General features: G+C 66.3%; 55 protein-coding genes (2 of these 55 running past the window's edge). 28 read left to right on the top strand and 27 right to left on the bottom strand.

Translation table 11 applies throughout. The annotated features are described in order from the left end of the window. Positions 1-71: the start of a hypothetical protein gene (locus tag ACQP2D_RS32615; protein WP_433685834.1), read on the bottom strand. It extends 205 nt beyond the left edge of the window; only the first 71 of its 276 coding nucleotides appear in the window; the start codon lies at positions 69-71; its stop codon lies off the left edge, out of view. Positions 72-226: 155 nt separating this feature from the next. On the opposite strand from ACQP2D_RS32615, the gene ACQP2D_RS32610 reads away from it, so the two are divergent. The 4 genes from ACQP2D_RS32610 to ACQP2D_RS32595 all read left to right on the top strand — a co-directional run bounded on the left by ACQP2D_RS32610 (position 227) and on the right by ACQP2D_RS32595 (position 4,211). Further along, positions 227-523 carry a hypothetical protein gene (locus ACQP2D_RS32610; protein ID WP_433679746.1) on the top strand — a complete coding sequence of 99 codons (297 nt, stop codon included), beginning with the start codon at positions 227-229 and terminating at the stop codon, positions 521-523. A 111-nt stretch (positions 524-634) separates the two neighbouring features. Next, positions 635-2,035: a DUF1254 domain-containing protein gene (locus tag ACQP2D_RS32605; protein WP_433679745.1), complete on the top strand. Its 1,401-nt coding sequence runs from the start codon at positions 635-637 to the stop codon at positions 2,033-2,035. Between the two features lie 12 nt (positions 2,036-2,047). After that, positions 2,048-3,472, top strand: coding sequence for a DUF1254 domain-containing protein (locus ACQP2D_RS32600; RefSeq protein ID WP_433679744.1), 1,425 nt, complete (start codon positions 2,048-2,050; stop codon positions 3,470-3,472). 13 nt (positions 3,473-3,485) lie between these two features. Then, a complete protein-coding gene (locus ACQP2D_RS32595; RefSeq protein ID WP_433679743.1) occupies positions 3,486-4,211 on the top strand; it encodes a hypothetical protein in 726 nt (241 codons plus the stop codon). Here the strand turns inward: ACQP2D_RS32595 and ACQP2D_RS32590 are convergent, their stop codons facing one another. After that, a complete protein-coding gene (locus ACQP2D_RS32590) occupies positions 4,212-4,655 on the bottom strand; it encodes a group II truncated hemoglobin (RefSeq protein WP_433679742.1) in 444 nt (147 codons plus the stop codon). A gap of 278 nt (positions 4,656-4,933) precedes the next feature. Between ACQP2D_RS32590 and ACQP2D_RS32585 the strand changes: the two genes are divergently transcribed. After that, on the top strand, positions 4,934-6,163 hold the full coding sequence (locus ACQP2D_RS32585) for a cytochrome P450 (protein ID WP_433685833.1): 1,230 nt from the start codon (positions 4,934-4,936) through the stop codon (positions 6,161-6,163). Between the two features lie 8 nt (positions 6,164-6,171). After that, complete coding sequence (locus tag ACQP2D_RS32580) at positions 6,172-6,897, top strand: TetR/AcrR family transcriptional regulator (RefSeq protein ID WP_433679741.1); 726 nt, start codon at positions 6,172-6,174, stop codon at positions 6,895-6,897. Here ACQP2D_RS32580 and ACQP2D_RS32575 read toward each other — a convergent pair. Together ACQP2D_RS32575 and ACQP2D_RS32570 are read right to left on the bottom strand one after the other, a co-directional pair. After that, positions 6,887-7,648, bottom strand: a complete 762-nt coding sequence (locus tag ACQP2D_RS32575; RefSeq protein ID WP_433679740.1) for an SDR family oxidoreductase — start codon at positions 7,646-7,648, stop codon at positions 6,887-6,889. The genes ACQP2D_RS32580 and ACQP2D_RS32575 overlap by 11 nt on opposite strands. Before the next feature lie 194 nt (positions 7,649-7,842). Further along, positions 7,843-9,642, bottom strand: a complete 1,800-nt coding sequence (locus tag ACQP2D_RS32570; RefSeq protein ID WP_433679739.1) for a TerD family protein — start codon at positions 9,640-9,642, stop codon at positions 7,843-7,845. Between the two features lie 661 nt (positions 9,643-10,303). Between ACQP2D_RS32570 and ACQP2D_RS32565 the strand changes: the two genes are divergently transcribed. Next, positions 10,304-10,792, top strand: coding sequence for a hypothetical protein (locus tag ACQP2D_RS32565; protein WP_433679738.1), 489 nt, complete (start codon positions 10,304-10,306; stop codon positions 10,790-10,792). A 231-nt stretch (positions 10,793-11,023) separates the two neighbouring features. Here ACQP2D_RS32565 and pabB read toward each other — a convergent pair whose 3' ends face one another. Beyond that, entirely contained in the window at positions 11,024-13,111 is a 2,088-nt protein-coding gene (gene pabB / locus ACQP2D_RS32560; RefSeq protein WP_433679737.1) for an aminodeoxychorismate synthase component I, read from the bottom strand. An 89-nt stretch (positions 13,112-13,200) separates the two neighbouring features. Between pabB and ACQP2D_RS32555 the strand changes: the two genes are divergently transcribed. The 3 genes from ACQP2D_RS32555 (at position 13,201) to ACQP2D_RS32545 (ending at position 16,239) form a co-directional block, all read left to right on the top strand. Then, on the top strand, positions 13,201-14,256 hold the full coding sequence (locus tag ACQP2D_RS32555) for a phosphotransferase family protein (protein ID WP_433679736.1): 1,056 nt from the start codon (positions 13,201-13,203) through the stop codon (positions 14,254-14,256). A 94-nt stretch (positions 14,257-14,350) separates the two neighbouring features. Then, positions 14,351-14,935: a DinB family protein gene (locus ACQP2D_RS32550; protein ID WP_433679735.1), complete on the top strand. Its 585-nt coding sequence runs from the start codon at positions 14,351-14,353 to the stop codon at positions 14,933-14,935. 173 nt (positions 14,936-15,108) lie between these two features. Next, a complete protein-coding gene (locus ACQP2D_RS32545; protein WP_433679734.1) occupies positions 15,109-16,239 on the top strand; it encodes an NDMA-dependent alcohol dehydrogenase in 1,131 nt (376 codons plus the stop codon). A 302-nt stretch (positions 16,240-16,541) separates the two neighbouring features. Here ACQP2D_RS32545 and ACQP2D_RS32540 read toward each other — a convergent pair whose 3' ends face one another. Continuing rightward, the gene (locus tag ACQP2D_RS32540) at positions 16,542-17,228 is read right to left on the bottom strand and encodes a winged helix-turn-helix transcriptional regulator (RefSeq protein ID WP_433679733.1); all 687 of its coding nucleotides are present in this window, start codon (positions 17,226-17,228) and stop codon (positions 16,542-16,544) included. Positions 17,229-17,387: 159 nt separating this feature from the next. Between ACQP2D_RS32540 and ACQP2D_RS32535 the strand changes: the two genes are divergently transcribed. Further along, on the top strand, positions 17,388-17,813 hold the full coding sequence (locus tag ACQP2D_RS32535) for an organic hydroperoxide resistance protein (protein ID WP_433685832.1): 426 nt from the start codon (positions 17,388-17,390) through the stop codon (positions 17,811-17,813). Between the two features lie 184 nt (positions 17,814-17,997). Here the strand turns inward: ACQP2D_RS32535 and ACQP2D_RS32530 are convergent, their stop codons facing one another. Next, on the bottom strand, positions 17,998-19,188 hold the full coding sequence (locus tag ACQP2D_RS32530; protein ID WP_433679732.1) for a serine hydrolase domain-containing protein: 1,191 nt from the start codon (positions 19,186-19,188) through the stop codon (positions 17,998-18,000). 85 nt (positions 19,189-19,273) lie between these two features. Here ACQP2D_RS32530 and ACQP2D_RS32525 point away from each other — a divergent pair, with 85 nt between their 5' ends. Beyond that, positions 19,274-20,104 carry a serine hydrolase domain-containing protein gene (locus tag ACQP2D_RS32525; RefSeq protein WP_433679731.1) on the top strand — a complete coding sequence of 277 codons (831 nt, stop codon included), beginning with the start codon at positions 19,274-19,276 and terminating at the stop codon, positions 20,102-20,104. A gap of 121 nt (positions 20,105-20,225) precedes the next feature. Continuing rightward, positions 20,226-20,759, top strand: a complete 534-nt coding sequence (locus ACQP2D_RS32520) for a DUF3145 domain-containing protein (protein ID WP_433679730.1) — start codon at positions 20,226-20,228, stop codon at positions 20,757-20,759. Positions 20,760-20,846: 87 nt separating this feature from the next. Here ACQP2D_RS32520 and ACQP2D_RS32515 read toward each other — a convergent pair whose 3' ends face one another. Beyond that, the gene (locus ACQP2D_RS32515) at positions 20,847-21,074 is read right to left on the bottom strand and encodes an HPr family phosphocarrier protein (RefSeq protein WP_433679729.1); all 228 of its coding nucleotides are present in this window, start codon (positions 21,072-21,074) and stop codon (positions 20,847-20,849) included. On the opposite strand from ACQP2D_RS32515, the gene ACQP2D_RS32510 reads away from it, so the two are divergent. Then, positions 21,025-21,336: a putative PEP-binding protein gene (locus ACQP2D_RS32510; RefSeq protein ID WP_433679728.1), complete on the top strand. Its 312-nt coding sequence runs from the start codon at positions 21,025-21,027 to the stop codon at positions 21,334-21,336. The two genes, ACQP2D_RS32515 and ACQP2D_RS32510, sit on opposite strands and share 50 nt — an antisense overlap. A gap of 25 nt (positions 21,337-21,361) precedes the next feature. Here the strand turns inward: ACQP2D_RS32510 and ACQP2D_RS32505 are convergent, their stop codons facing one another. From ACQP2D_RS32505 to ACQP2D_RS32470, 8 genes are all read right to left on the bottom strand, one after another. After that, entirely contained in the window at positions 21,362-21,835 is a 474-nt protein-coding gene (locus ACQP2D_RS32505) for an SRPBCC family protein (protein ID WP_433679727.1), read from the bottom strand. 536 nt (positions 21,836-22,371) lie between these two features. After that, positions 22,372-23,313: a sigma-70 family RNA polymerase sigma factor gene (locus ACQP2D_RS32500; RefSeq protein ID WP_433679726.1), complete on the bottom strand. Its 942-nt coding sequence runs from the start codon at positions 23,311-23,313 to the stop codon at positions 22,372-22,374. A gap of 10 nt (positions 23,314-23,323) precedes the next feature. After that, positions 23,324-24,514, bottom strand: coding sequence for an NAD(P)/FAD-dependent oxidoreductase (locus tag ACQP2D_RS32495; protein ID WP_433679725.1), 1,191 nt, complete (start codon positions 24,512-24,514; stop codon positions 23,324-23,326). A gap of 324 nt (positions 24,515-24,838) precedes the next feature. Beyond that, on the bottom strand, positions 24,839-25,648 hold the full coding sequence (locus ACQP2D_RS32490) for an IclR family transcriptional regulator (protein ID WP_433679724.1): 810 nt from the start codon (positions 25,646-25,648) through the stop codon (positions 24,839-24,841). A gap of 22 nt (positions 25,649-25,670) precedes the next feature. Next, on the bottom strand, positions 25,671-26,057 hold the full coding sequence (gene pcaC, locus ACQP2D_RS32485) for a 4-carboxymuconolactone decarboxylase (RefSeq protein WP_433679723.1): 387 nt from the start codon (positions 26,055-26,057) through the stop codon (positions 25,671-25,673). A gap of 68 nt (positions 26,058-26,125) precedes the next feature. Next, on the bottom strand, positions 26,126-27,307 hold the full coding sequence (locus tag ACQP2D_RS32480) for a thiolase family protein (protein WP_433679722.1): 1,182 nt from the start codon (positions 27,305-27,307) through the stop codon (positions 26,126-26,128). Positions 27,308-27,407: 100 nt separating this feature from the next. After that, positions 27,408-27,782 (bottom strand): DoxX family protein, encoded by a 375-nt coding sequence (locus ACQP2D_RS32475; RefSeq protein ID WP_433679721.1) that lies wholly within the window; start codon positions 27,780-27,782, stop codon positions 27,408-27,410. 9 nt (positions 27,783-27,791) lie between these two features. Next, positions 27,792-29,540 carry an FAD-dependent monooxygenase gene (locus tag ACQP2D_RS32470; RefSeq protein WP_433679720.1) on the bottom strand — a complete coding sequence of 583 codons (1,749 nt, stop codon included), beginning with the start codon at positions 29,538-29,540 and terminating at the stop codon, positions 27,792-27,794. A 137-nt stretch (positions 29,541-29,677) separates the two neighbouring features. Here ACQP2D_RS32470 and ACQP2D_RS32465 point away from each other — a divergent pair, with 137 nt between their 5' ends. Continuing rightward, positions 29,678-30,295, top strand: coding sequence for a TetR/AcrR family transcriptional regulator (locus ACQP2D_RS32465; protein ID WP_433679719.1), 618 nt, complete (start codon positions 29,678-29,680; stop codon positions 30,293-30,295). Positions 30,296-30,365: 70 nt separating this feature from the next. On the opposite strand, the gene ACQP2D_RS32460 is transcribed toward ACQP2D_RS32465, so the two are convergent. Both ACQP2D_RS32460 and ACQP2D_RS32455 read right to left on the bottom strand, forming a co-directional pair. After that, positions 30,366-31,001, bottom strand: coding sequence for a TetR/AcrR family transcriptional regulator (locus ACQP2D_RS32460; RefSeq protein WP_433679718.1), 636 nt, complete (start codon positions 30,999-31,001; stop codon positions 30,366-30,368). 77 nt (positions 31,002-31,078) lie between these two features. Then, positions 31,079-31,741, bottom strand: coding sequence for a TetR/AcrR family transcriptional regulator (locus tag ACQP2D_RS32455; protein ID WP_433679717.1), 663 nt, complete (start codon positions 31,739-31,741; stop codon positions 31,079-31,081). 123 nt (positions 31,742-31,864) lie between these two features. Between ACQP2D_RS32455 and ACQP2D_RS32450 the strand changes: the two genes are divergently transcribed. The 5 genes from ACQP2D_RS32450 to ACQP2D_RS32430 all read left to right on the top strand — a co-directional run bounded on the left by ACQP2D_RS32450 (position 31,865) and on the right by ACQP2D_RS32430 (position 38,495). Continuing rightward, complete coding sequence (locus ACQP2D_RS32450) at positions 31,865-32,998, top strand: VOC family protein (RefSeq protein ID WP_433679715.1); 1,134 nt, start codon at positions 31,865-31,867, stop codon at positions 32,996-32,998. Further along, positions 32,995-33,933: a fumarylacetoacetate hydrolase family protein gene (locus ACQP2D_RS32445; RefSeq protein ID WP_433679714.1), complete on the top strand. Its 939-nt coding sequence runs from the start codon at positions 32,995-32,997 to the stop codon at positions 33,931-33,933. Before ACQP2D_RS32450 ends, ACQP2D_RS32445 begins: the two co-directional genes overlap by 4 nt. After that, complete coding sequence (locus tag ACQP2D_RS32440) at positions 33,930-35,831, top strand: acyl-CoA synthetase (RefSeq protein ID WP_433679713.1); 1,902 nt, start codon at positions 33,930-33,932, stop codon at positions 35,829-35,831. Before ACQP2D_RS32445 ends, ACQP2D_RS32440 begins: the two co-directional genes overlap by 4 nt. Positions 35,832-35,883: 52 nt before the next feature. Continuing rightward, on the top strand, positions 35,884-37,398 hold the full coding sequence (locus ACQP2D_RS32435; protein ID WP_433679712.1) for a bifunctional 3-(3-hydroxy-phenyl)propionate/3-hydroxycinnamic acid hydroxylase: 1,515 nt from the start codon (positions 35,884-35,886) through the stop codon (positions 37,396-37,398). A gap of 164 nt (positions 37,399-37,562) precedes the next feature. After that, positions 37,563-38,495 carry an alpha/beta fold hydrolase gene (locus ACQP2D_RS32430; RefSeq protein WP_433679711.1) on the top strand — a complete coding sequence of 311 codons (933 nt, stop codon included), beginning with the start codon at positions 37,563-37,565 and terminating at the stop codon, positions 38,493-38,495. Positions 38,496-38,629: 134 nt separating this feature from the next. Here the strand turns inward: ACQP2D_RS32430 and ACQP2D_RS32425 are convergent, their stop codons facing one another. After that, positions 38,630-40,132, bottom strand: a complete 1,503-nt coding sequence (locus ACQP2D_RS32425; protein ID WP_433679710.1) for a class I adenylate-forming enzyme family protein — start codon at positions 40,130-40,132, stop codon at positions 38,630-38,632. A gap of 277 nt (positions 40,133-40,409) precedes the next feature. Here ACQP2D_RS32425 and ACQP2D_RS32420 point away from each other — a divergent pair, with 277 nt between their 5' ends. The 3 genes from ACQP2D_RS32420 to ACQP2D_RS32410 all read left to right on the top strand — a co-directional run bounded on the left by ACQP2D_RS32420 (position 40,410) and on the right by ACQP2D_RS32410 (position 42,455). Beyond that, on the top strand, positions 40,410-41,051 hold the full coding sequence (locus ACQP2D_RS32420) for a TetR/AcrR family transcriptional regulator (RefSeq protein WP_433679709.1): 642 nt from the start codon (positions 40,410-40,412) through the stop codon (positions 41,049-41,051). A gap of 175 nt (positions 41,052-41,226) precedes the next feature. Next, on the top strand, positions 41,227-41,988 hold the full coding sequence (gene fabG, locus ACQP2D_RS32415; protein ID WP_433679708.1) for a 3-oxoacyl-ACP reductase FabG: 762 nt from the start codon (positions 41,227-41,229) through the stop codon (positions 41,986-41,988). A 14-nt stretch (positions 41,989-42,002) separates the two neighbouring features. Further along, entirely contained in the window at positions 42,003-42,455 is a 453-nt protein-coding gene (locus ACQP2D_RS32410; protein ID WP_433679707.1) for a MaoC family dehydratase, read from the top strand. A 67-nt stretch (positions 42,456-42,522) separates the two neighbouring features. On the opposite strand, the gene ACQP2D_RS32405 is transcribed toward ACQP2D_RS32410, so the two are convergent. The 6 genes from ACQP2D_RS32405 to ACQP2D_RS32380 all read right to left on the bottom strand — a co-directional run bounded on the left by ACQP2D_RS32405 (position 42,523) and on the right by ACQP2D_RS32380 (position 47,121). Continuing rightward, positions 42,523-43,578, bottom strand: a complete 1,056-nt coding sequence (locus ACQP2D_RS32405) for a phosphotransferase family protein (protein WP_433679706.1) — start codon at positions 43,576-43,578, stop codon at positions 42,523-42,525. 15 nt (positions 43,579-43,593) lie between these two features. Next, positions 43,594-44,814, bottom strand: coding sequence for an acyl-CoA dehydrogenase family protein (locus ACQP2D_RS32400; RefSeq protein ID WP_433679705.1), 1,221 nt, complete (start codon positions 44,812-44,814; stop codon positions 43,594-43,596). A gap of 58 nt (positions 44,815-44,872) precedes the next feature. After that, positions 44,873-45,505: an HAD family hydrolase gene (locus ACQP2D_RS32395; protein WP_433679704.1), complete on the bottom strand. Its 633-nt coding sequence runs from the start codon at positions 45,503-45,505 to the stop codon at positions 44,873-44,875. Next, positions 45,502-46,311 carry an SDR family oxidoreductase gene (locus ACQP2D_RS32390; protein WP_433679703.1) on the bottom strand — a complete coding sequence of 270 codons (810 nt, stop codon included), beginning with the start codon at positions 46,309-46,311 and terminating at the stop codon, positions 45,502-45,504. Before ACQP2D_RS32390 ends, ACQP2D_RS32395 begins: the two co-directional genes overlap by 4 nt. Further along, positions 46,311-46,448 carry a hypothetical protein gene (locus tag ACQP2D_RS32385; protein WP_433679702.1) on the bottom strand — a complete coding sequence of 46 codons (138 nt, stop codon included), beginning with the start codon at positions 46,446-46,448 and terminating at the stop codon, positions 46,311-46,313. The genes ACQP2D_RS32390 and ACQP2D_RS32385 overlap by 1 nt, the downstream gene beginning before the upstream one ends. A 181-nt stretch (positions 46,449-46,629) precedes the next feature. Further along, positions 46,630-47,121 carry a MarR family winged helix-turn-helix transcriptional regulator gene (locus tag ACQP2D_RS32380; RefSeq protein ID WP_433679701.1) on the bottom strand — a complete coding sequence of 164 codons (492 nt, stop codon included), beginning with the start codon at positions 47,119-47,121 and terminating at the stop codon, positions 46,630-46,632. A 198-nt stretch (positions 47,122-47,319) separates the two neighbouring features. Here ACQP2D_RS32380 and ACQP2D_RS32375 point away from each other — a divergent pair, with 198 nt between their 5' ends. The 4 genes from ACQP2D_RS32375 (at position 47,320) to ACQP2D_RS32360 (ending at position 51,141) form a co-directional block, all read left to right on the top strand. Then, complete coding sequence (locus ACQP2D_RS32375; RefSeq protein ID WP_433685831.1) at positions 47,320-47,541, top strand: twin-arginine translocation signal domain-containing protein; 222 nt, start codon at positions 47,320-47,322, stop codon at positions 47,539-47,541. Between the two features lie 95 nt (positions 47,542-47,636). After that, positions 47,637-47,798, top strand: coding sequence for a hypothetical protein (locus tag ACQP2D_RS32370; RefSeq protein ID WP_433679700.1), 162 nt, complete (start codon positions 47,637-47,639; stop codon positions 47,796-47,798). A 104-nt stretch (positions 47,799-47,902) separates the two neighbouring features. Continuing rightward, positions 47,903-49,156: a TetR/AcrR family transcriptional regulator gene (locus tag ACQP2D_RS32365; RefSeq protein WP_433679699.1), complete on the top strand. Its 1,254-nt coding sequence runs from the start codon at positions 47,903-47,905 to the stop codon at positions 49,154-49,156. A gap of 155 nt (positions 49,157-49,311) precedes the next feature. Continuing rightward, the gene (locus ACQP2D_RS32360; protein ID WP_433679698.1) at positions 49,312-51,141 is read left to right on the top strand and encodes an acyl-CoA dehydrogenase; all 1,830 of its coding nucleotides are present in this window, start codon (positions 49,312-49,314) and stop codon (positions 51,139-51,141) included. 34 nt (positions 51,142-51,175) lie between these two features. On the opposite strand, the gene ACQP2D_RS32355 is transcribed toward ACQP2D_RS32360, so the two are convergent. Next, positions 51,176-52,579: a wax ester/triacylglycerol synthase family O-acyltransferase gene (locus tag ACQP2D_RS32355; RefSeq protein ID WP_433679697.1), complete on the bottom strand. Its 1,404-nt coding sequence runs from the start codon at positions 52,577-52,579 to the stop codon at positions 51,176-51,178. A 268-nt stretch (positions 52,580-52,847) separates the two neighbouring features. Between ACQP2D_RS32355 and ACQP2D_RS32350 the strand changes: the two genes are divergently transcribed. Then, complete coding sequence (locus tag ACQP2D_RS32350) at positions 52,848-55,067, top strand: MMPL family transporter (protein ID WP_433679696.1); 2,220 nt, start codon at positions 52,848-52,850, stop codon at positions 55,065-55,067. Positions 55,068-55,643: 576 nt separating this feature from the next. On the opposite strand, the gene ACQP2D_RS32345 is transcribed toward ACQP2D_RS32350, so the two are convergent. Next, positions 55,644-56,038: the 3' portion of a hypothetical protein gene (locus ACQP2D_RS32345; protein WP_433679695.1), read on the bottom strand. The gene runs 349 nt beyond the window's last position; 395 of the gene's 744 nt are visible here — the last part of the coding sequence; its start codon lies off the right edge, out of view; the stop codon is at positions 55,644-55,646.

The raw sequence follows: 56,038 nt of genomic DNA, 5'->3' as shown, positions 1-56,038 counted from the left end.
GACACCGGTGGGGCCTCGGGGGTGGGATTGCCGATCTGCGCCCAAGTGTCGTAAACGGTGGCCAGGATCATTTCGGATCGCTCATTCTGGATGCGGGACAAGGGTGTAATTCGCTCACCGAGGATGGTATCGGTTTCTCGGCGACCGCGCAGTCACGTCTTTGCGACCTTGCCAGACCACATCACGGTGGGATGATGGAAAGTGCGTGATGGTCGAGGAGTACACGATGAGCATCATCCTGATGTCGATCGGCGATGCCTGTGCCTCGCTCGCGCAGATCCAGAATCCCTCGCCGCAAGCTCCGCCCCTGTCGGACAAGCTGCTGCAGCTGGTGCGCTATCTGACCTGGCTCGCCGTGCTGTCCGGAATAGTGAGCATCATCTACGCCGGTGGCCGCTTCGCCTGGGAGAAATGGACCGGCGGCGCGCTGCAATCGCCGAAGATGGTGGCCGGAGCCATGATCGGCGGTGTCGTCGCCACCAGCGCGGGCACCATCATGAATTCGATTCTCGGCACCGGCTGATCGCGGCACGGCGCTGGACCGCCGCCTGCCCGATATATGGCAAATCTGTGGCTATACTCCGGCTGATCTCTCGAAGTTGTCCGACCTGATCGGGAAAGTAGGGAGAAGGCCATGACCCAGGTGTCGCGGCGATCTGTGCTGCTGGCCGGTGCCGTCGCGGGCACGGGCCTGGCCGCGTGCGGCAAATCGACGGATTCCGGGGGTGGGGGCGGTGCCGATGCGTCACCGGGCGATTCGCGTTCGATCGCGACCGCCGCCTATATCTTCGGCTATCCACTGGTGCTCGTCGATGTCACGCTGCAGACGAATACCGCGGCCGTGCCCGCGAATCGAATCGCCGCCTTCGGCCCGATCGATCCGACGATGAACTCGGTGGTCATGCCGAATGTCGACACCCTTTATGCGTCAGCCTGGCTCGATCTGCGTACCGAACCGGTGGTGCTCCAGGTTCCGGAGATGGACGGCGACCGGTACTGGCTGATGCAGATCATGGATGCCTGGACCAATACGACACACAATCCGAGCAGTGTGGCACCCCGGGTGAAGGATGGGCATACCGCGCCGTACACCTATGTGATCACCGGCCCCGATTGGTCGGGCCCGCTCCCGGACAACCTGACTCCGCTGGCAATGCCCACCGCGACCGCATGGTTGATCGGTCGCATCGAACTGCGCGATCAGGCCGATCTCGCCGCCGCCGAGAGATTGCAGCATCAGGTGTTCATGGCGCCGCTGAGCGACTGGCAGCGCGGTGAACGACCGAGCCCGGAGATCGATCCGAATATGGTAGCCCCGATCTCGGCGCCGCAGCAGGTCGCGCGGATGGACGGACGCGCCTTCTTCGATCGGCTCTGCGACCTGATGCGCACCAATCCGCCAGCTGCGGCCGATATCCCTGCCCTGCAGCGCTTTTCGACAATCGGCATCCGGCCCGGCGGCTCGATGGACGGTACTCCGGCCGCGGATCTCGATGCCGCCGTCGCGGCGGGCCAATTGCAGATTCCGGACTACGCCAATCCCGAGGCCAGACATGAGAACGGTTGGGATATCGCGACCAACCTCGGTACCTATGGCACCGACTACGCGTTGCGCGCCTCCACCGCCTGGACCGCGCTCGGTGCGAATCTGCCCGAGGATGTCGTCTATCCGGAGATCAGCGCGAATGCGGGGGAGCAGGGCGCGCCGCGTCGGTACCGGCTGCACTTCGCCGCCGGGCAGACCCCGCCCGCGCGCGCCTTCTGGTCGCTGACCGCCTATACCGCGCAGCGCTTTCTGGTGCCGAATGCGGCGGGCATCTTCTCGGTCGGCCACCAGCGTCCGGTGGTCACGCTGCCGGACGGTGCGCTGGAACTGGCCATCCAGGCCGAGGATCCGGGAGATGAAGTGCCACACGGCAATTGGCTGCCGATTCCGGACTCAGGGACGTTTCGGCTCGCGCTGCGCCTCTATGTTCCCGAGGGCCGGGCGCTCGACGGCGGCTGGAAACCACCGAGTTTGACCCGAGTCGGATGAGCGAGGAGAGCCATGGATAACTGCGGTGCCATCCTTGACCCGGCGCAGATCTCGCGTCGGACGGTGCTCGGGGTCGCCGCGGCCGGTATCGGACTGGCCGCGTGCGGGAAATCCTCGGACAAGTCCGAGTCGACCTCGCCCGCCTCCGGCGATGCCGAGGCCATCGCCAAGGACGCCTATGTCTTCGGCTATCCGCTGGTGGTGATGGACGTCACTCGGGCTGCGGCCGAAGCGATTTCCCCGGTCAACACCTTCCAGCACGCCACCGCGCTGCCGACACCGGAGCGCCGCGATGTGGTGCGACTCAACCTGGACACCCTGTATTCGGCAGCATGGCTGGATGTTTCGGCGGAGCCGATGGTATTGCAGGTGCCGGCGATCGATCCGGGGCGCTACTGGCTGATGCAGGTGCTCGATGCCTGGACGAATACCGTGCACGATCCGAGTAGTGTTCGGCCGCAGGTGACCTCGGGTGGCCCACCCTTCACCTACCTCCTCACCGGTCCGAAGTGGTTGGGCACGGTGCCCGATGCCATGATCGAGCTGTCGGTGCCGACACCGACTGCGTGGTTGCTCGGGCGGATCCAGGTCAACGGTTCCGATGACATCGCTGCCGTTACGGCACTACAGCAACAGCTGAGACTGGTGCCGCTCAGCGCATGGGCCACCAGCAAGGACACGCCGTCGCGCTCGACTCCGACCCCGACGGGCTCCACAGCGGTCCCGCCGCCGAAGCAGGTGCTCGATATGGACGCGGCGACGTTCTTCACCCGGATGTGCGCCGTTATGGCGGTGAATCCGCCACGTTCGGAGGACGCACCGGCGCTGCAACGCTTCGCCGCCATCGGCATTCGGCCGGGCGGCAGCGTCCACGGCATCTCGAACGATCAGCTGACCGCGGCGGCCGATGCGGCGAAGAAGGAGATTCCCGCCTACACCGACCCGACCATGGTGAACGAGAACGGATGGCGCTTCAATCCGGGAGTCGGCACCTACGGCACCGACTACCTGCTGCGGGCCAATATCGCGTGGGCCGGCCTGGGGGCCAACCTGTCGCGGGACGCGATCTACCCGGGCATGCTCGGCAAGGCCGACCGCAATGGCACGCCCACCAGATTTCGGCTGCACTTCCCACCGGGACAACTCCCACCGGTCGATGCGTTCTGGTCGCTGACCGCCTACGACGCCGACGGCTACCTGGTACCGAATGCGGCAAATATCTACGCGATCGGACATCAGGTTCCGGTGGTGCCCAATTCGGACGGTTCGGTCGATCTCGCTGTGCAGTACGAGGATCCGGGTGCCAGCGTGCCCGCGGGCAACTGGCTGCCCATTCCGGCTGCGGGCCAGTTCTCGCTCGTCATGCGACTCTATGCGCCGAAAGATGTTGCCATCAACGAGCATTGGCAGCCGCCGGTGCTGACGGTCGCGGCGTAGGAGGCGAGACATCATGGGCCGCTTGGCTTTCCCGATTTCGGTCGCCGCCGTTGCGGTGCTGGTATTCGCCGCGCCGAGTGCCGTGGCGGATGCGATAGGTGACGAGACTCTGGGCGTGCCGCCGCGCACTTCGTTCTCATTCCGTTCGGTGGTTCCGGGTATCGAGTGGGGCACTGCGAACGAATACGAGTCGCGTACGGGATTGTCGCTGGTCAAGCTCTATATGGTCGAATACGCGCTGCACCACGGCGACGGCAGCACGGCGGATGTGGCCTTGGCCGAGCGGATGATCCGCTACTCCGACGATTCGGCGGCCGATGCGATGGGCGCCAAGTATCCGCAGGCGATCGACGCCATCGCCGCGGAGTACCACTTGACCGGCACCAAATCGGGTGCGGCCTGGGGTATGTCGTACACCAGCACCGCCGACGTGGCCACCTTCCTGGCGACCAAACAGCGCACCGAACCCGGCTCACCGATCTTCCAGTGGATGGCCGCGGCCGGCGATCAGGCGACCGACGGCACCTCCCAGGATTGGGGGACCGCGCGGCTGCCGGGGGTCGAGGGGACCAAGTGGGGCTGGTCCGATAGCGGGCCGCTCGAGGTGGCCTCGGCGTCGTATGGCGCGGGTTTCGCCGTCGCGGCGCATACCCGCGGCACACCCCAGGACCAGACGGCGGATCTCGAGGCCGTCGTGCCGCGGCTGCTACAGGATCTGCTCGCGCGCGTGTTCCGGTAGTCAGTCCTCGCCGTCCCAGGTCCAGTGCGGCACCGCGCGGATCGGGTGCAGTTCGTCATCGGATGTGGCGTGCGAATTCTGTTGTGCCACTTGCGCGCCGAATTCGGCGTGTTCGCGCACCGCGTCCCGGAAGGCCGGATCATCGAGCAGGCCCGCCTCTTCGAACGCTTCCAAGTACAGCTGGGCGAATCGGTCGCGTTGTTCGTCGGTGATCTCGAGGCCGCGGTGCACCGCGATGATGTAGTCGAAGCCGAGGTCGCGGGTGAAACGGTCCGGCCCACCGAAGGATTCGGCGGTGAACCAGGTGAGGTGGTCGACGTGGGTCGGGCGGCGTTCGGTGAACTGGGTTTTCAGCACCGGATCGGCCAGCACCTTGTCGTAGAAGGCTGCTTCGACGCGATGCAATGGCTCGTCGCCACCGGCGTGCTCGTACAGGCTGGGCATGGGGACCTCCGAACAGGGAGTCGAACCGGTCGAGTCCCATTACAGGCCGTCACCGGCGGCGCGTCCACCGTTTCGCGATAAGCGATCAGGGAGAGAGCTATAGCTGATTGCTATTTATATATTGCGCGAATCGGTGGCTACCATGGATTCAGTTAACAGGTTTTACTAAACACTGTTCACGGACCCTGGTTGTGTGGTTCTATCTCCTGAGGAACCTGTTCCACACAACGTTGTGAGGTCTGCAGCCCATGTCAGACCGGTAGGAGATAGCCGTGACCGTGACCACGCCAGCGATTCCCGCAGGATTCGACTTCACCGACCCCGATCTGCTCGCCACCCGCCTGCCCATCCGCGAATTCGCCGAGCTGCGCCGGACCGCGCCGGTCTGGTGGTGCGCGCAGTCGGGGCGGGCCAGCGGCTTCGACGACGGCGGCTACTGGGTGGTGTCCAAGCTCGACCACATCAAGGAGATCTCGAAGAATCCGGAGGTCTTCTCCTCGCACGAGAACACCGCGATCATCCGGTTCAACGAGGAAACCACCCGCGAGCAGATCGACATGCTCGGCAATATGCTGCTGCTGAACCAGGATCCGCCGCAGCACACCAAGACCCGCCGCATCATTTCCAAGGGCTTCACCCCGCGCGCGGTGGAGAGCCTGCGCGCGGCGCTCACCGAACGCGCGGCCCGAATTGTGCACGAGGCCAAGCGGACCGGCCGCGGCGACTTCGTCGAACAGGTCGCCTGCGAACTGCCGCTACAGGCCATCGCGGAGCTCATCGGCGTGCCACAGGACGATCGCAAGAAGCTGTTCGACTGGACCAACCAGATGATCTCCTACGACGATCCGGAATTCGACGGCAACCACCACGCCGCGACCGCCGAAGTCATGGGCTACGCCTGGAATATGGCCGAGGAACGGCGTACATGCCCGGCCGATGACATCGTGACCCAGCTGATCAACGCCGATATCAATGGCGAGAATCTGGGTTCGGACGAATTCGCGTTCTTCGTGATCCTGTTGTCGGTCGCGGGCAATGAGACCACCCGCAACTCGATCACCCACGGCATGAAGGCCTTCGTCGACAACCCCGAGCAGTGGGAGCTGTACAAACAACAGCGTCCGCGCACCGCGCCCGACGAGATCGTGCGCTGGGCCACTCCGGTGACCGCATTCCAGCGCACCGCCACCCAGGACACCGAAATCGGCGGGCAGCAGATCAAGCAGGGGCAGCGGGTCGGCCTGTTCTACAGCTCGGCCAATTTCGACGAGGACGGCTTCGAGGATCCGTTCACCTTCAATGTGCTGCGCAACCCCAACCCGCACGTCGGATTCGGTGGCACCGGTACGCATTACTGCGTCGGCGCCAACCTGGCCCGGCTGCAGATCGATCTGATGTTCAACGCCATCGCCGATGTCATGCCGAACCTGCGGCAGGTCTCCGATCCGGTGCGGCTGCGCTCGGGTTGGTTGAACGGGATCAAGCGCTGGGAAGTCGAATACGCTTGAATCCCCCTATGAACAGCTCGAAGCCGCGGGGGCGGGCGCCGGTGGTATCGGATGCGGATATCCGTCGGGTGGCCCGCGCGCTGCTGGTCGACCATGGTCCCGACGCGGTCACGCTGCGGGCCATCGCGCGCGAGCTCGGCATTACCGCGCCCGCCCTGTACCGGTATTACAACTCTCACGAGGACCTGCTGGAGAGCCTGCGCCTGGAGTTCTGTGCCGACCTCGCGGCCGAGCTGTCCGAGCAGATCGCGACGCTGCCTGATGACGGTGCGGTGCAGTTCTTCGCCATCTGCAAGGGTTTCCGGCGCTGGGCGCTGGCGCACACCAGGGAATTCACCCTGGTGTTCGCCTCGCCCGGAGCGGGCCGCGCGCGCATGCTGCGGCGGTTCGATGAGCCGTTCGGGCGGATCTTCCTGGCTGCCGCCGGTCGGCTGCTGGCCACCTACGATGTCGTGACGCCGCCGACCGATGTGATTCCGGCGGAGCTGCGCGATGATCTGGTGCTGTTCCAAACCGAGCTGTTGGCAGCGCTTTCGGAGTCCGGGCAGAAATTTCCCGCCGAAAAGCTCGATCTCGGCGTGACGTATCTGATGATCCAGATCTGGGCCCGGCTCTACGGGCACGTCACGCTCGAGGTCTTCGGGAACTATCCGATTCCGCTGTCGAATCCGGAGATTCTGTTCGATGCGATGCTGGCGGATCTGGGGCGGACCGCCGGATTGATCAGCGAGTGAGCCGGGACAGCCATTCGGCGTAGCCGATCCCGATCGCCTCGCCGTGCTCGTCGAGGCAGAGGGCACCGGAACGCAGGGCCCGCCCGATCCGGCCCGGGATGGGCACCGGCAGCGGAAACAGCCTGCGGCCGATGTGGTTTCGGTAGATATCGGCCAGCTCGGTGATGGTGTGTACGGACGGCCCGGCGATATCGGCGATGCGTCCGGCCGGTCCGTTGTCCACCGCGTCGGCCAGCCGGGTCGCGACGGCGCTCACATCGATCGGCTGCACCTCGGCCGTCGTGTGCGGGGCGATCCGCCATCGGGCTGGCAGCGCCAAGATTTCGGTGACGAGCTCATGGAATTGGCTGGCGCGCAACAGCGTCCACGGAATCTCGCCCGTGGTGATCACCTGTTCCTGGGCCACCTTCGCCTGGTAGTAGGCAATGGGCACCTGATCGCAGCCGACAATGGAGATCTCGACGTGGTGGCCGATGCCCGCCTGCCGCTCGGCCTCGAGTAGCCGACGCATTCCGTCCACCATGACCGATCGGGTCCGGCGGCGGGCGCTCACCGCGTCGACGACGGTATCGCAGCCGTCCAATGCGGATTCCAGTCCGGATCCGGTGGCGAGATCGGCGGCCCGGTGCTGCGCGACGCCGGCCGCCGGAGCGGTCCGGCTCACCACCCGAACCTCATGTCCGCGGGCGCTGAGCTCCCGCACCACGGCGGTCCCCAACACACCGGTTCCGCCGACTACCGCAACCCGCATGATCGCACTCCCTCCAAACGGCCCTGTTCGGTATGTCGCACGCTACGGCGACACGGTACGCGGCTCAACGTGCTTCATCGCATATGCCTGATTCGCCACACCGGTGTTCCGGTGCGCGGATGCGTGCGGTACCGGCCTGATGGCGTCAGATCCGCGCGGTTGCCCCGCGACCGACCCGAGTTGCGGCGGCGCGGTCAGATTCGCGCGCCTTTGGCGCGGTTGCAGGCGCGGCAGAGGATCTGGAGGTTGGTCGCGCTGGTCGCGCCGCCGCGGCTGAGCGGGATGATGTGGTCGAATTCGAGATAGTGGCCGTCGCCGCATTCGACGCATTTGCCGCCGTCGCGCTGCCACACCTCGGCCTTGACCTCCTGGGGGATGCTGCGGGTGTCGCGCTGGCCCGGGGTGAGGATCAGGCGTTTGGCGACCCGCAGCGCGCCCTCCAGGGCGGCCGCGACGTAATCCGGATCGTCGACGTCGAAGGTGGCGCCGCCGCGCGCCGAGGTCGCCGCGATGACCACCGTGCGCTGTTCGACCCGCACCGAAACCACCCGGTTCCACGGCAATTCGGTGCCGGTGTCGGTGCCGACGAAGCGCAGCTTCTTATTGCTGGCGATCAGCCGGCCATCGGTGAGCTTCGGCCCCCTGGCGAGCTGGCGGACGTGTACCGCGGGCAGATCCAAGTGCACCTTCTCCTCCGGATCCAGGTGCAGACCGGGCGTGCGGACCACCGGCAGATCTCCGCCGCGCAACCTGGACAGGGTGTGGCCGCGATACATTCGCCTGCGCAGATCCTCGACCAGCGGTCCGCTGAGCGCCAACTCCTCGATCGCGTACTCGAATGCCTCGTATTCGGCCTGCTCGATCTCCCCGTCCGCGAACGCGAAGGCGACGAGTCGCTCCACATAGGTGAGCGCGACATCGCGCAGAGCCGCCCGCCCCAACCCCTCGTCGATCCGCTGATACCGCAGCGACGCCCAGAGCTCCGCCCATTCCGCGCCACGCGGCCCGAACGTGGTGAGCACCCGCCAAGCCTGGGTGTGCCAGTGCGTCAGAAACTCCTCGATTTCACTCTCGCAGCGCTCACACGGCGCGAGTCCGCCGAACAGCTTGCGCCGTCGGGGGTTTCCGCACCGTGCACAGTCGCGTGGGCCGGGTTGCGGGCGCGCACGCATGGCGCTCGTCCATTCGGCTCCGTCCCACCAACGCATACGGGCGGGGTGCTCGGGATCGGAATGCCAGTCCGCGCGTTCGGGATTCGGCGGTGGCGGCAGCGGCGGATCGACTTCGTGGCGTCTGCGATCGAGGTCGACCGGCCGGCTTCGGCCGAGCTGGTCGTCCTGGTCCAAGGGCGTGGGGTGGTGGAGCTGCCGAGGGCGGGCGGCATCGGTCGGTCCGCCCACGGAAACATGCTGCCGCGCTGGGGAGGTGGATGATCGGTGATGTGGAAGGGCCGGCGGGACCGAGCGCGGTCGGTCGGGTGTCGGCTCGGCCGGATCGTCGACGGTGACCCCGAATTCGGTGACCAGTCCGGGGAGTCCGCTGGCCCAGCCCTGGCCGATCGCGCGAAAGCGCCACTGGCCGTCGCGGCGGTAGAATTCGCCGAACATCATCGCGGCCACCGCATCGGTATCGGTGATATCGAACCGGGCGATCGGCCCGTCGGCGGCTTCGATGGTGAGGGTCAAACCCGTGATATCGCCGAAGGTTCCGTCGTCGATCGATCCCGCGACGACAATGCGCGCCACATCCGCTTCGGTGCGCGGTAGCGAGACGCTCAGTCGCGCGGTACCCGGCGCGGGCTCCTGGTCGAGCGTCACCGCCTGCGACATATGCCGGGGCGCATTGAAGAACACCAGATCCCGATCGGTGCGCACCGCCCCAGCCTCCGCCAGCAACAGCGCATGCGCATCCAACGCATGTTCCGACTGCCATGAAATGACCACGGCAAGAAGGGAAGTCGGTACCGGCGCATTGGCCCCTTTGCTCAGTTTCATCGTGCTCGAACTATGCCACGAAGGTCCGACACGCCGAACCTGCCCATCCCTTGGTTCGGCGATGCGAGCGAATACGGGTCTCGGGCGCACCACGTACACAGCGGGCGTGCCATCCAGAGCCGCAAACCGCGCCGCTACCCGACCAGCACAAGCTCGTCGTCATCGAAATGGCAGGCAATGCCGGGCTGACGATGGTCGTCCCTCAGAGGTTGTGGAGGTAGCTGTGACGAGCATCGACAAAGGTGTCGGCATCGGACGGACGGTGCGATTCCGCGGACACGAAATCCGCGGTGCGGCCGGATCCGGTCCGGTGGTACCGATACCGACGACGGCTACTGCGGGCTCCGCCGCAGCACTGCCATCGAGGCGTCGCGCATACGCCGGAGCGACGACCGGCTCGGCCTGCACCCCGAACTCGAGCAGGTGGCTCGCCTCGTACGACCCCCACTGCGCCGCGTCGCCCCGACCTGCCCGCGGCCCGCGATGCAGCAAACCGGCTCGGACCTGTCGCCGGTGGCGTGCTCGGCCAGTAGTCGCAGGCCGGCAGTGCGCTGTGCCGATCGCACGGGGCGGACGCCGTGTGTTGCGGGCTGAGGGCGACACAGACCGATCGGTTGGGGATTTGCGGTCGGAGGTAGTTCGGGTGCGGCAGAGTAGGGGTATGACTACGCCGAAGCGAGCGGGTCGGAAGGGTTCGACCCCGAAAGTGCCGGGTGGCCGGGTGCCGAGTCCCAGCGACATTCTGGCTGCCGCGCAGTCCGCGGTGGAGGCCGCGCAGTCGGCGGCGGTGCAGGCGTTGGATGCCGCGCAACTGACGGCCGGTCATGCTTTCGATGCGGCGGTGCGGCTGCCACCGGCCTCGGCGCAGTTGGCGGCCCAATTACCGGATCTGCTCGAGAACCTCTCGATCGCCATCGACCGGCTCAATTCCACCATCGATCGCCTCGACCGCACCCTGGCGCTGGCCGACCCGGCCTTGGCCGCCTACGACCGACTGCTGCCCCGCCTGGAGGCAATGATCGGCCTCGGCGAGGACGTCTTCGTCGCCCTGGCCAAGCTCCCCGGCGTCTCCCTCCTCGGCCGCCTCACCGGCAGATCCCCCGAGCCGCCGCCCGCCCCCGAACCCCCGAAACGCGGCCGCCGCAGATAACAGCCGAACTGTTCTCAGGATTCTGCACGCCCGGAGTGAGCGCGAAGCCCGAGCGGCATGCGGATTCGAGATGCCCGAGCCAACATCGTCAACACACCCGACGCAATCGTCCCCCACCGACAACGCCGTCACGGCATCCGGATCCACCAACGGCGCAGGCGCGGCCTGTGCCTGATTCGGCGCCGACTGTCCCGTCGGAGACTGCCCGTCGCACTGCGGGCGCGCGGGTGCTCACCGGGTGGCGGCGCGATAGGTGGCGGCGGCTTTGAGGAGGGTTTCGTGGTATTCGTCCTCGGGATCCGAATCCAGGACGATGGCGCCGCCAGCGCCGATGCGCCAGCGTCCGTCGTGGCGGACGGCGGTGCGGATGACGATATTGAGGTCGGCGGTGCCCGCCAGCCCGAGGAAGCCGATGGTGCCCGAATAGATTCCGCGCGCTTCGGTTTCCAGTTCGTCGATGATCTCCATGGTCCGCAACTTCGGCGCCCCGGTCATCGAACCGCCGGGAAAACACGCACGCAGACAATCGATGACGTCGACATTCGGACGCAGCGTGCCGCGCACGGTGGAAACCAATTGGTGCATGGTCGTATACGTCTCGGTGGCCATCAATTTCGGGACGTGCACACTGCCGATCTGGCAGACCCGGCCGAGGTCATTGCGCAGCAAATCGACGATCATCAGGTTCTCGGCCCTGGTCTTGGGGCTATCGGCCAGTTCGCGGCGCAGCCGCTCGTCCTCGGCGGGGGTGCGCCCGCGCGGCGCGGTGCCCTTGATCGGCTTGCTCTCCACGGTCCGGGCCCGGTCGACCTTGAGAAAGCGTTCCGGTGAGGAGCAGGCGATCTCGAGATCGTCGAAGCGCAGATATGCCGCGTACGGCGCTGGATTGCAGCGACGCAGGGTGCGGTAGAAATCGAGGCCATCGGCTTCGGCCGCCACCATGGACGCGCTGTCGGTAATGCAGATTTCGTAGGATTCGCCCGCGTGCAGCCGCTCCTGACAGATGGCGATATCGGCGAGATACCGCTCCCGCCCACGGGTGAAAAGCGGTGCGACGGCGGTGATATCGGAGAACACCTCGAGCGTTGGCGGATTCACCCACGTCGGCAGGGATTCCAGGATCTCGCGGGTATCGCGCAACCAATCCGCGCCCGCCCGAAGGGCTTCCGGCGCCGGATCGGTGAGCGCGAGCAGATGGGTCCGCCCGGCGACATGGTCGACCACCACGATCCGGTCGGCGAAGATCCACTGCGCGTCCGGCGTCGCGGCGCGATGCGCGGCATTCGCTCCGCAATCGGCCTTCACCTCATAACCCAGATACCCGACATATCCGCACGCGAAATCGAAAGGGAGATCGGGTAATTCGGTGTGCCGCAGATGTAGCTGTCCGGCCAGATAGTCGAGAATCCCGCCGGGCACGGTCCGCCGATTGCCGTCCGAGGATTCGACCGTCACCACATTCTCGCCGACCCGATAGCGAATCACCTCGGCCAGCGGCCCGCTCGCATCACCGAGAAAGGAGAACCGATCCAGACCCGGTTCGATGTGCTCGCTGTCGAGCCAGAATGCGGTGGGGGAGTTGTCATAGAGCCGAACGAACGCGGCCTCGGTATCGATCGCCCGCTCGATCACCGAATGCCGCAGTTGCCAGGACCGCCGCGATTCCCGGTATTCGTGTCTACCGCCCGTCAATGGTTCGGCATCTTCGAACGGCGCGATAATGCTCGACCGAATGCGCTGGCCCGCAGTGAGTTTCGCGAAATTGCCGAGCAATGCCGCACCGTATTCGCTGGCTATCGATTCGGGATGGAACTGCACCCCCCACTGCGGTTTGCTCCGATGCCGCACCCCCATGATCACTCCGTCGGCCGCGACGGCGGTGATCTCGAGACTGTCCGGCAGTGGTCGTTCGGCGGCCAGCGAGTGGTAGCGCACCGCGGTGAAACCCTCGGGGAGCCCGGCGAACAGGTCATTGCCGTCGTGCTCGATGCGATCGAGATATCCGTGCCGCGCGGCGGGCGCGGTGGTCACGATGCCGCCCTCCGCGACGACCAGCGCCTGATGTCCGAGACAGACGCCGAGCAAGGGCAGTTCGGTCTCCCGGATCACCGCTGCCGAGATGCCGATATCGCGGGTGACGTCCGGGCGGCCCGGACCGGGGGAGATGACGACATTGTCGAAGCGCTCCAGCCGCAGCTGTCCGATATCGCCGACCTCGTCATTGCGCACGACCGTGGGCTCTTCCCCGTTCACCTCACTGATCAGCTGATACAGGTTGTAGGTGAACGAGTCGTAATTGTCGATCAAGAGCGTGCGCATCGTGCTCAGAACCCTACGCCGCGCCGGTCGAGGCAAACTGTTGTCATCTGCCGTCAGTTCGGCGGGCGGTGTGGTGCAGAATGTGGGGCATGTCTATTGCGCAACCGGTGGATGTGGATCGAGACGTCGTCGACTTCGCCGTCGTCGGTACCTGGATGGAGGAGCAGGGGCTGCCCGGTGGCGCATTCGAGAATGTGACCGCACTCGGCGGCGGCACGCAGAACATCATGCTGCGCTTCGCCCGCGGCGGTCGGGACTATGTGCTGCGCCGCGGCCCGAAGCATCTGCGGGCCAAGAGCAATGACGTGATCCGCCGCGAGGCCAGACTGCTCGGCGCCCTCGATGGAACCGGCGTGCGCGCCCCGAAGGTGATCGCGGCCTGCCCGGACGAATCGGTGCTCGGCGCGGTCTTCTACCTGATGGAGCCCATTACCGGATTCAACCCGCAGAACGAATTGCCGCGACTGCATGCGGGCGATCCGGAGATCCGGCGGCAGATGGGCCTGTCCGCGGTGGAGGCCATCGCCCGTCTCGGCGCACTCGACTATCAGTCCCTCGGCCTACAGGATTACGGCAAACCCGACGGCTTCCTGGAGCGTCAGGTGCCGCGCTGGCTCGGCGAACTCGAATCGTATTCGGCCAATACGGGTTATCCGGGTCCGGAGATTCCGGGCGTACAGCAGGTCGGGGACTGGCTGGATCGCAATCGCCCCGCGCAATGGAGCCCCGGCATCCTGCACGGCGACTGTCACCTGGCCAACATGATGTTCTCCTATGACGGTCCGGAAGTGGCCGCGATGGTCGACTGGGAGATGTCGACCATCGGCGATCCGCTCCTCGACCTCGGCTGGCAGATCGCCACCCGTCCGGAGCCCGGCACCACCGGCGCGGCGCTGGTCGGCAAGCTCGGCGCCGTCGGCGGTCTGCCGACACCGGAGGAGATGATCGCGCACTACGGCAAGTTCTCCGACCGCGACCTGAGCAATGCCACCTGGTACACGGTGCTGGCCTGCTTCAAGTTGGGAATCGTATTGGAGGGCACGCATGCTCGCGCATTCGCGGGGAAGGCGCCCAGGCAGGTCGGTGACTTTCTGCATGCCATCACGCTGGAACTGTTCGAGCGGGCGCATCGCCTGATGGAATGAGCGGACCGGTTCGCCGCGGTCACCTGTCGGAATCTTGTCGATGACTGGCTGGATTTCTGTCGCTGAAAATATCCAGCCAGCCTAGGGTTGCCGCATGCCTATCGTTCCCGACGTGAAGAACTGGACCTGGGTCCTCGAACGGCCCTGTCCCGAATGTGGATTCGACCCGGCGGCCATCACCTATGCGGCCGTGCCGGGGCTGGCCCGCGAATACACGGGCCGCCTGTCGGCAACCCTCGAGCGGCCCGACGCCGCCGCGCGCCCGGACGACTCGACCTGGTCGGCGCTCGAATACGCCGCCCATGTCCGCGACGTCTGCCGCATCTTCACCTACCGCGCGGCCATTGCGGCGCGCACCGAAGCGGTGGATCCGCAGGTTCCCGCGTTCGACGCGAAGGGGCTCGACGCCATCGAGACCGCCGACCGCATCCCGGTGTTCTCGAACTGGGATCAGGATCTGACGGCCATCGCCGATCGATACGACCAGCAGGATCCGAGCAGGGTTGCCACCGAACTGATCGATGCGGCCGATGCGGTCGCGCGCGCCTTCGAATCGGTGCCCGCCGCCGACCTCGGCAACCGGGTGCGGCGCAGCGACGGCTCGGTCTTCACCGTCGAATCCCTGGCGTCCTACTTCGTGCACGACGTAATCCACCATGTGCACGACGTGCGGGGCTGAAGTCGGGCAATATCGGAACCGAGCAGCGGTAGGGTCGATAGAACTGAAACTCGTTCGGCAGTCTTGCCGATTCGTGTCGGCGAATTTTCGATCCGGTACTAGAACGCGTTACAGTTTTCTCGTACTGTGGGTGCAGTCACATAGAAGCCCGTGCATGCGAGAGGTCGACAGGAATGAAGACGAAAGGCGCGATCCTGTGGGGGATCGACCAGGAATGGTCGGTGGAGGAGATCGAGGTCGGCGATCCGGTATCCGGTGAGGTGCAGATCCGGATGGAAACCGCCGGTATGTGCCACTCGGATCACCACATCGTGACCGGTGCGACACCGATGCCGGCCTTCCCCGTCATGGGCGGCCACGAGGGCGCGGGCGTGATCACCAAGCTCGGGCCGAACTGCCCCGCCGATCTGCAGGTCGGCGACCACGTGATCCTGTCGTTCATCCCCGCGTGCGGACGCTGTCCGGCGTGTGTGAGCGGCAATATGGCACTGTGCGACCTGGGCGCCGGACTGCTGATGGGCCAGGCCATCAGCGACGGCACCTACCGTATCCAGGCGCGTGGCGAGAACGTCATCCCGATGTGCCTGCTGGGCACCTTCGCGCCGTATATGACGGTGCACCACACCTCGGTCGTCAAGATCGACCCGAGCATTCCCTTCGAGGTCGCCTGCCTCGTCGGCTGCGGTGTCCCCACCGGCTTCGGCTCCTCCACCCACGTCGCCGAGGTCAAGCCGGGCGAGACCGTGGTGATCGCGGGCATCGGCGGTGTCGGCATGAGCGCGCTGCAGGGCGCGGTGCTCTCCGGCGCGTCCAAGGTGGTCGCCATCGACCCGAACCCGTGGAAGCGCGAGCAGGCGCAGAAGTTCGGCGCGACGCACACCTACGAGAGCATGGCCGCCGCGATCATGCCGCTGATGGAGGCCACCGAGGGCCGGATGGCGCAGAAGGTCATCCTCACCATGGGTGAAATGCACGGCGAGTACATCGAGGAGGGGCTGATCCTCACCGCGAAGGCGGGCACCCTGGTCGTCACCTCCATGGGACGCATGGACGAGAGCGACGTCAAGCTGAACAGCTTCCTGCTGTCCATGCTGCAGAAGACCGTCAAGGGCTGCATCTTCGGCGGCGGCAATGCCCGCCAGGACGCGCCGCACCTGCTTTCGCTGTACAAGTCGGGTCAGCTGAACCTCGACGATATGGTGACCCGCCAGTACTCCCTGGAGCAGATCAACCAGGGCTACCAGGACATGCTGGACGGCAAGAACATTCGCGGCATCATCAAGTACACCGAGGCCGACTGGTAAACCGCCGGGTCACCGCTCGGCGAGCCCGGTCGCGACCCGCGTGATCGGCTCGTACGGAACCGGCTTGCCGAGCGGAAATGTCAATGCCCCCTTGCCCGCCCGGTACGCGCCGCAGTTGTCGGTGGGCGCTGCCGGGTCCGGCTACGCCGCGCTGCGGGTGGGCTCGGCCGAACCGCCGCCAGCCGCTACGCCACCAACGCCCAGCATCTACTCGATGGCTCTGACGGCGGTGTCCGCAAGTTTCGAGGACGCGGTTGGCCGGGTTGCGTTGGCCGGAGCGGGGTCTGGTCTTCCGAAGTTGATCAGGGCGAGGTCTGGTCGGTCTTCCGGTCGTGTGGGGGTGGCAGCCGGAACAGGCCCGTCAGCCTACGCAGAGCAGTGCTGTCTCCGGATGCTGACGCGTCGCCGATCTCGATCGCATCGGCGAAGGTGAGGCCTTGGCCGGTCAGGCGGAGGAATGCGGCCTTGCTGATGGTGATGGTCGCGTCGGGGTGCTGGGCGGGTCCGTGTAGTGCCTCGATTGTTCTGTCGTGGATGCGGGCGTGGAAGACCTCGTCGTCGATATGGAACTCGTAGACGGCGTGCAATCCGGTGGCGGCGTCGGGGTCGAAGCAGGCCCGTAGGCCGAGCACCGCCCAGCCCGGGTGGAATGTCTCGGTCGCACGGGGTTCGCCCATTGCCCACTTCAGACCCCACCGGGCGAGCGCGAGGATCGCTGGGCCGAGTTCCTCGCCTGCTCGGGTGAGGGCGTAGGCGGGCGTACGGGCGGGCGGCGGGAGTGTGATCTTGTGAGCGAGTCCTTCGTGTTCCAGGTGCTTCAGGCGGGCTGCGAGTAGGCCGGTGCCGAGGCCGCGCAGGCTGGCCTGCAGGTCGCCGAACCGTTTGGGGCCGGTCAGCAGCTCGCGGATCAACAGCAGCGTCCAGCGCTCGCCCACGAGGTCGAGGGTGCGCGCGGTCGCGCAGTACTGGTTGTAGCTTCGCTGGTCCACTTCATCACTCTAAACTTCGCGCTTCCCGATTTTGAACGAGCAAGCTTCCAGGAGCATCTGGGCGAGCGGTTCGGGCCGGGTGCATTAGCTCAGCTATTGACTTCTTATTTTTGAAGTGCGAAGTTCATTTGGCAGTAGCGACGAAGGGAGTTCAGGATGATGAAGGTGCTGTATCGAGCGCAGGCGCACGTGGCTGGAGGCAGGAACGGCCACGCAAGCACGACCGACGGACAGCTGGATCTGGACCTGCGCCAACCCAAGGAACTGGGCGGGGACGGTGCGGGCGCCAACCCTGAGCAACTCTTCGCGATCGGATACGCCGCATGCTTCGGAACGACGCTCGCTTTGATCGGACAGCGCAGCAAGCTCCGGGCCGATGATGCGGAGATCGACTCGTCGGTCTCGCTGATCCCGATCGACGGTGGCCGCTTCCAACTCGGTGTCGAGCTACAGATCTCGCTGCCGTCGGTCGCCGGCGACCAGGCCGTCGACCTGGTGACCGCAGCCCACCAGGTCTGCCCCTACTCCAACGCCACGCGCGACAACATCGACGTGACACTGGTAGTCAACGGCCGCCGACTGTGACACCCACTCCGCTCCCCGCACGGGGAGCGGAGCTCGACCGCCGGTTGGACAACGGACAAAGCTGCTCGGCGACGCTCACTCCACCGCACGGCAGGGTCGCATGCCACCAAAGTGCTCACCGTCGAGAATGAGGCAGATCCTCGAGAAACGCCCGGGGGTCGGCAGCCTGACCGCCAGCACGGCGTCAGGCGGTGCAGCGCAGTAGCGCCTCGCGCAGGTTGCGGCTGCGGACGTCGTCGAGGACGGCGAGGCCCAGGCGGTTCATCGCATAGCCGAAGCCGAATCCGGTTGTCGGATCGGCGAATCCGAAGGAGCCGCCGAGGCCGGTGGTGCCGTAGGCATGCTGGTCGGAGCCGAAGCGGAACGAGCCGCGGGACTTGCGGAAGCCGAGGTGGTAGCGGGATTTGGTGTGCAGCACCAGGTCATCGGCGGGTACATCGTCGGCGGCCGGGGCGGCGAGTTGATCGAGCACGCTGTCGTCGATCGGGAGCGCGCCGGTTCGACCGGCCGCCGCGCCGTACACCTTGGCCAGTGACCGGGCATTGCCGACACCATTGGAACCCGGCATCTCGAGTTCGAGGAGTTCGCGCCGGCTCGCGCGCACCGGCGCGCCGATGCGCGGGTTGGTCAACGCCGCATGGGAAAAGCCGCGTTTGGCGAAGATCTCGGCACCGATCCGCACCGGAATATCGCGCTCGTAGCGCAGGATGTCCATGCCCTCGGTGGCGGACAGGGTGGCGATCCGGTCCATGCTCTGCTCGGCGGGCAGTCCGATGAAGAAATCCAGATCGAGCGGCGCGGCGATCTCCTCGGCGAAAACCCGCCCGAGCGTGCGGTGTTCGGGATCCACGCGCCGCACCAACTCGCCCTGGTACAGGCCGAGGGTGATCGCGTGATAGCCGTGTCGCGTCCCCGGCCGCCAGGCGGGCCGCTGGGCGGCGAGAATCGTTGCCAGACCATCGAGATCGGCGATCTGCGGCAGTCGCACCACGCTGTCGAGCCCCGACAATCCGGCCTGATGATCGATCAGCTGACGCACCGTGACCGCGCCCTTGTCCTGCGCGGCGAACTCCGGCCAGTACTTCGCGACCGGCTCTGCGTAGTCCAGCAGCCCCTTCGATACCGCCCGGGCGACCACGAAGGCGGCCATACCCTTGGTCGAGGAGAAGACCGGAACGATCGTGTCGCGCTCCCACGGCAGCGTCGCGTGTCGGTCGCGATGGCCCGCCCACAGATCCACCACGGGGCGCTCGCCCGCGTAAACGGCCACGGCGGCGCCGATTTCACCGTGCTGGGTGAAGTTGCGGCGGAAGGCGTCGGCGACGGGGCCGAATCCGGCCGCCACCTCGCCGTGGACGGTGGGCTGTGTGCTCATGATCAGTTGATGGTACCGGCGGTACCGAATTTCGTGCGAGGAAGGTGCGGGGCCGCCCGGTCCCGGCGTCTCGTAGGCTCGATTCGTGCGTGCACTCGAGCAGATCAGGGATTGGCCGGTTCGGCATGCGGCGGCGGGTGTCGTCACCCGGGATGGCGCGCGGATGGCGGGCGATGTGGAGCGGGTTTTCCCGCTCGCCTCGGTGACCAAGCCGCTGGTCGCCTACGCGGTGCTGGTCGCGGTGGAGGAGGGGGCGATCGAACTCGATCAGCCCGCGGGCCCACCGGGAGCTACCGTCCGGCATCTGCTGGCGCACACCTCCGGCATCGCCTTCGATACCACCGATATCCTCGCCGCCCCCGGCACGCGACGGATCTACTCCAGTGCGGGTTTCGAAGTGCTCGCGGCTTTCGTCGCGGAGCAGACGGGTATCGCCTTCCCGGAATACCTGCAGGAGGCGGTATTCGAGCCACTCGGAATGAAAGCCTCGGTGCTGACCGGCTCGGCCGGGCATGCGGGCCGGTCCACGGCGGCGGATCTGGTCCGCTTCGCCGCGGAACTGCTGAATCCCCAGCTGATTTCGGTGCCGATGCACGCCGCGGCCACCTCGGTCCAGTTTCCCGGGCTCAACGGTGTGCTGCCCGGTTACGGATCGCAGCGACCCAACGACTGGGGGCTGGGATTCGAGATTCGCGACGGGAAATCCCCGCATTGGACCGGCGGGGCGAATTCCGCAGGTACCTATGGCCATTTCGGGCAGTCCGGAACATTTCTGTGGATCGATCCCGAATTAGGGGTGGCGAGTATCGCTTTGAGCGACGAGAATTTCGGCGACTGGGCACGGGAGGCTTGGCCCGTCTTTTCCGATGCGGTGATCGCCGAGGTGAACCTCGCTCGGAACTCTGTTCCGAAGTAACAGATCGGACACGCCTCCGAAGTAACACGTGTAACTCGGGACACTCCAGTACACTCAGGCAACGCCAGGTTCGACGGGTCGTTGGGGAAGACGTTCCTCGTCGAAGCTGGAGGTGTCAGTCGTGCGCGCATCGGGTCAGTTCGCGGACGCGACGGCGGGTGTGGTCTATATCCACTCATCGCCAGCCGCGCTGTGCCCGCATATCGAATGGGCACTCACCTCGGCACTGGGCTCGCCCGCGAAACTGCGCTGGACTGCCCAGCCCGCCGACGGCCAGCTCCGTGCGACCACCGACTGGATCGGCCCGGTGGGCACCGCATCGCGAATTGCCCAATCCTTGCGGTCCTGGAATGTGCTGCGCTTCGAGGTCACGGAGGACCCCAGTGACGGTGTGGACGGCGAACGCTACAGCTTCGTCCCCACGCTCGGCCTCTGGCACGGTTCCACCTCGGCCAACGGCGATGTGACCATCGGCGAAATGCGCCTGCGCGCCATGCTGCAAACCAACCGCGAACTCGGCAACTACACCGGCTATGACCTGGCTACCGAACTCGACCGCGCCCTCGGCACCGCCTGGGACGAAGATCTCGAAATCTACCGCTACGGAACCGAATCCGGTGCGGAGGTCACGTGGCTGCGCCGCGATGTCGGCTGATCGGCATGAGCATCGCTGATCGCCGAGATGCCCGCGCTCTCCGGAGCGCGGGCATCCTCGTTGTGCGGTCCTTGAACTCGCCTTCGATCAGGCGTCGAGATCGGTGGCGACGAGTTTTGCCACGAGTTCGAGTGCCTGGGGGTCATCGCTGGTGACGACGACGTCGGTGCCATTGGCGGCGCCGAGAGTCATGATCATGAGCGCCGATCCGGCGTCGACGGGTTCGCCGCCGACCAGTGCCAGTGTCACTTGGACTCCGGCATCGGTGACCGAGTCGGCGATGATATTGGCGGGCGGGCGTGCAGTCGCGCGCACCGCCGCCGCCGGCGCGGGCGCGGGTAAGCCGGTGGGCGTCTGCGGTGAGGCCGCCGCCGATCCGCTATTGGCTTGCGTGCTGGCCGGATTCGGCATTCGCTCGCTGTCCGCGGCCGGTGCCGCCGTCGCCGCGATCGGCGCCGCGCTATCCGCGGTCACCCTCGACGACTGCCGCCGTGCCGCCGCTGCGGTGCTGGCGACCTCCGACCCGGAATCCGCCCGCGCCGCCGCCCGCGCGGCGCTCGAACCTGCCGGACACTGATCCGCTCGCATCCGTCGAGAACGGCCTATTGCGCCTGACGCAAGGCCACCTCATCGGGGAACTCGCTCGGCTGCCCGGTACCGGTGGTGATCAGGTCGCGCAGGCTTTCATTGATGTAGAAGCTCCAGCCGGTCGAGCAGGCGTCGAAGCATTCGAATTCCGGGACCAGACCGATATGGGTGAAGCGGAGTTCGGTCTTGCCGTCCTTTTCGGAGATGTCGAAGTGGATCTCGGTGCCGTTCCATTCGGTCTTGTCCTCGACGAATTCGAGGCGGTTGTCTACGGCGAGCCAGACGACCTTCCTATTGGGCACGACCTCGACCAACCGCATCTCGCTGCGGTGGACGCCGGGGACGCTGAAGATGAACTCGTCGCCGAACCGTTCGGTACCGCCTTCGATCGCCCGCGACCACCAGCCGCGGACATCGGTCACAGCATTGAAGACCTCCTCCGGTGTCCGGTCCACCGAAATCGTCGTGCTGAAGCTTTTGCTGGTCATCGTTTTCTCCTGTTTCGCGTGTTGAGAGCTATATTCAACCATTCGGTTGAATGTTGTGGATCGACGGTAACACGCGCGGGCGCGATCTGGCTACGGCCACTTCGGCACGCACCACGGCACCGCGACGAATGTTCGCGCGTCCCGCCCGGTGTCGTATGCGGTGGCCGTCTGTCGGCACACCGTCTGCGTTCGAGTCCCTGACCTGCCCGAAGAGTCACCATGCCGCCGGAACTCTCGCCGAAAGCGGGCACGAAGATGATTCGCCGGGTCTGAAGCGGCGGCACCCGACGCTCGTAATGTGGATCGAGACCGAACGAAGGTAAGCCGACGCTGTTGCAACGCGGGCCAGACCCCAGCCGCCGCCCTACTCTGCACTTCCGGGCAGCGTCAGGATTCCGGGCCCAGTGGGGTGCTCACGTGGCGTCGGCTGGTCATGTGCAGGTCGTCCGAAGTCCGGCCACGAGATGCCGCGGTGCTCGCCGAATGGTTCGAAGGGAATCGACGGACGAACGTGAGATCGAGTGTCGGACGGCCGGTTACCACGATTCGATCAGCGGGACATCGTGCTTTTGCCGCTGCCATTCCTCGGTGAGGCGACCGAGTCGGTCCGGGGCGGCGATGCCGCACACGCCTGCGATCTTGTTGTCACGGATCTCCAGGATCACGACGCCCACGACCCGGTCGTCGAGCGTGGCGAGCATGGCCGGGCAGCGGTTGACCACGACGGCGTGGATCGTGGGCGAGCCGCCGGCGAGTCTGCGCTTGGCCGGAGACGGTTTGAAGCCGATCCGCACCGCGCTGGCGATCCGCTCCGGGGTCGAGTACTGGATCAGCTTCTCGGCGAGCCCCAGCCCGGCGCTGTCGGAGATGCCGGTCGCGTCGTCGGTCAGCAGCGCAACCAGACGTTCGGTCCGGCCCGAGGAGGCCGCAGCGACGAACGCCTCGACGATTCGACGCGCGGAGGCATGGTCGATGTCAGTGCCGTTGCCAGCGGCGGCGATTCGCCGCCGGGCTCGGTGGGCGTGTTGCTGACTCCCGGACTCGGTGATGCCGAGGATCTCGGCTATCTCGGCGTGGTTGTAGGCAAAGGCCTCGCGCAGCACGTAAACGGCCCGTTCGACCGGCGACAGACGCTCCATGAGCGCCAGCACCGCCAGGGTCACCGATTCGCGCTGCTCGACGGTGTCGGCCGGGCCCAGCATCGGGTCGCCGTCGAGGAGCGGTTCGGGCATCCAGGCGCCGACCGCGCGTTCGCGCCGCACCTTCGCCGAACGGAGCCGGTCGAGCGCCAGGTTGGTGACGATTTTGGTCAGCCATGCCTCGGGCACCTCGACGTACTCCCGGTCGGCGGCCTGCCACCGCAGGAACGCGTCCTGCACCGTGTCCTCGGCGTCGGCGGCCGAGCCGAGCAGGCGGTAGGCGAGCGAGGCCAGCCGATTTCGGCTGGCCTCGAAACGCGCCACGGTGGCAGTGTCCATGAGCACGACCCTATGCGCCGACCACGTCGAGCGAGTGCTCTCGGGTGGTGGCCAAGCGGTACCGGTGACTCGGCCTTCCGAAGGTCGGGTGGCTGATGGCCCAGCCGCTGGTGGCCACGATTGCCGACTTGACTCGCGCCGCCGACCGGCCGCACAGGGCCCCGGACTTCGCGCGAGCGTCACCGTCGACCAGCTGGAAGATCCCGTCCTTGCGGCCGAGGCTGATGTGGTTGCCGAAATATGTCAGTGCGGTCGCCTTGATCTTGCGCCCGGTCAGGTCCCCCACGATCGCGGTCGTCGCCTGCATGCCGGTGTATCCCGCGGAAGCGCAGGACATCGGCATCGGCCGAGTGTTATCGCCGATGACGAAGGCGCTGTCACCGGCAGCGTAGACATCCGGGTGCGAGACCGACCGCATCTGACGGTCGACCGTGATCTGGCCGTTGGGTACCACCTCGAGGCCGCTGGCGGCGGCAATCGGGTGGACGGCGAAGCCGGCGGCCCACACGGTCGCCTCGGATGCGAAAGTGGTGCCGTCGGCGGCAACCGCCGTCGCCTCCTCGACACGCTCGATGGTGGTGTGCTCGTGGACCGTGATACCGAACCGGTCGAAGGCACGCAGCAGGTGACGGCGGGCCTTCGTACCCAGCCAGCCGCCCAGCTCGCCGCTGGTGGCGAGGCCGACCCGAAGTCCTGGACGGGACTCGGCGATCTCGGTGGCGGCCTCGATCGCGGTCAGGTTGCCGCCGATTACCAGCACCGTCCCGTCCTCGCCCAGCTCATCGAGGCGTGCGCGCAGGCGCAGCGCGGCCGGCCGCGCGGCCACGTGGTAGGCGTGCTCGTCGACGCCCGGAACGCCGTGGTCGGCGGCGGTGCTGCCGAGCGCGTAGAGGAGGGTGTCGTATTCGAGCCGGTCGATGCCTTCACCGTCGGCGACGGTGACCGTCCGGCGCTCGGCGTCGATGTTGGTTATCCGCGCCACTCGCAGCCGGATGCCGGTGCCCGCGAACACCTCCGCCAGCGGCCGGGGGCGGAGATCATGCCCGGCGGCGAGCTGATGCAGGCGCAGCCGCTCGACGAAATCGGGTTCGGCGTTGACGACGGTGATCTCGAAGTCGTCGGAGTGGAGTTGGCGGGCCAGGTATCCGGCGGAGAAGGCTCCGGCGTATCCGGCCCCTAGGACGACGATGCGGTGCTTCATGGTTCGCTCCTGTCTGGTTCGCGTGCTGCCTGAACGAGACAGCCCCCGAATTCCTGACAGCATCAGCCAGTGAGGTGGATCACCACCGAAGCTTGCTCAGCGGACGCGCAGCGAAGCATCGCCTTGGTGGCCGGAATAGCGCACGGAGCGAATACCCCCGCTCCGCCCGGACGTGTCATCGGCGGTCGCCGGCGTGTGGTGCGAATTCGGTGCCGCTATGACGTATCCAGCCTCACCCATCTGATCCACTCGCCCGCGCCCTGCCCTCCCGCCGTGAAGCGGGCCGCGATCGAGTGGTTCGGTGCCGCGGTTAACGGCGTGCGGTCAGCCCAGGCGTGCGATCGGTTCGGCGGAGGTCAGGTCCTGTTCGATGCGGTGGGCGGCGGTCTGGAGGCGCGGAATCAGGTCGGCCCGTATGGATTCGATGCTGTGGCGGGAGGCGTGCGTCGAAATGTTGATCGCGGCGATCACCCCGGTGCGGTCGCGTATGGGGGCCGCGACCGAACGCAGGCCTTCCTCCAACTCCTGGTCGACGATGGAATAGCCCTGTGCGCGAACCTTTTCCACGGTGGTGCGCAGGATGTTCGGGTCGGTGACGGTGTTGGCGGTCAGCCGGGCCAGCGGAGTCTGTGCCAGATAAGCATCGAGTTCGGCCGCGGGAAGTCCGGCCAGCAGCACATGGCCCATGGAGGTGGCGTAAGCGGGGAAGCGCGTGCCGATATTGATGCTGACGGTCATGATCCTGGACGCTGCGACCCGGGCGACGTAGACGATATCGGAACCGTCGAGCATCGATACCGAGCTGGATTCGTGGACGTCGGCGCAGAGTTGTTCGAGGTGCGGCTGCGCCACCTCGGGCAGGGTCATGCTGGACAGATAGGAGTAGCCGAGTTCGAGCACCTTGGCGGTGAGCGAGAAGCGTTTGCCGTCGGTGCGGACATAGCCGAGATCGCTGAGGGTCAACAGGAATCGGCGCGCGGCGGCGCGGGTGAGTCCGGTCCGGCGCGCGACATCGGAGAGCGTCAGATGCGGGTTGTCGGCATCGAATGCCTTGATGACTGCGAGGCCGCGTTCGAGCGATTGGACGTAATGGGTGCCGCGCCGGCCGTCGTCATCGGTACCGCCGGTCGTCATCGTCGTCCTCCTCGACAGGGTGCTACAGCGCGGTGTCGTCCCCGAGTTCGGCGAGCACCTGCTGCGCGATCGCGAATGCGGCATTGGCGGCCGGCACGCCCGCGTAGGCGCCGGTGTGCAGCAGTACCTCGGCGATCTCGGCGGCGGTGAGACCGTTGGTGATCGCGGCGCGGACATGCATCGCGATCTCCTCGTGCCGCCCGAGGGCGGTGAGCACCGCAAGGGTAACGCAGCTGCGGGTGCGTCGGTCCAGGCCCTCGCGGGTCCAGATCGAACCCCACACCGCCTCGGTGATGTAATCCTGGAACGGCCTGCTGAATTCGGTGGTCCTGGCGACGGCGCGATCGACGTGAGCGTCGCCGAGCACTTCGCGCCGGACCGCCATGCCGTTCTCGGCTCTGTCGTTCATGACCTCTCCTTCGGTGAGTGAGAATCAGATCGTTGATCGCCTCCCGCACCTCGGCGCTGGCCGGATACTCATGAGGTCGCCTCCAGAACAACGGCCAGCCCCTGGCCGACGCCGATACACAGTGCGGCGAGTCCCCACCGACTGCCGCCGCGCCGCATTTCGCGGGCGAGCTGGTTGATGACGCGGCCACCGGACGCACCGAGCGGGTGGCCGATCGCGATCGCGCCGCCATTGACATTGACGATGTCGGGATCCAGGTCCGGCCAATCGGCAAGGCAGGCAAGCGATTGCGCGGCGAACGCCTCGTTCAACTCGACCACGCCGAGATCGCCCCAGCCGATTCCGGCCCGCCGCAACGCGATTCGCGCGGCCTCGACCGGTCCGATGCCGAAGACGTCCGGATCCACCCCGGCCGCACCGCGTCCCGCGATCCGGGCCAGCGGCGCGCGGCCGAGCCGATCGGCCGTGGCTTCGTCGCCGAGCAGCAGCGCCGAGGCGCCGTCGTTCAATGGTGAGGCGTTTCCGGCGGTGACGGTGCCCTCCGGACGGAACGACGGCTTCAGCCCGGCCAGCCGCTCGACCGAGGTCTGCGCCCGCAGCGATTCGTCGCGGGTCAGTTCGGTGCCCGGGACGGCGACGACATGATCGTCGTAGAACCCGCTGTCCCAGGCCTTCGCGGTGAGCCGATGGCTGCGGGCGGCGAATTCGTCCTGCGCGGCGCGCTCGATGCCGTAACGGCCCGCGAGAATTTCGGTGCTCTCACCCAAGGACACCGTCCACTGTGCGGGCATCGCCGGATTCACCAGCCGCCAGCCCAAGGTGGTGGAGTGTAGCGTTTCGTTGCCGACGGGAAATGCCCTTCCCGGCTTCGGCATGACCATGGGCGCGCGGCTCATGGATTCGACGCCGCCGACGACAACCGTTGCCGCATCACCGGTTTCGATCATCCGGGCGGCCTGCATCGCGGCGTCCATGCTCGACCCGCACAGCCGGTTCACGGTCGTGCCGGGCACCGAGGTGGGCCAATCGGCCAGCAGCGCCGCCATGCGTGCCACATTCCGATTATCCTCGCCCGCCTGGTTCGCGGCCCCGAAGATGATCTCGTCGACCGTCGCTGGGTCCAGGTCATTGCGATCGGCGAGCGCCCGCAGGACGGATGCGGCGAGGTCATCGGGTCGGATCCCGCTCAGTGCCCCGCCGTATCGGCCGAATGGGGTGCGAATGCCGTCGAAGAGAAATGCGCCGCTCATAGTGCCGCCCGCATAAATGCCTCCTGTGCGCAATGCGTACAAATGGTTGTTATGCGAACAGCGTAGGTCGAGCCTGGCCTCGGCTCAAATTCGTGCACCGTCAGAAGGCATAGGGGCCGATGCGTCCCCAGACGACCACGGCGGCCAGCACGAGCAGGACGACGTTCATACCGATCGCTGGAAATTCGCGACCTCGCAGGTGCACGACGATGGCGCCGAGCATGGCGAGGATCAGTCCGGCCGCCGCCACGGCGGTGAGCACCTGGACGATGTCGAGCGCGGCCGGCGCGATCAGACCGACCGCCCCGGCGATTTCGAGAGCGCCGATCAGGCGGATGGCGGGTGGCGGAAAGTCGTGCACCCAGTCCCCGAGCTTGTCGGCGAGGACCTCGATGGGGCGGGTGAGTTTGAAGAGTCCCGCGGCGGCGAAGATCGCGGCGAGCAGGGCCTGGAGGATCCAGAGGACGGTGTTCATGGCTGTTTCCTAGGTTGCGGGTTGTGCGCCGCGGATGCGGTCGATGACATGCAGTGGGTGCTCGGGGGCGGCGTCGCCGCGCCAGACGACGTGCTGGTCGGGCCGGATGAGGACGAGGTCGCGCTGGTAGAGGGCGCGGGCGTGGGGGTCGCGAACATCGACGATCTCGATCGGCACGCCCCGCTCGGCGGCGGCGTCCAGCAGCCCGGCGACGTCGTGGTGGTCGAATCGCACCAGGGTGAATCCGCGGCCGAAGAGGTCGAAGATGGCATCGCCGTCCGCGAGCCGCACACTCGGTGGCCGCGCTCCCGGCCAGGTGCTCGGTGTGTATTCATCCATTCGCTGCGGCGGGGCCTGTGCGCCGGATTCGTGGCACACCACGGGGGAGGTGTCGTAGCGGTAGCCAAGCTCGATGCCGAGGGCTTCGTTTTCCAGATTCCCCAGATCGCTGATCTCCCGGCCGAGCCGTCGCCGAACACGTGCGCCGAACCAGCGTTCGCTGTGCATGGTTGCGCGGGAGGCAGCCATGACGGCTCCCCGGACGAGGCTGTGCCGACCGGCGGCCGCCCGGTTGCGCAGCGCCACCGCCCGCCGCTCCTGTTCATAGGCCCGCAGGAGTCCCGGCATCCCCCAGCCGTCGAGAAGCGCGGCCAGCACCCAGCCGAGTCCGACCGCGTCGCCGACGCCGGTATTCATGCCGTAGCCGCCGGTCGGCGGCACCTGGTGGACCGCGTCACCGGCGAGCCAGACCCGGCCGCGGCCGAAAGAGTCCGCGACGGTGAGCCGGGGCGTCCAGGCATTGGCGACCAGTACATCCATCTCGAACCGGTGACCGAGCCGCTGGTAGACGAATTCGCGCGGGTCGATCTTGTCGGCGTCTTCGCCGATACCGAGCGGCGCGTGCATAGTCCAGGTGTCGCCGTCGTTCTGTGAAATGACGGTCCACCCTTCGGGCGATTGCAGATGCCACACGGTGCCGAACCGGCGATGGATCTCGGTATCGCCGGTGGTGAAGTGCACCAGATAGAACCGCCCGTCCGCGGGCCGCTGGCCGGTCGCCAGAAAGGCCCGGGCAACCGACATCACGGTCCGCACGACGCCGAGTTCCTTGATGAACAGTCGGCGCAGATCGATTTCGTCGAGCCCGATACCGAGCTGTCGGCGGGTGCGGCTGGCCGCGCCGTCGCAGCCGACGAGGTATTCGGCGCGGATGGTGCGGCGCTGCCCGCTCGCCCCGGATACCAGCTCGGCGGTCACGCCGTCGGCGTCCTCGGTGAAACTGTCCAGCGCCCATTCGTAATCGACCCGCACGTACTCGGATCGGGCCGCGAGCGCGTCCCGCAGGGCGGGTTCGAGAATCACCTGGGATACCCGCATGGCCGGTTCCAGCGGCAGGGTCCCGTCATTGCGCCGGTGGATCTGCTCATAGGCGTCGGCGACGCTGGGGTATTCGAAGGAGGCCAGCTCCCAGCCGGCCGCATTGGTCGCCCAGGTCACCTTCATCGGGTGATCGGCGGGAATGGCGACCTTGCGCAGTTCGTCGGCGATATCGAGTCGGCGATACAGCTCCATGCTGCGGCCATTGGTGATGTCCATCTTCGGATGCCGAGTCGTGGTGGCGTTGCGCTCGACGACCAGCGTGTCGACTCCGTGGCGGTCCAGCTCGAGGGCCAGCGTCAATCCGACCGGTCCCGCACCGATCACCAGCACCGATGTCGTCTCGGGCGCCGCGTTGCGCTCCGACGTCGACCTGCTCATTTCCTCGTCCTTTCCGCTGCGGTCGACTCACATTGAACATAGCTGTTCAATAGATGTCAATGATGTTCTATATAGCGCGCGATTGACTCGCTATGAACACTCGCTTACGGTTTGGTGGGATCAGAAAGGGGATGTCGATGAGTGCGACCGAGCAGCGGATCAACGCGGCCGCGATCCGGCTCTTCGCGGAGCGGGGCAGCGCGGACTTGACCATGAGCGAGCTGGCCAACGAGGCGGGCGTGGCGCGCGGGACGCTCTATCGCAATGTCGAATCCATCGATCAGCTGTTCGACCAAGTGCGGGCGCAACTCGCCTTCGAGATCCACGACAGCAACGCCCGCATCATGGATGCCCATGGCGAACTCGATCCGCCGCTGCGGCTGGCCACCGGCATCCGCATGCTGGTGCGCCGGGCCCACGACAACCCGGCGATGGGCCTGTTCCTGGTCCGATTCGGCATGACCGACGAGTCATTGCGGGAGACGTTGAGCGGCCCGCCGATGCAGGATGTGGCGGCCGGCATCGCGGCCGGTCGCTACACCGTCGGTGCGGGCATGGAGCTCGGCATCGCGTCCATGCTCATGGGGACGGTGATCAGCGCGATGTGGATGGTGCTCGAGGGACATCAGGGCTGGCGCGAGGCGGGAATTAGCGCCGCCGAACTCGTCCTGTGTGCATTGGGGGTGCCGCGCGAGGAGGCCGGGCAGATCGCCGTCGCCCCGCTGCCGGCGCTCCAAGGTGACCTGAAACCATAAGCGGGGCTGCTGATTTCGGGTGGTTGCGGTAGATACGGCCGCCGCTTCGGTATCGAATCGGCCCGCGTGGTCAGAGCTGTGGTTGTGGCGGAAGCGCTTTGGTGGTCAGCTTCTCCGCCGAGCGCTTGTTCATGCCGAACATGCGCAGCACGTGGAAGGTCATCTCGTCGGTCAGTGCGCCCGCGTCGGCCTCGGGCCGGGCGTCCAGCAGTTGCAGCAGTCCCAGCAGTGCCCCGCCCGCGGCCATGATCGCCATGTCCGGATCCATCGGGTCGAACCGGCCCGCCTCTTGGGCGGCGATGATGTCGCGGCGGGCGCGCGGGGCCAGACCCTCATCGCGCAGCAGCACCGAGGTACCCGAATTCAGGATCACCCGAACGCCTTCGGGGATCTGGCGCTGTAGGCGACCGGTCATCCGGAGGCTCACCGCGAATACCTCGGCCGGATCGTCGTAGAGCGCCACGATATCGTCGCGCATCTCGCTGTAGACCTGCAGCACCGAGCGCACGGCCTCGTCGAACAGTTCGTCTTTCGAGCTGAAGTGGTTGTAGAAGGAGCCGAATCCCACATCGGCGGCGTCGGTGATCTCCTGAATGCTCACCGCGGAACGCCCCTCCGACAAGAACTTTCGTGCCGCACCGAGCAGCGCGTTGCGGGTGCGCTCGCGTCGGCGATCGATGCGGTTGCGCGCTACGGGCTCGGCCATCGGCTCCCTCTTTCCGCTCACATTCGTTACCGGAATCGTATCTGAGGAAAGAATCAGCGGCGATTGCGAGTCGGTCGTCAGGCGGCGGTGTCGTTCTGCGGGAGTGTGTCGAGGGGCGGCAGTGGGCGCTGACAGATCTCGTGGGCCTCGGCGGCCGGTAGGCCGAACATGCGCAGCAGATCCTCGGCGACCTGATCGGTGGCCGCGGCGTCGTCTCGGTCGGCCTGGTCGTGCAGTAGCTGGCCGAGGCAGATCGCGGCGCCCGCGACAATGGTCATGGCCAGCTCCACATCCTGAACCTGGAATCGGCCGACACGGGTCGCGGCCTCGATATCGCGACTCGCTCGCGGGGCGAGGCCTCGGTCCGAGCGGATCAGGGCCAGTCCATTGCTGAGCAGCACCTTGGAGAGCGTGGGATTGCGGCGGTGCAGCCGACCGGTGAGTCGGAAGCTCTGCGCGAAGACCTGGGCGGGATCGTCCAGGTTCTCGCACAACAGATCCAGCGCGGCGCCGTGCCGGTCCAGTGCCTCCTCGATCGCGGCCTGGAACAGCTCCTCCCGGCTCTGGAAGTGGTTGTAGAACGACCCCATTCCGACATCGGCCGCCTGGGTGATCTCCAGGATCGGCGCGTTCAGCTTCCCGGCCGCGATGAACGACTGCGCGGCGGTGACCAACGCGGCGCGGGTCCGCGCCTTGCGCCGATCCAAGCGGTTGGGTTCTACGCGAGTCTTATCGGCCATCTCTCTCCCCGGATCTGCGGACGACCAGCATAGCTCGTCCGGTCAGTATTGACGAATTCTTCAGAATGCTTGACTGACGCGATGTTCTTGAGTGACGATATCGTCAGTAGAAGGGAGGGTCCGATGACCGACCAGCACGACCCGCATGCGGGTCTGCACAGCGCGCAGGGCGCTCGGCCCGGTGAACATCCGGGGCGGGCGCGGAATCCGATCGTCAAGGTGCACGACCTGGCCTGGTTGGAGTTCGAGAAACCGGACCTCGATGGTGCCGAAATCTTCGCTCGCGCATTCGGATTCACGACATCGCTGCGCACTGCCGAGGAGTTGCAGCTGCGCGGCACCGGTGCGGGGTCGCCCTGCGTGCGCATTCGCCGGGGTACCCGCTCGCGGTTCCTCGGCCCGGCGTTCCGGGCGGCCGATGCCGCCGATCTGGTGCGCTTGGCGGAAGCGGCCGGTGCGAAGGTGCTGCCGCTGACCGACAGTCTGGGCGGACTGGTGGTGGATCTGACCGACCCCAGCGGCCTGCGGGTCCGGGTTGTCGCCGAGACGCGGGTACTGGACGCCTTGCCGGACCAGGAGCCGCACATCTTCAACTTCGGGCACAAGCTGGAGCGGGTGAACGGCACGCAGCGGCCGCCGCGCGAGCCCGCCCTGGTGCAGCGGCTCGGACATCTCGTCGTGCAGACGACCAGATATCGGGAAACGCTGGACTGGTACCTCGAGCACCTCGGTTTGATAGTCAGCGACTTCCTCTACTACTCGGGGCAGCGCGAGCGCGGGCCGGTGATGAGCTTCATCCGCTGTGATCAGGGCACAGTGCCGACCGACCACCACACCCTGGCGCTGACGCTCGGTCCGTCCAACCGATATGTCCACTCGGCCTATCAGGTGGCCGATCTGGATGCGCTCGCCGCCGGTGGCGAGTATCTGCGCGAGCACGGATACCACCGATCGTGGGGGATCGGCCGCCATATCCAGGGCAGCCAGATCTTCGACTACTGGCGCGATCCGGACGGGTTCATGGTCGAGCATTTCAGTGACGGCGACATGTTCGACTGCACCGTCGAGCCGGGGTGGGCGCCGATGAGCGCGTCCGGACTTTCCCAGTGGGGGCCGCCGGTCACCAAGGACTTCCTCGGCATCACGCCCGGCCGGGAATCGGTGCGTGAACTGCGCGCGATCGTCGACGCGCTGCGCGAGGACAACGAATTCGATATCCGCCGCCTGCGCGGCCTGCTGAAAGTAGCCAATTCATGACTGTCTCCATACTTCGCACCGCGGACGCCTGGTGGGTGCAGACATCAGGCGGTGCCGTTCGCATCGAGACCGCGGCGACCACGACCGGTGCGCTGCTGGCCGACCGTCGGGCGATCGCCGCCGCGGCGGCAAGCTCCGATCTTGTTGCCGTCGAAAGCCTTTCGCTGGTTTCGCCGGTCACCGCGCCGTGTCGGGTGGTGGCGCAGATGACGAATTTCGTCTCGCATGTGACGGACTCGGGTATGGACCCGAAGACCGTGCCGCTGACCTTCTTTAGGAAGGCCTCCGGATCGATCAGTGGCCCCTACGACGACGTGGTGCGGCCCGCGCATGTGAAGCTGCTGGACTACGAGGTGGAGATCGGGCTCGTCGTCGGCCGCGCGATGCCGGTCGGCACCGAGATCAGCGCCGACAACCTCGCCGACTACATCGCCGGACTCGTCGTCACCAACGATGTGTCCGCACGTGATGTCCAGCTGCCGAAAACCCAGTTCTACGAGGCGAAGTCGTATCCGACGTTCACCCCGGTCGGTCCGGCGCTGGTGCTGCTCGACGCCGACGAGCTGAAGCGGTTCACCGATCTGCGGCTGCGGCTGTGGGTCAATGGCCAGGTGCGCCAGGATATGACGGTCGCGGACATGATCTACCGGCCGGTGCAAACCCTGCGCGAACTGACCCGATTCCAGCGCATGGACACGGGCGATCTGCTGCTCACCGGAACCCCGGTCGGCACGGCGATCAGCGCCCCGCCCAAGCCGGTGCAGTTCATCGCCAACCTGCTGCCAGCGGCGGTGAAATGGAAGCTGTTCTTCGACGGGCAGGCCAAGAATCCGAAGTATTTGCGGGAGGGTGACGTGGTGGAGGCCGCGATCGGCACCGATGACAGCACGATCGATCTGGGCCGCCAGCGCACCGTGGTGAGGTACGCCCGATGACCGAGCAGGTGGTGACCGAAAACCCGCTGTGGCCGCGCTATGAGTCGCCCGGCGACCTGCCCGATATCGAATCCGTGCCACTGGCCGAGCGCGGACTGCCGGAATCGACCTACGCCCTGCTGACGCGGGCCGCGAGTCGGTGGCCGGAGCGTATCGCGCTGACGGTGCTGCCCGAGGCCGCGCGGTGGCGGGAACCGGTGCGGTGCACCTACTCTCAGCTGCTCGCCGATGTCCACCGATATGCGAATCTGCTGCACGAACTCGGTGTTCGCCGCGCCTGCGCGGTCGCGCTGATCGCGCCCAACTGCGCCGAGTTGATCCCGGCGACGCTGGCCGCCCAATTGGCCGGTGTCGCCGCGCCGATCAATGGCGGCCTGTCGCGCAAGCACATCGCCGAACTGCTGCGCCGTTCCGGTGCGCGGATCCTGATTGCCGCCGGCCCCGAACTCGCTACTGCCACTTGGGAATCCGCGCGGGAACTGGCGGATGACGGGTTGGTCGACGCGCTGCTGGTGCTGCGCCCGACCGCATCGGCCGCCGCCGAGCCGCTGCCACCGATCGACGGAGTTCGGATCGGCTATCTGGATGAGCTTGCGGCGGAACATGATTCGACATTCTTCGCCGGACAGCCACCGACTTCCACGGAGTTGGCGGCACTGTTCCACACCGGCGGTACCACCGGAACACCGAAGCTCGCCGCCCACACCCATGCGGGCGAGGTCGCCAATGCCTGGATGATCGCCGCCAATTCGCTGATCGACGAGGACGGGGTGGTATTCGCGGCGCTGCCGCTGTTCCACGTCAACGCGCTGATCGTCACGCTGCTCGCGCCATTGTTCAAGGGGCAGTCGGTGGTCTGGGCCGGACCGCTCGGCTACCGCGACTTCGCCCTGTACGGGGAGTTCTGGAAGATCATCGAGCACTATCGAATCGCCGCGATGAGCGCGGTGCCCACCGTATACGCGGTACTGGCCCAATGCCCGGTCGATGCCGATATCTCCAGTCTGCGCTATGCGATGGTCGGCGCATCGCCGCTGCCGTCGGCGGTACGGGCGAGCTTCCAAACCCATACCGGAGTCACCCTGGTCGAGGGGTACGGCCTGACCGAAGCGACATGTGCGAGCGCGCGCAGCTTTCCCGATCGGCCGCGGCCGGGTGCGGTGGGGCAGCGCATGCCCTACCAGCACGTCAAGGTAGTCCGCATCCGCGAGGACGGTGGCTGGGATGAGCTGCCATCCGGCGCGACCGGTGTGCTGGCCATCAGCGGCCCAACCGTTTTCGCTGGCTACGTGATCGGCCGCACCGACGGCGACCATGTGCTGGACGGGCTCGGGAAGCTGGTCGACGGCTGGCTCGACACCGGGGATCTGGCCCGCATCGACGCCGACGGCTTCATCCACTTGCAGGGCCGCGCCAAGGACCTGATCATCCGCGGCGGGCACAATATCGATCCCGCGATCATCGAAGACGCACTGCTCGCGCACCCCCAGGTGACCGCCGCGGGCGCGGTCGGCCGCCCCGATGTGCACTCCGGCGAGGTGCCCGCGGCCTACGTCACCCTGGTCCCCGATGCCACCGCCACCGAGGCCGACCTGTTGGTCTGGGCGAGCGAACAGGTACCCGAGCGGACCGCCGCGCCGAAATCCGTTGTCGTGCTGGATGCGCTGCCGGTCACCGACGTCGGCAAACCGTACAAGCTGGGGTTGCGCGCCGATGCGACCCGGCGTGAACTCCGCGATGCCCTGGGCGGGGTTCCCGGTGTCCACAGCATTGCCGCGGTTGTCGACGATGGTTCGGTTCTCGCGACCGTCGAACTGGACGCCGCCGCGGATGCGCGGGCGGTGGAGCAGATTCTCGGTCGGTATGCGATCGCGTCGAAAGTTGTTGTGCGTCAATGAGAATTGCGGATGCGGGACGGTGGGCGTCGGTCGGGTTGTGCGGAGCGGAATCATGAACGGCGAGGTCGTCCCGATCGTCATAGTCGGCGCGGGCCCGACCGGTCTCACCGCGGCCACCTTGCTGGCGGGCTACGGCATCGAGTCGGTGGTGCTGGAACGCTGGGAAGGGGTCTTCCCGCAGCCGCGTGCGGTCCATCTCGACGGCGAGATCCGCCGGATCCTAGCGCGGCTCGGTGTCGGTGCCGATTTCGACGCCATCACCAGACCGGCCCTCGGCCTGCGCCTGGTCGACCGGAAGATGCGGATGCTCGCCCAATTCGATCGCGACCCGGCGGGCGGGCGCAACGGCTATCCGGAGGCCAATCTCTTCGATCAGCCGGAACTGGAAGCGATTCTGCGTGCCAACCTGGTCCGGCATCCGCAGGTCCGGCTCCGCGGCAATGTCGAGGTCGGCCGCCTTGTCGAGGAAGCCGATTGCGTCCGAGTGGATTTCACCGACCGGATCACCGGCGCGGTAGAGGCGGTGCGGGCGCGGTACGTGCTCGGCTGCGATGGCGCCAACAGCCTGGTGCGCACCGCCATCGGCGCGCATATGCGGGATCTGAAGTTCGAACAGCGCTGGCTCGTCGTCGATATCACCACCGCCGCCGAACTCGACCAGTGGGAAGGCGTGCACCAGGTCTGCGATCCGGTGCGCGCGGCCACCTACATGCGCATCGGAAAGACCCGCTACCGCTGGGAATTCCGGCTCCGGCCGGGCGAGACCGCCGCCGACTATCCGGATATCGCACGGCTGCATCCGCTGATCCGGCCGTGGACCGCCGATACCGCGGCCGAGGACCTCGAACTCGTCCGGGTGGCCGAATACACCTTCCGCGCCCAACTGGCCGATCGCTGGCGGCAGCGGCGGATATTCATCCTGGGAGATGCCGCGCATCTCACCCCGCCGTTCATCGGGCAGGGCATGGGCGCCGGGCTGCGCGATGCGGCCAACCTCACCTGGAAGCTCGCCGGTGTGCTGCACGGCGAACTATCCGACAGTGTGCTCGATAGCTACGAATCCGAGCGAAAGCCCCATGCGCGGGCCATGATTCGCCTGGCCAAACTGATCGGCACGACCATGACCGATGGCGGCGAATTCGGCAATCGCCTGCGCCGCCTGCTCGCACCTCATCTGCACCGCGTTCCCGGCCTGACCGGCCTGGTCACCAGCGGGGAAAGCCCACGGCTGCACCGGTCGGAACTGATCGCACCACATCGCCTTTACCGCACACCTGCTGGCCGATTCGTCCCGAACCCCACCCTCGAGAACGGCCGCCGACTCGACGACCACATCGCCGACCGCTTCGCGATCATCACCTCGACGATCCCATCCCCGCAGCACCGAGCGCTCATCGAACAGCGCGGCGCCGCGCTTGTGATCACCCACCCCGGCACCGACCTGCATCGTTGGCTACGTCGAATGCACAGTCGAGCCGTGCTCATCCGCCCCGATGGCACGGTACTGGGCAACGCGCGCACGGTGTCCGCCCTCTGCACCGCACTGCCGCTTCCGCGCCGTCAGTAGGTACCGGCGCACATCGAGTGTGGCGGGACCACACTGGGAGATCGCCAGTGCGGTTCCGCCACGATGCAACGGCTCTCGACGTGCCGGACCTGGAAGTTGAATTCGACGTCAGAATCAAATACGGTATCGGGGCCACACTGCCGCGGTACACGAGGTGATCCGAGATGGACGCACGCAATCTACTGGATGAATGGCTGCGACTCGGCAGCCGTCAGGTCGCGACGAATGGGATCGAGTTGCGCGTCGTCGAACACGGCGACGGACCCGCCGTTGTGTTCGTCCACGGCTTTCCGGAACTCGGATTCTCCTGGCGCCACCAGGTCTTCGCATTCGCCGAGGCCGGTTTCCGGACGCTGACCCCGGATATGCGCGGATACGGCGGCAGCTCCCGCCCCGACCGGATCGAGGACTACGACATCGCCACGCTGTGCGCTGATCTCGTCGGTGTGCTCGACGATGCCGGTATCGAGGACGCGATCTTCGTCGGCCATGACTGGGGTGCCTCGGTGGTCTGGCAGCTGGCCGTTCGGCACCCGGATCGAGTGCGGGCCGTCGCGGGGCTGAGTGTTCCGGCCACGCCGCGCTCGGCGGCACCACCACTGCCGATACTGCGGTCCCGGCTGGGCGAGGACTTCTACATGTGCTGGTTCCAGGAACCGGGCATCGCCGACGCGGCACTCGCATCGGACGTGCGCCGCACCCTGCTGCAGGACGACGTCGTCAGCGTCAGAGATCTGCTGACCGGCACCGGTTCGGAGATGGTCGCGCCGACCTGGCTGAGTGAGGCCGAACTCGGCTACTACATCGAAACTTTCACGACCACCGGATTCACCGGCGGGCTGAACTACTACCGCAACCTCGACCGCAACTGGGAGCTGGCCGCGCATCTAGCCGATGCGAAGATCCACCAGCCGACGCTGTTCATCGCCGGATCGCAAGACGCGGTCATCCGGTTCACTCCGACCAGCAAGATGACCTCCGTGCTATCCGACCTGCGGGCCTCGATCGTCCTGGACGGGGCGGGACACTGGATCCAACAGGAACGCGCGGCCGAAGTCAGTGCCGCTCTGATCGACTTCGCCCGCGGCCTCGACTGAGTCGTCGAGGCCTACCGCACCTCGGCCTGGATGGCCTGGCGATAGCGCGCCGACAGCACGGCCGGGAAGCCTCTGTCATCAGCAGGGCTCTGGTTCGCTCGAGTCGGCGTTGCCGGTCGCGGTGGGTACTGCTGTCAACGGGATGCTTTGTCTGTGAACAGGTTCGGATCGATAGCGCGCTTGAGGATCTTGCCGGTGGCGCCCTTGGGCAGCTGATCGGTGAAGGCGAACCGGTGCGGCACCTTGTAGGCCGACAGCCGCTCCTTGGCCCAGGACCGCAGTTGCTCGGGTTCGAGTTCGACGCCGGGTGTTGCGGCCACGACCGCGCAGACCTCCTCGCCGTATCGGTCGTCGGCAATGCCGATCACCGCCACTTCGACAATGTCTGGATGCTGGTACAGCACCTCCTCGACCTCGCGTGGGTACACGTTGTACCCACCGCGAATGATGAGATCCTTTGCGCGGTCGACGATGTAGACATAGCCGTCGGCATCGACGCGGCCCAGATCGCCGGTCTTCAACCAGCCGTCGGGCAATTCGGCGGCGGTGGCATCGGGCCGATTCCAGTAGCCCTTCATGATGCTCGGGCCGCGCACGAAGATTTCGCCGACGGTGTCGGCGGGCACCGCCTTTCCGTCGGGGTCGCGAACCTCGATCGATGTCCCGGGCAGGGCGGCGCCCACCGATCCAACTCGCTGTTCGCGATCCGCAGGGTTGTACGTGGCCGCACCGGTGGATTCGGTGAGCCCGTAGCCCTCGAGGATGGTGGCGCCGAAGCGGTCCGAGAATGCCCGGATCACCTCACCGGGCAGTGACGCGCCGCCCGACGCCGCTAGCCGCAAGCTCGCGAAGTCCGCTGCGCTGTAGTCACCGGTGGCGTGCAGCATGGCATTCCACATGGTCGGAACTCCGGAGACGTGGGTCAGCCGCTGATCGCGGATCAGCTCGATCATGGCCCGCGGTTCGAACGGGGTCACCATGGCGAAGGATGCGCCCGCGTGCAGCGTGGTCACCAGGCACACCGCCTGCCCGAAGACGTGGAACAGCGGCAGCCCGGTGCCGAAGCGATCCTGCGGGCCGAGCTGCAACTGATCGGTGAAGATTCGGGCGGTCTCGGTGAGATTGGCGACGGTGAGCTCGACGCCCTTCGGTTTGCCGGTGGTGCCCGAGGTGTAGAGCAGCACCGCGGTGTCGTCGGCGCCGCGGTGCACCGGTTCGGTGACGGGACTGTTCGCCTCCGCGTGCGCGCCGGGCTCGAGCACCAGTAACGGCAGATTCCGTTCGGTGGCCGCCTGCTGGGCGGCATCGCGCGCGCTGTGCCATGCGATGGCCATCCGCGCGCCGGAATCATCCAGTACGTAACCGATTTCTGGCACGGTGGCCATGGTGTTCATGGTGATGGTGATGGCGCCGATGAGCTGCGCGCCCAGATACGCGACGACGAATTCGGCGACGGTGGGCGCCACCAGCAGCACCCGGTCGCCGGTGGCGATACCGGCTTCGCGGAGTTGACCGCCATAGGCCGCGCTGCGGCGGGCCAGTTCGCCGTAGGAGATGTGGGCGTCCGCGGTCAGCAGCGCGGTGGCCTCGGGGCGTTCGGCGGCGTGTTGCCAGAAGCGGTCGGCGACATTGGTCACGGTGTCTCCCTGTCGGGTCGTTTCCGCTGATCCGATGCTGCCGGGGCAGCCGGATTCGCAGGCATGGCCTTCTCCCGATCCAGAGATGGGAGAACTCTGATGTGACGCAGGCCACGTCAGTGCGACGGAACGCTACTTGAATTCGGCGTCATGTTCAATACTCGAGGCGTTGCTCCTGGTCGACCTCCCGTGCTTGCGGTGCGGCGCGGGATCGGGGGAGCGGCGCACGCTGTTACGATCCACCACGTCAGCGAGCCCGACGACAGCGAGTGAGACGGTGAACGCCCAGGAAGCCATCGAGGACCAGTCCGGTCGGGTGCCCCCGCGTAGCAAGCGGGGCATGCGCACCCGGACCGCGCTGGTGATCGCGGCGCGCGAGGTGTTCGAACGGGACGGCTTCCTCGATGCCAGGATCAGTGACATCTCCAAGGAGGCCGGGGTCGCGTCCGGATCGTTCTACACCTACTTCGACAGCAAGGAAGAGATCTTCGCCGCGGTTGTCGAGCAGGTGCGCGAGGAGATGTTGCACCCGCACATTCGAGAGCGGGTCGGCATCGATGACCCGCGGGAGCTGATCTCCGCCGCCAATCGCGAGTATCTGCAGTCGTATCGGCGCAATGCGCGGCTGATGGCCGTGCTCGAGCAGGTGTCGAAGATCGACGAGAAGTTCCGGGTGCTGCGATTCGAGCGTGCGATGGCCTTCGTCGAGCGCAATGCGGAGATGATCCGGAATCTGCAGGAGCGCGGCCTGGTCGATGCCGAACTGGATGCCGCGATCACCTCGCAGGCGCTGTCGAGCATGGTGAGCCGCATGGCCTATTTCGTATTCGTCGAGGGGCAGAAGATCTCCTTCGAAAAGCTGGTGAAAACGCTGAATCAACTGTGGTTCAACGCTCTTCAGTTGAAGGAAGTTCGCTGATATCGGCCGCCTTCGAGGGCCGCATTCTCGTCGTCGGTTTCGCGGGCGGGCAGATCCAGTCCACCGCGCTCGATCGCGCCCTGGTGAAGAACCATTCGATCGTCGGTCTGCGCTGCGGTCCGTACCGCGGCAAGGATCTTTCGGTGCCAACCGAATTCGACAAGGGAGAACCGTAATGAGCAGTGAGACAACCCGCACCGCCATCGTGACCGGCGCCGCGCGCGGCATCGGAGCGGCCGCCGCACGGCGGCTGGCGGCCGATGGATTCGCCGTCGCCGTCCTGGATCTCGAGGAAGAGGCGGGCAAAGCCGTTGTCGCCGAGATCGAATCGGCCGGCGGCCGGGCGCTCGCGGTGGGCGGGAACGTCGGTGACGAGCAGGCGGTCGCCGCGGCGGTCGAGCGGGTCGCCGCCGAACTGGGCGCGCCGACCGTCCTGGTGAACAATGCGGGCATCATCCGCGACAACATGCTGTACAAGATGACCGTCGACGACTGGGACACGGTCATGAACGTGCACCTGCGCGGGTCCTTCCTGATGAGCCGCGCGGTGCAGAAGTACATGACCGAGGCGCGCTGGGGCCGCATCGTCAATCTGTCCAGCACCTCCGCGCTCGGCAACCGCGGCCAGGCCAACTACGCGGCGGCCAAGGCCGGATTGCAGGGGTTCACCAAGACTCTCGCGATCGAACTCGGCAAATTCGGGGTGACGGTCAATGCCATCGCGCCGGGCTTCATCGAGACCGAGATGACCGCCGCGACGGCCGAGCGCATGGGTGTTTCGTTCGAGGAGTTCAGCAAGACCCTGGTGGCGCGGATTCCGGTGGGCCGCGTCGGCAAGCCCGAGGATATCGCGCATACGGTGTCGTTCTTCGTCAGCGAGGGCGCGTCGTATGTCACCGGGCAGGTGCTCTACGTCGCCGGCGCGCCGACGGTCTGAGCGTGGGTGCGAATATGAAGGTATTCAATGGAATCGGCGAACTCGAGCAGGCCGTCGGCACCCATCTCGGCTACAGCGAGTGGCACACCGTGACTCAGGAGCAGATCGACCTGTTCGCCGCGGCGACCGGTGACCACCAGTGGATCCATGTCGATCCGGAGCGGGCCGCGCAGGGACCGTTCGGCACCACCATCGCGCACGGGTACCTGACGCTGTCGCTGTTGCCGCTGCTGGTCTCGCAGGTGTATCGCGTCGACGGGCTGAAGATGGGAATCAACTACGGCTGCAACAAGGTTCGCTTCCCGTCGCCGGTGCCCTCCGGTAGTCGGGTGCGGGCGGGAGTGGAGCTGGCGGAGATCAGGCCGACCAATACGGGGTTCCAGGTGACGGCCCGGGTGACCATCGAACGCGAGGGTGGCGATAAGCCCGCCTGCATTGCCGAGGCGCTGTCGGTTCTCGTGCCCTGAGGAACCTGAATATGCGAAACAGCCTGTCCCCCTGACGATATGGGCAGGGGGACAGGCCCGGATCGGCTCAGAATCCGGCTTCGGTGGCGACCCGGTCGGCGGTGTCGACGAGTCCGTCGATCAGATCCGTGGTCGGGGTACCCGCCATGGCGCGGTTGCGGGGGTCGTCGAGGGCGCGGCGGAACACACCTTCGGCGATGATCGCGAGTTTCCACAGGCCGAGGGCATGCCAGAAGCCGAGTGCGCGGCGGTCACGTCCGGTGATCGCGATATACTCCTCGACCAGTTCCGCACGTGACGGAAACCTTGGGAGAGTGCACATTTCGGTACCCGGGATGGCGGCTTCGCCGGGCATCGGCCAGTAGGCGAGCAGGCTGCCGATATCGGCGAGCGGATCGCCGAGGGTGCACAGTTCCCAGTCGAGTACCGCGGCGATCGCACCCGTATCCGGTGTGGTGATCACATTGCGGAGGTTGTAATCGCCGTGCACGAGCGCGAGTTCGCGCTGTTCGGGAACGGCGGCTCGGAGCCGTTCGGTGAGGCGGTCCACTAGCGGCAGGTCCCGGGTTTTCGACTTCTCCCACTGTGCCGACCACCGTTTGAGCTGTCGCTCGGCATACGGTTTGTGACTGGCGAGGTCGATCAGCGCGGTGGCTTCCAGGTCGACGGCGTGGATTCGGGCCAGCGTGCGCACCAGTGACAGCCCGGCGCTGCGGCGCAGGTCGGGGGTGAGTTGTTCGGCGGTCTCGACCCCGTCGATGACCAGCCCGTCCACGAATTCCATGAGGACGAGCTCGATATCGCCCTCGCGTCGGACATCGTGCACTCGCGGCACCGGGACATCGGTGGGTGCCAGGGCCGACATGACGCGGGCCTCCCGCGCCACATCGTGCGCCGAGGCGAGCAGGTGGCCCAGCGGCGGACGCCGCAATACCCAGCGCCGCCCCTCGGCATCGGTGATCAGGAAGGTCAGATTGGACTGGCCGATGCCGACCCGCTCGGCCCGCACCGGAGCGGTGCAGGCCGAACCGAGTCCGGACACCCAGTCCGCGAACGCGGCCGAATCGATATCGAAGCCCGTCGCGTCCGCGGTGGGCCGAATGAGTTCGCTGCTCGTCTGCATTCGTTCCTATCCGTTCTACGCCCCGCTGGCCCTGAACTTACCGAGTTCGGCGTGCGCGATGGTCCGTTTGTGCACTTCGTCCGGTCCGTCGGCGAGACGCAGGGTGCGCAGGTGCGCGTACATGCTGGCGAGCGGGAAGTCGTCGGTGACACCGGCCCCGCCGTGCACCTGGATCGCCCGGTCCACGATCCGCAGCGCCATCTCCGGCGCGGCGATCTTGATCGCGGCGATCTCGGTCCGGGCCGCCTTATTGCCCACCGTATCCATCATCCAGGCGGCCTTGAGGGTCAGCAGCCGGGCCTGTTCGATATCGATGCGGGCCTCGGCGATCCAGTCCTGGATATTGGCGCGTTCACTGAGCTTCTGCCCGAACGTGATTCGAGCTTCGGCGCGGGCGCACATCAGCTCCAGCGCGCGTTCGGCCATGCCGATGGCACGCATGCAGTGGTGGATGCGGCCCGGACCCAGTCGGGCCTGGCTGATGGCGAAACCCTCGCCCTCGCCCTTCAGTACATCGGTGACGGGGACCCGCACATCGGCGAAGTCGATCTCGGCGTGGCCCTCACGATCGGCGTAGCCGAACACCGGAAGATTGCGCATGACCGTGACGCCGGGCGCGTCGATGGGCAGCACCATCATCGACTGCTGCCGGTGCTTGGGCGCGTCCGGATCGGTCTTGCCCATCACGATCAGCACCTTGCAGTTCTTGTGCAGGGCGTTGGAGGCGAACCACTTGCGGCCGTTGAGCACGTAGTGGTCGCCATCGCGCACCATGCTCAGCTGGATATTGGTGGCATCGGAGCTGGCCACGGCGGGCTCGGTCATGGCGAACGCGGAGCGGATGGTGCCCGCGAGCAGCGGTTCCAGCCAGCGCTCCCGGTGCTCCTGGGTGCCGAAGAGGGTGAGCACCTCCATATTGCCGGTATCGGGGGCGGAGCAGTTGCAAGCCTCCGGCGCCAGATGCGCGCTGCGGCCCATGATCTCGGCCAGCGGGGCGTACTCCAGGTTGGTCAGGCCCGGACCCCATTCGGGATGCGGATGGAAGAGGTTCCAGAGGCCGCGGGCGCGGGCCTCGGTCTTGAGTTCTTCGATGATCTGGGGATGGTGGTGCGGATCGCCGGACGCGGCCATCTGCTTCTCGTACACCGCTTCGGCGGGGTAGACGCATTCGTCCATGAAGGCGAGCAGGTCGCGCTGATATTTCTGGGCGCGGTCGGATGTTGTGAACAGATCCATCGAGGCTCCGATCGTCGGTGCGAGCTGTCGAAAGAGACTGCGCCGCAAGGTGGGTGGGTCAGTTGAGGTTTCGTTCCCGCGGCTGCAGTGTGGGCCACAGCCGGGCGGCCGTCGATTCGGCGTCGCGGTGCACGATGCCGCCGAGTCCGAGCAGTTCGGCCGCGGTGATGTTCTGCTCGAGGTCGTCGACCATGATGGTCTGCTCCGGTGCGACGCCGAGTCGTTCGCAGCCGATGAGATAGGCCCGGTGGGACGGTTTGCGGACGCCGATATCCGCGGAGATGGTCACCGCGTCGAACATGGTCGGCAGGTCGAAGCCCGCATAACAGTCGTCGCCGAGTGAATTCGACAGCAGCCCAACGCGATAGCCCGCCGCACGGACATCGGCGACCAGTCGGATCATCGCCGGGTCGGGATGCAGCCGGGACTGGATGCGATCGATCAGGCCCACGGCCCCGATATCGGCGCCGTGCGCGCGCAGTCGCCGCGCGAACCCCTCTTCGAACGCACGCTGACCGATGCGGCCCTCTTCGTGATCCACCAGCAGCGCACTGCTTTCCGGATCACGGGTGAGCAGCCGCAGCGGCAGCCGCGAATCGCCCAGTTCCGTACCGAATTCGGCGAAGGCGGCGAGCACGGCCGTGGTGAGCACCCCGCCGAAATCGAACAGCACAGCGATGCGCCCGTTCATGCCAGCGACCTCCGGTAGCGCTGCATGCCCGCGATCCACCGGTCGTGATCGGAAACCTTGCGGTGCAGGAATTCTCGGACCTCCGCATGCGGCAATACGAGGAACTGTTCGGCCTCGACCGCCTCGATCACCCGATCGGCCACGTCGAGGGGGCGCAGCACGGACCCGGCTCCGGTGACGGCCCGGGTGGCGAGGTCGCCGACGGATCCGCCATCGGCGCCGAGTCCGGTGAGCATGGCGGTATCGACCCCCATCGGGCACAGGCAGCTGACGCGTACCCCGCGGTCCCCATAGGTCACCGCCAGCCATTCGGCGAATCCGACCGCGCCGTGCTTGGAGACCGTGTAGGTGGCCGAACCGATCTGGGTGAGCAGTCCTGCCGCCGACGCGGTGCTCACGAAGTAGCCGCCGCCGCGCTCCAGCCAGTCGGGAACGAGCAACCGCGCCGCCCGCACATGGGCCATGACATTCACCTGCAGCGCCTGCTCCCACTGCGCGTCGCTGGCGTCGAGTCCGGGGCCGCCGCCGACGCCGGCATTGGCGAAGAACATGTCCACCGGACCGAATTCGCTGGTGGCCGTGCCGATGAGCTTGCGGAGATCGGCTTCGGCCGCGGCGTCGGCGGCCAGTCCGTACACCGCTCCCGCGAAGTCGGCGCTCAGGCGGCGTGTGGTCGCCGCGAGCCGATCGGCGTCGCGGTCGGTGATCAGCACCCGGGCGCCGTGTTCGAGCAGACGTTGCGCGATGGCCGCGCCGATGCCGCCAGCGGCGCCGGTGACGATCGCGACCGCGTTCCCTACCTGCATCAGTTCTCCTCAGCAGTCCGTCGGACCAGCAGCTGCCCACTGCCGGGATCGGGGACATCCGTGGTCACGATACGGAAATCGGATGGTGTGGGTTCCCCGGTGGGACGGGCCACCAGATGTACCTCTCGGCTCTTCACGGCCAGAAACCTCCATGCTCATGCGTGACGACCAGGGTGTCCGTCCGGAGCGGACCGAGCCCCGGTATTGCTCCGACATTAATTGAAGTTGACGTCGGATTCAATTCCTGTTCGGTCGGCCAGCGAGTTGCCGCTGCGATCGGTGGAGTTCGCGAACCCGTAGTACACGCCACGGACCGACCTACAGCTGATATCCCTCGATATCGATGATGCCGGAATGTTCCTCTCCGCCGGCCGTGCTGAAGGCGGTGAGGGCGCGGACCAGCCCGGAGCGGTCGGCGGCGGGCATCCGCGCCACCACGGCGGCGATCTCGCGGCGGCGGCGGGCGGTGACCGCCGCGACGACCTCGCGGCCGCGGTCGGTCAGTTCGACGATCAGTTCGCGCCGGGAGTGCGGGTTGGTTTGGCGGTCGAGCAGTCCGGCGATGACGAGGCGGTCGACCATCCGGGTTGCGGTGGACGGCTGCACATTCAGCTGCCCCGCCAGGGTCGCGACCTTCGACGGGCCGCCGGTCGACAGGATCACCAGCGTGCGGAATTGCGGGATGGTGATCGTCTCGTCGACGTGGGCGATCGACCGTGCCGACATGGCGACGAGGAGTCGCGAGGCGGTCAGCAGGGCGTCGGTGATCTCGTCGACGGATTCCTCGGCCACCGCATCCCTTCGTGTCATGACTTCCTCCGTGGCTAGCGGTGCCGATATCCCTCCATCCTGCCGTCCGCTCGAAACGATCGCGCATTCGCATCGCCGTCCCTGGGCGTTTCACAGAATCCATGTAGATGACAACTGTTGCAGACTGCTTGAATCAGGAGTGGCAACTGTTAGCCTCGTCACGCTTGATCGAATGGTCGGAAACATGCGGAGTTGGACGTGGTCGACATGTGCGAAAAACCCTCCGCCACAGGTGGTTTCGCCACCGATGACCCCAACGCTCCCGCCGAGGAGGATGAGAAGTTGACAGAGAACACCCACGAAGGCGCAAACTCGAGGCGCGGCTTCATCGCTGGCGCGACCGCGGCGGGCATCGCCGCCATCCTGGCCCCCGCCTTCCCGAGGCGGCGGCGGATCCCTCATCCGATCAGATCAAGCTGACGTGCGCCCTCCGGCGTAGGCCGGACCTGTCGCCCGCCCAGTTCTACGACTACTGGCTGAACCACTGCGGGCCGTTTGCCGTCGAGCAGATCAAGGTGCTCGGTGGCTACCGCTACGTCCAAAGCCACATGATCGCCGCGCCCGCCACACCAGCCGGAATCCAGGCCAACCAACTGCTCACCGAGGACGAGAAGAACTTCATCGACCTGCCCCGGTCGTCGTTCTTCCTGACCAAGGAGCACGTGCTGCTCGGCTGAGGAGGACCGTTCCGACCGGTCACCCGGATGCTCGTCGAACAGTTGCACCACGCTGTCCGGGCGCGCTCGCTCGGAGGTCCGAGCGGTGCTGGACACTGGACGCGATGGACGGTGATGTGAGGCGCGGCGAAGTGGGATCAGTGCGGCGGCGACCGGCGGATCGGCGCCAATCGATACTACGGGCGGCGACGGCGGCGTTCGCGCGGAATGGCTACCACGCGACCTCGATGGCCGATGTCGCCGCTGAGGTCGGGATTTCTTCGGCGGCGCTGTACCGCCATTTTCGCGGCAAGCAGGAGTTGCTGGGCCAGTCCTTGCTGTCCGGTCTCGAATCGGTGCTGTCCCGGTTGGCGATCGCGCAGGTCACCGGGTCGGATTCGGTGCTCAGCGCACTGACAACGGCATGTTTGGAGCTGCGGGGGCTGCCGAGGCTGTGGCAGCTCGAGGTGCGTAATCTGGCTGCCGCGGATCGGGTCGCGGTGCTGGCCCGAGTGGTGCGGCTGAACGGCTTCCTGCGCACGGCGATCCGGGACCGCCGACCAGATCTGGGCGCCGACGATATCGAGTTTCTGGGGTGGTGCGTGCTATCGGTCGCGGTGAGCCCCTCCTACCACCGGGTCCAGCTTCCGGAAGCGACCTTCGTGCGAGTGCTGGACACCATCGTCGGCGCGGTCGTCGCCGCGGAGTTTCCGGCAGTCGGCGACCAGGTGACTGCCTTTCCCGGCGGGCGCCGACGGGATCGTCGGACCGTTGCCGACACTGTCGACCCAACGCTGCGCACCGAACGGATGATCAGCGCTGCGGCACGACTGTTCAACACCTACGGCTATGGGGCAGTCGGAATCGAGGACATCGGCGCCGCGGTCGGGGTCTCGGGTCCGGCTCTGTATCACCACTTCGCCAGCAAAGTAGATCTGCTGAACGAGATCGTCGATCGCAATGAACAGTGGATTCGCCTCTACACGTCTCGTGCGATGGCGGAAGCGGATACCCCGAGTGACGCGCTGCGCGGCCTGCTGCGGTATTTCGTGCGATTCGCCATCCGCGAGCCGGACCTGCTCGGGACCACGCTCAGCGAGGTCGGCCATCTTCCTCGTGAGCAGGCGAGCAGATACCGGCGCGCACATCGTGGCGGCATCGTGCAGTGGGTGCGGATGCTGCAGGTCGTGCGGCCCGCTATGTCGGCGGACGCGGCGCGGGTACAGATCCAGGCAATGACCTGCATCGTGATCGATGCCGTCCGCAACCCGCGTCTGACCGGCAGAAATGACCTGGCCGCTGTTCTGGTCGAGGTCGGAGATCGTGTTGTGTTCGCTGACACTTCGTCCAGCATCGATCAGCAGCTTAGTAGGCATTAACTTCTAAGTGTTGAAGCCAGGTATGTGTTCTGGCTCGCCTTGCATGATCGTTTAGTCGCCGATAACTTATCCCTCGGTGGAGCGGGCCCGGCTCCGTCGGTTCACATCGAACTCGACGGAGCTGTCGGCGACTTACGGAGTGGAAAGGGCACCTGGTGGGGCACTACAAGAGCAATGTGCGTGATCTGGAGTTCAACCTGTTCGAGGTGCTCGGGTTGGACACGATCCTGGGGACGGGCGACTTCGGCGACCTGGACGGCGACACCGTCCGATCGATGTTGGCCGAGGCGGCGCGGCAGGCCGAGGGTCCGCTGGCGGCATCATTCGCCGATGCCGACCGCAATCCGCCGACCTTCGATTCGACGACACACTCTGTGCGACTGCCGGATTCGCTGAAGCAGTCGATTCGCGCATGGCGCGACGGCGAGTGGTTTCGGGTCGGACTCGATGAAGCCATCGGCGGGGTGAAGGCGCCGGCGGTGCTGAAATGGGCGATCAACGAGTTCGTGCTCGGCGCGCAGCCCGCTGCCTACATGTACCTGTCGGGCCCGACGATGGCACATATCGTCAATGCGGTCGGAGACGATCAGCAGAAGCACTGGGCATCGATGGCGGTCGATCTGAACTGGGGAGCCACGATGGTGCTCACCGAGCCGGATGCTGGCTCGGATGTCGGATCGGGCCGCACCAGGGCCATCCAGCAAGACGACGGCTCGTGGCATATCGAGGGTGTGAAGCGGTTCATCACATCCGCCGATTCCGACGACCTGTTCGACAACATCATCCACCAGGTGCTGGCCCGTCCCGAAGGTGCGGGACCGGGGACCAAGGGGTTGAGCCTGTTCCTGGTGCCCAAATACCTGTTCGATCCGCAGACCGGCGAGCGGGGTGAACGCAACGGCGTCTTCGTGACGAATGTCGAGCACAAGATGGGCCTGAAGGCCTCGGCGACTTGTGAACTCACCTTCGGAGCCAATGGGACCGCGGCCAAGGGCTGGCTGGTGGGCGGTGTGCACAACGGTATTGCGCAGATGTTCAAGGTGATCGAGGAGGCCCGCATGATGGTGGGCACCAAAGCCATCGCGACGCTGTCGAGCGGATATCTCAATGCCCTGGACTATGCCAAGCAGCGGGTCCAGGGCGCGGACCTGGCGGCGATGGCCGACAAGAACGCTGCGCGCGTCACCATCACCCATCACCCGGACGTGCGACGCAGCCTGATGATGCAGAAGGCCTATGCGGAAGGCCTGCGTGCGGTCTATCTCTACACCGCGGCGCACCAGGATCTCGAAGTGGCTCGAGCGGTGTCAGGCTCCGACGCGGACCTGGCAGCACGAGTGAACGATCTGCTGCTTCCGATCGTGAAGGGTGTCGGGTCCGAGCGAGCCTACGAGATGCTCACGGAGTCGCTGCAGACATTGGGCGGATCCGGATACCTGCAGGACTACCCGCTCGAGCAATACATCCGGGACTCCAAGATCGATTCCCTCTATGAGGGCACAACGGCAATTCAGGCGCAGGACTTCTTCTTCCGTAAGATCGCCCGCGACCAAGGCGTCGCCCTCACTCACCTGTGCGCACAGATTCAGCAGACGATCGATGCCGACGCGGGCAATGGTCGCATGAAGGCCGAGAAGGCGCTGCTCGCGACGGCCCTCGAGGACATACAGTCCATGGTCGCCAGCCTCACGCAATCTCTGTTCGCCGCGCAGCAGCAGCCCACCGAGCTCTACAAGATCGGTCTGGGCTCGGTGCGACTCCTGCTCGCGGTCGGCGACCTGCTGATCGCGTGGCGCCTGCTGGTCGGTGCCGAAACAGCCTTGGCGGCAATGGATTCCGGTAGCGCAGATACGGCGTTCTATCAGGGCAAGGTGGCCGCTGCATCGTTCTTCGCGGCGAATGTACTGCCCCGACTGAGCGCGGACCGGAGCGTAATCGCGGATCTCGACATCGACCTGATGCAGCTCGACGAGGCCGCCTTCTGACGTGTCATCGCCGATGAGCTCTCCGGCGCGATGGTCACGCGGGTCGGGATAGGTCCGCAACCGCAGTGGCGTGGCGGATCTCGAGTTCCTCGAATGCCTCTTCGGCGTAGCGGGTCAGCAGCTGGACTCGGGGAAGGGCCGTGGGGCATGCGGTGAAGCCGAGGTTGAGCCGACCGGCGTACGACACCGCGGTGATATTGAGTGCCTCGCCTTTGAACAGCAGCGACAGGGGGTAGAGCCCGACCATTCGCGCCCCGGCGAGATAGCGGGACCGAGATGGTCCCGGCACATTCGAGATGATGAGGTTGAACATCGGCGCCGAAACGTCGACGGCACCGGACACGACCTGCCGGATGGTGTGCGGTGCCATGGCGAGTACCGCATAGGGGACCAGGGCCGCATGCGGCAGGGCGGCCTGATGCTCCTTCGCCGCGGTCGTGGAGCGGGAGATCGTCAGCAGTCGAGCGCCGGGATCGGCTCGGTCGGTGGCCAGGTCGGCGAACATGATGCCGATCGAACTGTCCGCCGATGAGCCTTCCGGCGCCGCGATCGAAACCGGGCAGCCTGCTATCAGCGGCTTGTCGGGTAGGCCATCGATATCGAGCAGGTACCGACGCAGTGCGGTGGAGCAGGCGGTGAGCACGATGTCGTTGAGGCTCGTTCCGCTGGCCTTCGAGAGATCTTTGATCGTGCCCAGGTCGATCGAAGCGGTGCAGACTTCCCGTCGCGAACCGACGCCGACATTGAGCGGGGATCGCGGGGCGGCAAAGGGGCTGGTCAGTGCCGAGTTCGTCGGACGCGCACGGTAGAGCGTGCCGACTGCGCGCAAAGCGGCGAACAGCACTCTCGCCCGGCTGGGACGTGCTGCCCGTGCCCGGCCGTCGCTGGCGGTCGGCTGTGGTCGCGGACGGCCGATGGTCCATACCGGGGTCAGCGCGGTCGCGTCGGCATCGGTTGCCAGCGACCGGCCGAGCAGGCGGACCGCGTCGACCCCATTGATCACTGCGTGATGGGCCTTGAGATAGACGGCGAATCGGTTGCCGGGCAGTCCTGCGATGACATGGACCTCCCATGGCGGCCGTCGCATATCGAGTCGATTCGACTGCAAGCGTGAAATGAGTTGTGCCAGTGCGGTTTCGCCATCGGTCCCGGATAGGGCGTGGTGTCGCAGGTGGCGATCGATATCGATATCGTCGGCCCGTTCGCGCCGGGCTCGCCGCGGGAACCGGCGCATGCGGATCACCGCCCGGAAGCGGGGATCGACATCGGTTCGCTTCCGGAAGCCCGCCACTACTCGTTGCGCTGCCGCCGACGCCGACTCGTCGTCCGGCTCGAAGATCGCCAGCGCCGCGACGTGCATCGGCGTCTCGGATGAATCGAGCCAAACCCAGAAAGAATCGTCGATCGGGAGATGCTTGCGTGTTTCCCTGCGCCCCACAGTGTTCCCCTTTGTGCGCTCATGTGCTCGATGGTGAATTCGATGCGACGACGACGGCGCGTGATCGGATCGGTGGCGGGTGCGCCGATCCGATATAATGATGATTTCATCATGTGTGACTGTTTCGGTCAAATCGCGCACTGCTGCGCCAAGGTTGCTGACCATTTCTGCGTTTATGAGGAAATCATCATCTGGCGTGTTATCGTACCGATGTAGTGCGTGCTCGCTTCGCTGATGTGTCGGTTGGTGTCTCGAGGAGAGGACCCGTGTGTCTCGGTATCTGTTCGCCCTTGGTCAGGTGGTGGCGCGTCGTCGCTGGTGGGTGCTGGCGGCGTGGATCGTGCTGCTCGTAGGCGCGATCTGTTTCGCCGCGGGAACCGGTGGGAAGACCAACGACAATTTCACGGTTCCCGGTACCGAATCGCAGGATGCCGTGTCATTGCTGAAGCAGCGGATGCCGACGTTCAGTGGTGCGCAGATGCAAGTCGTGTTCGCTACGCCCGGTCTGGCCAAGGTGACCGACCAGCAGGCGCGGACCCAGATCGAGCAGACGATGACCGGGTTCAAGGGACTCCCGCAGGTCGCTGTGGTCGTCGACCCGTTCCAGGCCAAGGCAGTGTCACCGGATCAGCGTGTCGCACTGGGCACCGTGCAATTCTCGGTGTCGGCCGGTGAGGTCAGCGAGGACACCCTCGACGGGGTGGACCGCATCGCGGCCCCCGCGCGCGAGGCCGGTCTCGATGTGCAGTTCTCCGGTGCGGTGTACCCAGGCTTCACGGCCGAGATCCCGCACACCCCGGAGCTTCTCGGCATCGTCGCGGCACTCGTCATCCTGCTGATCACCTTCGGCTCGGTGGTCGCCGCCGGGCTGCCCATCATTACGGCGTTGGTGGGTGTCGGTATCGGGCTCACCGGGATTCTGGGGGTGGCCGCCTTCGTCGACGTGCCCTCGGCCGCGACATCGCTGGCCCTGATGCTCGGTCTGTCCTGTGGCATCGATTACGCGCTGTTCATCCTGTCGCGGCATCGGCACCATATCGTGCTGGGAATGGCTGCGGCGGAGGCGATTCCGCTGGCGGTGGGAACAGCGGGCAGTTCGGTGGTGTTCGCGGCGATAACGGTCATCATCGCGCTGTGCGGACTGACCGTGGCGGGCATCCCATTCCTCACCGTCATGGGTCTGACGGCCGCGGGCGCGGTGCTGGTGGCCATGCTCGTCGCGTTGACGCTGCTGCCCGCGCTGCTGGGTTTCGCCGGTGACACCGTCGCCAAGTTCATCTCACCGCCGCTGCATCCGGGCAAGGCGGAGGAGGTGGCGCGCATCGCCGCCTATGAGCCCGAGCGCACGGCCGGGCACGCGTGGGGACGTTTCGTCACCCGATTCCGAATTCCGGTGCTGGTCCTCGGTATTGCGATTCTCGTCGTTGCGGCTCTTCCGGCCACCCGCATGGACCTCGGGCTGCCCAGCGGTGCCACCCAGCCGGAGAAGAGCACCGCCCGCAAGGCCTACGACCTGGTCAGCCGCTCCTTCGGCCCCGGTTTCAACGGCCCTCTGCTGATGGTCACCGACCTGTCCAAGGCCACCGCCCCGGACGCCGCGCAAACACTGATCGGTCGACTGCAGCAGGAACCCGACGTCGCCGCCGTACAGCCCGCGGCCTCCGGAAACGGATTGGTGCTGATCCAGGTCATTCCCAAAACCGGCCCCAACGACTCCGCGACGACCGATCTGGTGAACCGGTTGCGTGACGACCGTGAGCGCATCGAAAGCGGTACCGGCGCAACGTATCTGGTCGGTGGTACGACGGCGGCCAATATCGACACCTCGAAGCGGCTGGCCGGAGCGCTGCCCATCTTCCTCGCGGTCGTCGTGGGTCTGGCGCTGCTATTGCTCACCATCGCCTTCCGCACGATTCTCGTCCCGCTGTCCTCGATCGTCGGCTTCATCCTCTCGGTGTTCGCCGCCCTCGGCGCACAGGTCGCGGTATTCCAATGGGGCTGGGGCGCAAGTCTTTTCGATGTCACCAAGGCGCAGACGCTGAGCTTCCTGCCGATCATCACATTGGCCATCATCTTCGGCCTGTCCAGCGACTATCAAATCTTCGTCGTCTCGCGGATCAAAGAGGAACACACCCGCACGGCCGATGCGATCGCCTCGGTGCAGAACGGCGTCGCGCACTCCGCGCGCGTCGTCACCGCCGCCGCGCTGATCATGTTCGGGGTGTTCGTCGCGTTCACCACCACCGATAATCCGATCGTCAAACCACTGGCGTTCACCCTGGCGATCGGCGTCCTGTTCGATGCCTTCATCGTCCGGCTGACCCTGGTGCCCGCGGTCATGGCCCTGATCGGGAACCGGATGTGGTACCACCCGCGCTGGTTCGCGCGCTACATCCCCGACCTCGATATCGAGGGCGCCGAACTCGAACGCCGATTCGCCCACGACACCGAAGCCGAAGTGCCGCAGGGTGTTACCGAACCGGCATGACGCTCGTTCGTGCACGGCGACGATGCGGCGATCCCGAATCACCGCAACCCGACCGCTCGACGGTATGAGCGTGTCCCGCCGTGAGAACCACTGCCTGATCACGGCCGAAACCCCGGCGATGCCAGCAATTCGCGCAGGTGCTCGTGCGCACCGAAGCCGAGTGCGTTCGGTCGAACCCCCTGGTCGGTTATCGTGCCGCCGCGCCTGCGGATTCTGAATGTTGGTCGCCACGGGCTATTTGGAGTCGATGCGAGAGTGTATCGAGCAACTCCAGTGATGGAATGAGCTTCGCTGCCCAACCCGGATCGGGGTCCGGCAGCGGTGGCCCCTTGTGAATATGAGTGTCGATGGCGACAAGTCTCTGAGTGATCTCGGCGATGATGTCGGCCAAAGTGGGCCTGCGAGTCAAGTATACGAACCTGCCGCAGCCGGCCGGCGAGTCGCCGTATTGGGGGTCGTCGTAAGTGGCGGTGTCGTGGGCATCGGAGTAATCGAATGCTTCCCGCACGCTGATCAGCCCGTCGCGGTTGTCGTCAGGGTCCGCCGACAAATCCCCGCCGTATGCCGTGGCGGAATTCAGGGCCCGCCGTTCAACAGTAGCGGTGCTTCAGGATCGACGGCCGCGTATGCCTGGACTGGAGTTATGAAGACGGTCCGTTTCGCCACAACTTCGCGTTCGAACACCTCGTTGTCGACGATCAGAACTTGTTCATCGACGAGCATCCGAATCAGAAGCAGGGGCAGTTCCGTGCAATCGACGATCCGTGTGACGATCCCCGCGGCGGCCTTGTATCGCTGTTCGATGCTAAGGCCCTTCGACTCGACCTCTTTGTCATCACCGTGTACGACATCGCCGTACAGCCACGCGTACGTGAGGTCCTGATCTGAGGCGGCACCCCGATCCGTCACGATGAAGTACGCCTGGGCGGACTCGTCACGTGTGGCCACCACCGCCCACAGCTTGTGCCAGT

Source organism: Nocardia sp. CA-119907 (assembly GCF_050955995.1).
Lineage (GTDB): Bacteria > Actinomycetota > Actinomycetes > Mycobacteriales > Mycobacteriaceae > Nocardia.
The sequence above is the reverse complement of the archived record's forward strand: the minus strand, read 5'-3'. Positions and strand labels throughout refer to the sequence as shown.

What these genes read in the sequence shown, in the direction of transcription:
- ACQP2D_RS32610 (WP_433679746.1), top strand. Translation starts at nt 227, where the DNA reads ATGAGCATCATCCTGATGTCGATCGGCGATGCCTGTGCCTCGCTCGCG.
- ACQP2D_RS32605 (WP_433679745.1), top strand. Translation starts at nt 635, where the DNA reads ATGACCCAGGTGTCGCGGCGATCTGTGCTGCTGGCCGGTGCCGTCGCG.
- ACQP2D_RS32600 (WP_433679744.1), top strand. Translation starts at nt 2,048, where the DNA reads ATGGATAACTGCGGTGCCATCCTTGACCCGGCGCAGATCTCGCGTCGG.
- ACQP2D_RS32595 (WP_433679743.1), top strand. Translation starts at nt 3,486, where the DNA reads ATGGGCCGCTTGGCTTTCCCGATTTCGGTCGCCGCCGTTGCGGTGCTG.
- ACQP2D_RS32590 (WP_433679742.1), bottom strand. Translation starts at nt 4,655, where the DNA reads ATGCCCAGCCTGTACGAGCACGCCGGTGGCGACGAGCCATTGCATCGC.
- ACQP2D_RS32580 (WP_433679741.1), top strand. Translation starts at nt 6,172, where the DNA reads ATGAACAGCTCGAAGCCGCGGGGGCGGGCGCCGGTGGTATCGGATGCG.
- ACQP2D_RS32575 (WP_433679740.1), bottom strand. Translation starts at nt 7,648, where the DNA reads ATGCGGGTTGCGGTAGTCGGCGGAACCGGTGTGTTGGGGACCGCCGTG.
- ACQP2D_RS32570 (WP_433679739.1), bottom strand. Translation starts at nt 9,642, where the DNA reads ATGAAACTGAGCAAAGGGGCCAATGCGCCGGTACCGACTTCCCTTCTT.
- ACQP2D_RS32565 (WP_433679738.1), top strand. Translation starts at nt 10,304, where the DNA reads ATGACTACGCCGAAGCGAGCGGGTCGGAAGGGTTCGACCCCGAAAGTG.
- pabB (WP_433679737.1), bottom strand. Translation starts at nt 13,111, where the DNA reads ATGCGCACGCTCTTGATCGACAATTACGACTCGTTCACCTACAACCTG.
- ACQP2D_RS32555 (WP_433679736.1), top strand. Translation starts at nt 13,201, where the DNA reads ATGTCTATTGCGCAACCGGTGGATGTGGATCGAGACGTCGTCGACTTC.
- ACQP2D_RS32550 (WP_433679735.1), top strand. Translation starts at nt 14,351, where the DNA reads ATGCCTATCGTTCCCGACGTGAAGAACTGGACCTGGGTCCTCGAACGG.
- ACQP2D_RS32545 (WP_433679734.1), top strand. Translation starts at nt 15,109, where the DNA reads ATGAAGACGAAAGGCGCGATCCTGTGGGGGATCGACCAGGAATGGTCG.
- ACQP2D_RS32535 (WP_433685832.1), top strand. Translation starts at nt 17,388, where the DNA reads ATGAAGGTGCTGTATCGAGCGCAGGCGCACGTGGCTGGAGGCAGGAAC.
- ACQP2D_RS32530 (WP_433679732.1), bottom strand. Translation starts at nt 19,188, where the DNA reads ATGAGCACACAGCCCACCGTCCACGGCGAGGTGGCGGCCGGATTCGGC.
- ACQP2D_RS32505 (WP_433679727.1), bottom strand. Translation starts at nt 21,835, where the DNA reads ATGACCAGCAAAAGCTTCAGCACGACGATTTCGGTGGACCGGACACCG.
- ACQP2D_RS32500 (WP_433679726.1), bottom strand. Translation starts at nt 23,313, where the DNA reads ATGGACACTGCCACCGTGGCGCGTTTCGAGGCCAGCCGAAATCGGCTG.
- ACQP2D_RS32495 (WP_433679725.1), bottom strand. Translation starts at nt 24,514, where the DNA reads ATGAAGCACCGCATCGTCGTCCTAGGGGCCGGATACGCCGGAGCCTTC.
- ACQP2D_RS32490 (WP_433679724.1), bottom strand. Translation starts at nt 25,648, where the DNA reads ATGACGACCGGCGGTACCGATGACGACGGCCGGCGCGGCACCCATTAC.
- pcaC (WP_433679723.1), bottom strand. Translation starts at nt 26,057, where the DNA reads ATGAACGACAGAGCCGAGAACGGCATGGCGGTCCGGCGCGAAGTGCTC.
- ACQP2D_RS32480 (WP_433679722.1), bottom strand. Translation starts at nt 27,307, where the DNA reads ATGAGCGGCGCATTTCTCTTCGACGGCATTCGCACCCCATTCGGCCGA.
- ACQP2D_RS32475 (WP_433679721.1), bottom strand. Translation starts at nt 27,782, where the DNA reads ATGAACACCGTCCTCTGGATCCTCCAGGCCCTGCTCGCCGCGATCTTC.
- ACQP2D_RS32470 (WP_433679720.1), bottom strand. Translation starts at nt 29,540, where the DNA reads ATGAGCAGGTCGACGTCGGAGCGCAACGCGGCGCCCGAGACGACATCG.
- ACQP2D_RS32465 (WP_433679719.1), top strand. Translation starts at nt 29,678, where the DNA reads ATGAGTGCGACCGAGCAGCGGATCAACGCGGCCGCGATCCGGCTCTTC.
- ACQP2D_RS32460 (WP_433679718.1), bottom strand. Translation starts at nt 31,001, where the DNA reads ATGGCCGAGCCCGTAGCGCGCAACCGCATCGATCGCCGACGCGAGCGC.
- ACQP2D_RS32455 (WP_433679717.1), bottom strand. Translation starts at nt 31,741, where the DNA reads ATGGCCGATAAGACTCGCGTAGAACCCAACCGCTTGGATCGGCGCAAG.
- ACQP2D_RS32450 (WP_433679715.1), top strand. Translation starts at nt 31,865, where the DNA reads ATGACCGACCAGCACGACCCGCATGCGGGTCTGCACAGCGCGCAGGGC.
- ACQP2D_RS32445 (WP_433679714.1), top strand. Translation starts at nt 32,995, where the DNA reads ATGACTGTCTCCATACTTCGCACCGCGGACGCCTGGTGGGTGCAGACA.
- ACQP2D_RS32440 (WP_433679713.1), top strand. Translation starts at nt 33,930, where the DNA reads ATGACCGAGCAGGTGGTGACCGAAAACCCGCTGTGGCCGCGCTATGAG.
- ACQP2D_RS32435 (WP_433679712.1), top strand. Translation starts at nt 35,884, where the DNA reads ATGAACGGCGAGGTCGTCCCGATCGTCATAGTCGGCGCGGGCCCGACC.
- ACQP2D_RS32430 (WP_433679711.1), top strand. Translation starts at nt 37,563, where the DNA reads ATGGACGCACGCAATCTACTGGATGAATGGCTGCGACTCGGCAGCCGT.
- fabG (WP_433679708.1), top strand. Translation starts at nt 41,227, where the DNA reads ATGAGCAGTGAGACAACCCGCACCGCCATCGTGACCGGCGCCGCGCGC.
- ACQP2D_RS32410 (WP_433679707.1), top strand. Translation starts at nt 42,003, where the DNA reads ATGAAGGTATTCAATGGAATCGGCGAACTCGAGCAGGCCGTCGGCACC.
- ACQP2D_RS32405 (WP_433679706.1), bottom strand. Translation starts at nt 43,578, where the DNA reads ATGCAGACGAGCAGCGAACTCATTCGGCCCACCGCGGACGCGACGGGC.
- ACQP2D_RS32400 (WP_433679705.1), bottom strand. Translation starts at nt 44,814, where the DNA reads ATGGATCTGTTCACAACATCCGACCGCGCCCAGAAATATCAGCGCGAC.
- ACQP2D_RS32395 (WP_433679704.1), bottom strand. Translation starts at nt 45,505, where the DNA reads ATGAACGGGCGCATCGCTGTGCTGTTCGATTTCGGCGGGGTGCTCACC.
- ACQP2D_RS32390 (WP_433679703.1), bottom strand. Translation starts at nt 46,311, where the DNA reads ATGCAGGTAGGGAACGCGGTCGCGATCGTCACCGGCGCCGCTGGCGGC.
- ACQP2D_RS32380 (WP_433679701.1), bottom strand. Translation starts at nt 47,121, where the DNA reads ATGACACGAAGGGATGCGGTGGCCGAGGAATCCGTCGACGAGATCACC.
- ACQP2D_RS32365 (WP_433679699.1), top strand. Translation starts at nt 47,903, where the DNA reads ATGGACGGTGATGTGAGGCGCGGCGAAGTGGGATCAGTGCGGCGGCGA.